The sequence below is a fragment of the Pseudomonas sp. GW821-FHT02B10 genome, from assembly GCF_059421865.1.
The window spans coordinates 1-57671 of the sequence record NZ_JBWKVU010000020.1 but is presented as its reverse complement, the minus strand read 5'-3'; the positions used below and the strand labels follow the sequence as shown (position 1 = coordinate 57671).

At 62.2% G+C, this 57671-nt stretch carries 36 protein-coding genes and 1 pseudogene (1 of these 37 running past the window's edge); 14 read left to right on the top strand and 23 right to left on the bottom strand.

Annotated elements, in window-relative coordinates:
• The 11 genes from AC07VU_RS29370 to AC07VU_RS29320 all read right to left on the bottom strand — a co-directional run.
• Positions 1-403: the 5' portion of a polyurethane esterase gene (locus AC07VU_RS29370; RefSeq protein ID WP_101338118.1), read on the bottom strand. The gene continues 1451 nt to the left of window position 1, outside the view; the window shows 403 of its 1854 coding nt (coding positions 1-403); the start codon lies at positions 401-403; its stop codon lies off the left edge, out of view.
• Between the two features lie 104 nt (positions 404-507).
• Positions 508-2208: a polyurethane esterase gene (locus AC07VU_RS29365; RefSeq protein WP_274303276.1), complete on the bottom strand. Its 1701-nt coding sequence runs from the start codon at positions 2206-2208 to the stop codon at positions 508-510.
• Between the two features lie 37 nt (positions 2209-2245).
• Positions 2246-5329 (bottom strand): autotransporter serine protease, encoded by a 3084-nt coding sequence (locus tag AC07VU_RS29360; RefSeq protein ID WP_274303278.1) that lies wholly within the window; start codon positions 5327-5329, stop codon positions 2246-2248.
• A 198-nt stretch (positions 5330-5527) separates the two neighbouring features.
• Entirely contained in the window at positions 5528-8515 is a 2988-nt protein-coding gene (gene eprS, locus AC07VU_RS29355) for an autotransporter serine peptidase EprS (protein ID WP_457276495.1), read from the bottom strand.
• Positions 8516-8587: 72 nt separating this feature from the next.
• Positions 8588-9943, bottom strand: a complete 1356-nt coding sequence (locus AC07VU_RS29350; protein WP_457276496.1) for a TolC family outer membrane protein — start codon at positions 9941-9943, stop codon at positions 8588-8590.
• A gap of 2 nt (positions 9944-9945) precedes the next feature.
• Entirely contained in the window at positions 9946-11262 is a 1317-nt protein-coding gene (locus tag AC07VU_RS29345; protein WP_371858260.1) for an HlyD family type I secretion periplasmic adaptor subunit, read from the bottom strand.
• A 14-nt stretch (positions 11263-11276) separates the two neighbouring features.
• Positions 11277-13088 (bottom strand): type I secretion system permease/ATPase, encoded by a 1812-nt coding sequence (locus AC07VU_RS29340; RefSeq protein WP_457276497.1) that lies wholly within the window; start codon positions 13086-13088, stop codon positions 11277-11279.
• 240 nt (positions 13089-13328) lie between these two features.
• Positions 13329-13712: an AprI/Inh family metalloprotease inhibitor gene (locus tag AC07VU_RS29335; RefSeq protein WP_495030945.1), complete on the bottom strand. Its 384-nt coding sequence runs from the start codon at positions 13710-13712 to the stop codon at positions 13329-13331.
• Positions 13713-13816: 104 nt separating this feature from the next.
• Positions 13817-15265 carry a serralysin family metalloprotease gene (locus tag AC07VU_RS29330; protein WP_053261373.1) on the bottom strand — a complete coding sequence of 483 codons (1449 nt, stop codon included), beginning with the start codon at positions 15263-15265 and terminating at the stop codon, positions 13817-13819.
• Positions 15266-15562: 297 nt separating this feature from the next.
• Positions 15563-16666, bottom strand: a complete 1104-nt coding sequence (locus AC07VU_RS29325) for a DmpA family aminopeptidase (RefSeq protein WP_007922786.1) — start codon at positions 16664-16666, stop codon at positions 15563-15565.
• A gap of 9 nt (positions 16667-16675) precedes the next feature.
• Complete coding sequence (locus tag AC07VU_RS29320; RefSeq protein ID WP_009044076.1) at positions 16676-18040, bottom strand: APC family permease; 1365 nt, start codon at positions 18038-18040, stop codon at positions 16676-16678.
• Positions 18041-18271: 231 nt separating this feature from the next.
• On the opposite strand from AC07VU_RS29320, the gene AC07VU_RS29315 reads away from it, so the two are divergent.
• Positions 18272-19075 carry a helix-turn-helix transcriptional regulator gene (locus AC07VU_RS29315; protein WP_009044077.1) on the top strand — a complete coding sequence of 268 codons (804 nt, stop codon included), beginning with the start codon at positions 18272-18274 and terminating at the stop codon, positions 19073-19075.
• Between the two features lie 7 nt (positions 19076-19082).
• Here AC07VU_RS29315 and feaR read toward each other — a convergent pair whose 3' ends face one another.
• From feaR to AC07VU_RS29295, 4 genes are all read right to left on the bottom strand, one after another.
• Positions 19083-20021, bottom strand: a complete 939-nt coding sequence (feaR, locus tag AC07VU_RS29310; RefSeq protein WP_495030944.1) for a transcriptional regulator FeaR — start codon at positions 20019-20021, stop codon at positions 19083-19085.
• Positions 20022-20169: 148 nt separating this feature from the next.
• A complete protein-coding gene (locus AC07VU_RS29305) occupies positions 20170-20763 on the bottom strand; it encodes a DUF3156 family protein (RefSeq protein WP_495030943.1) in 594 nt (197 codons plus the stop codon).
• Positions 20729-22258, bottom strand: coding sequence for an APC family permease (locus tag AC07VU_RS29300; protein ID WP_053261378.1), 1530 nt, complete (start codon positions 22256-22258; stop codon positions 20729-20731). The genes AC07VU_RS29305 and AC07VU_RS29300 overlap by 35 nt, the downstream gene beginning before the upstream one ends.
• A gap of 215 nt (positions 22259-22473) precedes the next feature.
• Positions 22474-23961 (bottom strand): aldehyde dehydrogenase family protein, encoded by a 1488-nt coding sequence (locus tag AC07VU_RS29295; protein ID WP_007923743.1) that lies wholly within the window; start codon positions 23959-23961, stop codon positions 22474-22476.
• Between the two features lie 481 nt (positions 23962-24442).
• On the opposite strand from AC07VU_RS29295, the gene AC07VU_RS29290 reads away from it, so the two are divergent.
• The 6 genes from AC07VU_RS29290 to AC07VU_RS29265 all read left to right on the top strand — a co-directional run bounded on the left by AC07VU_RS29290 (position 24443) and on the right by AC07VU_RS29265 (position 31532).
• Positions 24443-25774: an aspartate aminotransferase family protein gene (locus AC07VU_RS29290; RefSeq protein ID WP_495030942.1), complete on the top strand. Its 1332-nt coding sequence runs from the start codon at positions 24443-24445 to the stop codon at positions 25772-25774.
• Between the two features lie 267 nt (positions 25775-26041).
• Complete coding sequence (locus AC07VU_RS29285) at positions 26042-26719, top strand: helix-turn-helix transcriptional regulator (protein WP_102681019.1); 678 nt, start codon at positions 26042-26044, stop codon at positions 26717-26719.
• Positions 26720-26809: 90 nt separating this feature from the next.
• Positions 26810-27625, top strand: a complete 816-nt coding sequence (locus tag AC07VU_RS29280; protein ID WP_087090773.1) for a molybdenum cofactor biosynthesis F family protein — start codon at positions 26810-26812, stop codon at positions 27623-27625.
• A gap of 317 nt (positions 27626-27942) precedes the next feature.
• Complete coding sequence (locus tag AC07VU_RS29275; RefSeq protein ID WP_495030941.1) at positions 27943-29325, top strand: aspartate aminotransferase family protein; 1383 nt, start codon at positions 27943-27945, stop codon at positions 29323-29325.
• Positions 29322-30086 carry an SDR family oxidoreductase gene (locus AC07VU_RS29270; RefSeq protein ID WP_495030940.1) on the top strand — a complete coding sequence of 255 codons (765 nt, stop codon included), beginning with the start codon at positions 29322-29324 and terminating at the stop codon, positions 30084-30086. The genes AC07VU_RS29275 and AC07VU_RS29270 overlap by 4 nt, the downstream gene beginning before the upstream one ends.
• 243 nt (positions 30087-30329) lie before the next feature.
• Complete coding sequence (locus AC07VU_RS29265) at positions 30330-31532, top strand: MFS transporter (protein WP_495030939.1); 1203 nt, start codon at positions 30330-30332, stop codon at positions 31530-31532.
• Positions 31533-31599: 67 nt separating this feature from the next.
• Here AC07VU_RS29265 and AC07VU_RS29260 read toward each other — a convergent pair whose 3' ends face one another.
• The 7 genes and pseudogenes from AC07VU_RS29260 to AC07VU_RS29230 form a co-directional block, all read right to left on the bottom strand.
• Positions 31600-32496: a hypothetical protein gene (locus tag AC07VU_RS29260; protein WP_495030938.1), complete on the bottom strand. Its 897-nt coding sequence runs from the start codon at positions 32494-32496 to the stop codon at positions 31600-31602.
• Positions 32497-32548: 52 nt separating this feature from the next.
• A complete protein-coding gene (locus AC07VU_RS29255; protein WP_495030970.1) occupies positions 32549-38533 on the bottom strand; it encodes a YadA-like family protein in 5985 nt (1994 codons plus the stop codon).
• Between the two features lie 75 nt (positions 38534-38608).
• Positions 38609-39433 (bottom strand): annotated as a pseudogene (locus AC07VU_RS29250) (ESPR-type extended signal peptide-containing protein); the annotation flags it as partial.
• A gap of 360 nt (positions 39434-39793) precedes the next feature.
• A complete protein-coding gene (locus tag AC07VU_RS29245) occupies positions 39794-40999 on the bottom strand; it encodes an EAL domain-containing response regulator (protein ID WP_495030937.1) in 1206 nt (401 codons plus the stop codon).
• Positions 41000-41110: 111 nt separating this feature from the next.
• The gene (locus AC07VU_RS29240) at positions 41111-44791 is read right to left on the bottom strand and encodes a transporter substrate-binding domain-containing protein (RefSeq protein WP_495030936.1); all 3681 of its coding nucleotides are present in this window, start codon (positions 44789-44791) and stop codon (positions 41111-41113) included.
• Positions 44792-45418 (bottom strand): response regulator transcription factor, encoded by a 627-nt coding sequence (locus AC07VU_RS29235; RefSeq protein WP_087090756.1) that lies wholly within the window; start codon positions 45416-45418, stop codon positions 44792-44794.
• 153 nt (positions 45419-45571) lie between these two features.
• Positions 45572-46921: an EAL domain-containing response regulator gene (locus tag AC07VU_RS29230; RefSeq protein ID WP_495030935.1), complete on the bottom strand. Its 1350-nt coding sequence runs from the start codon at positions 46919-46921 to the stop codon at positions 45572-45574.
• A gap of 636 nt (positions 46922-47557) precedes the next feature.
• Between AC07VU_RS29230 and AC07VU_RS29225 the strand changes: the two genes are divergently transcribed.
• The 7 genes from AC07VU_RS29225 (at position 47558) to AC07VU_RS29195 (ending at position 57291) form a co-directional block, all read left to right on the top strand.
• Positions 47558-48379 carry a helix-turn-helix transcriptional regulator gene (locus AC07VU_RS29225; protein WP_087090752.1) on the top strand — a complete coding sequence of 274 codons (822 nt, stop codon included), beginning with the start codon at positions 47558-47560 and terminating at the stop codon, positions 48377-48379.
• A 626-nt stretch (positions 48380-49005) separates the two neighbouring features.
• A complete protein-coding gene (locus AC07VU_RS29220; protein WP_495030934.1) occupies positions 49006-50361 on the top strand; it encodes an alginate export family protein in 1356 nt (451 codons plus the stop codon).
• A 248-nt stretch (positions 50362-50609) separates the two neighbouring features.
• Complete coding sequence (locus AC07VU_RS29215) at positions 50610-51695, top strand: class II histone deacetylase (protein ID WP_495030933.1); 1086 nt, start codon at positions 50610-50612, stop codon at positions 51693-51695.
• A 63-nt stretch (positions 51696-51758) separates the two neighbouring features.
• Complete coding sequence (locus tag AC07VU_RS29210) at positions 51759-51980, top strand: hypothetical protein (protein ID WP_495030932.1); 222 nt, start codon at positions 51759-51761, stop codon at positions 51978-51980.
• A 1-nt stretch (position 51981) separates the two neighbouring features.
• Positions 51982-53496, top strand: coding sequence for a sodium:solute symporter family protein (locus AC07VU_RS29205; RefSeq protein WP_150051563.1), 1515 nt, complete (start codon positions 51982-51984; stop codon positions 53494-53496).
• Positions 53497-54115: 619 nt separating this feature from the next.
• Positions 54116-55222 (top strand): polyamine ABC transporter substrate-binding protein, encoded by a 1107-nt coding sequence (locus tag AC07VU_RS29200; protein WP_370686819.1) that lies wholly within the window; start codon positions 54116-54118, stop codon positions 55220-55222.
• 356 nt (positions 55223-55578) lie between these two features.
• Positions 55579-57291, top strand: a complete 1713-nt coding sequence (locus AC07VU_RS29195) for an amidase (protein ID WP_495030931.1) — start codon at positions 55579-55581, stop codon at positions 57289-57291.
• Between the two features lie 57 nt (positions 57292-57348).
• Here AC07VU_RS29195 and AC07VU_RS29190 read toward each other — a convergent pair whose 3' ends face one another.
• Positions 57349-57558 (bottom strand): hypothetical protein, encoded by a 210-nt coding sequence (locus tag AC07VU_RS29190; protein WP_172963004.1) that lies wholly within the window; start codon positions 57556-57558, stop codon positions 57349-57351.
• Positions 57559-57671: the final 113 nt, after the last annotated feature.

Here is a 57671-nt window from a genome sequence, read left to right as displayed (position 1 = left end):
AAGTCAGGTGGCCCTGGTCGTCGTACTTGCCGAGGACTTCGGCCTGGGCCGTGGTGTAGCCGGCCTTTTCCCCGTAGTAGGTGCCCCTGAAGTCGGTCTTGCCGTCGTAGCCCAGCTGGGCAGCGCCGATCGGCGTCCAGCCGGCCTTTTGCACCGCTTCCAGCGCAGCTTTCTCCGAGTCGGGGTTCCAGGGCAGCCCGGGAATCACCCCTTGCGAGTCGCTGCTGCCGATCAGCCCCGTGACCAGGGTCGCCGGCAGGCCGAGGCCGAAACCGTACTGCTGATAGCCGGCGGAAAAACCGTTGTCGAGGTTGTGGTAGGAATACAGCGTGATCGCCAGCGCATCGGAAAACAGCGCCTTTGAATCTTCTGTGCCGAGGTTCTTGTAGTCATACACACCCATGGTATTGCCTCTCTTTGTTGTTGAACTTTATTCGAGATAGCTCACGCGGACGGGACGCCCTCCGCTGGCGCCCCATCCTTAGTGCAATGCTTTTTGCTACTTATCTATGCAAAGACGATCCCCCCTGCGGAAAGACTGTCCGGCGCGACCCCGACCAGCGTCACGGCGTAGTCGCCGACGCTGAGCAAGGTGTCCTGGCCGCTCTGTGACAGGTGCTGCGTGTAGTCGTAGCCCTGCCCCGCGCCCGCCACGCCCATGAACACCAGCTTGTCGCTGCCCTGGTAGCCATGGATCGCGTCGAAGCCGAAGGCGCCGCTGAACAGGAAGGTGTTGGCCCCGCCGCCGCTGGAGTACATGACGTCGTTGCCGGCGCCGCCGACAAAGGTCACGTCGCTCTTATCGCTGCGCAGCACATCGTCGCCGCCGTGACCGAACAGCCAGTCGCCGTCGACGCTGGCCACCAGCGCATTGCCGTAGGCGTCGCCATTGAGCGAATGGTTGTAGTGGGTCAACTGGTTGCCGGCCAGCAGGCCCTGGTCGGTCACGCTGTGGGTCACCTCCTTGCTGAACAGGCCCCAGGCAAAACCCGGCTCCTTGCTCACCAGCGCGCCGATATCGCGGGTCATGCTGATGCCGCCGTAGGCATCGCGCACGTACAAGGTGCCGTCACCATCGTTGACCACGCTGAACTTGCCCAGCGACTGCTGCAGGTCGAAGACGTTATGCCCCTTGCCACCCAGCAGGATGTTGTAGCCACCCGCGTCGCGGAAGGTGTCGTTGCCGTCGCGGCCCTCGATGAAGTCGTTGCCGCGTCCGCCCTTGAGCAGGTCGCTGCCGTCGGTGCCGAAGATAAAGGTGCTGCCCTTGTGCGGTTCGGCGTTGCGGTTGAGGTCCTCGACCCAGGTCTTGCCCCGATTGGCCTCGGACAAGGTGGAGACGATCAGGGTCGAGTCCTTGCTGGTCAGGTCGTAGAACGCCGAATCCACCACCCGGTTCAAGCCATCGGCGTAACCCGCGGAACCGTGGGCCTTCCACGACAGCGGGTTGAGGATGCTCTGCGGCAGCAGATTCTCCAGGGTCGACGCGTAGTGCTCGTTGAAGTTGACGATGTTGTTGGTCGCCGACGCCTGGACCTTGTCATGGCTGCCCAGGGACGAAGCGTTGAAGGTGGTGCCGTCGAGCACCCTGAACACCGGATCGTTTTCGTAGCCGATGTTCAGCACCTTGTCCCCCGGGCCCTGGGTCGGCGAGGCGAACGCCACATAGCGGGCGTCGGCGTAGAAACCGCCCCAGTGCTCGCCGCTCAGCTCGGCCAGGCTGTTGACCCCCAGGCCGCCCAGGCTGTGGCCGCTGACCAGTACATCCTGGCCGCTCAGGCCCTGGGCCTTGGCGAACTCGGCGACGCTGGCGAACAGCTTGTCGAAGGCATTCTTGCTGTAGTTCGCCGCATAACCCACCGGCCCGACCGCCGCCAGCAGGTTGTTCTTGATGTCGCCCAGGGTATCGCCCAAGCCCAGGCCGCCAGTGCCGCGAAAGGCGATGCCGATCGACAGCAACTTGCCGGCCTCGTCGTAACGCCCCAGCACCTCCACTTCGGCGCTGGTAAAGCCTGGCTGCTCGCCGAAGAAGGTGCCCTGGGGCCCGACCTTGCCCTGGTACCCCAGCCGCTCGGCACCAATCGCCGTCCAGCCCGACGCCAACGGCTGCCCGGTGGGCGTGTAGGCGTAGAGCGTCAACGCCAGGGCATCGCTGTACAGCGCCTTGCCCGCCTCGCCCTTGAAACTCCGGTAATCGAATACACCCATGTTGTGTCTCACTCTTATGGTCATTGGCCCGCAGGCCTCAGAACTGCCAGTCCAGGGTCAGGCCGACCCCGTGACTCTTGTCCCGAGAACCCAGCAGGCCGTTGTAGTCCAGGTTTACCCGGGTATCGCGCCCCAGCAACAGGCCGGCGCGAGCCCCGACCACAGCGGCGTTACGATCCAGCGCAACGCTCTGTATGTTGAACGAACCACCATTGGCAAAAGCCAGGTGCTGGTCCGAATGGGTGTCGCTCAGGTTGTGCTGCCAGCCGAGGGTGCCGGCCAGTTCCAACTGCCGGGCATCGGACAGGGCGAAGCGTTTGCTGGCCCGCAGGCCGAGGGTCGAGAGCACCGCGTCGCGGTTGTCATCGCCACCGCGCAGCGCGGTGGCCCCGCCTTTTTCGCGGAAGCTGTCGCTGCCCACATGCACGTAGGCCAGATTGACGAAGGGCTCCAGCGCCACACCCGGCAGCGCCACTTGCCACGCTGCTTCGGTGAACAGTTGGGCGGTCTGGGCGTCGCGCTTGACCTTTTGCCGGTCGGAGAACTCGCCGTATTGCAGGTCGCGCTTCACATCGATGCGATGCCAGCTATAGGAACCGCCGACGCTCAGGCGCACGGCATCCAGCTGATGACCCAGGTAGGCACCCAGGTGATAGCTGTCCACCGAGGCCGAGGAATGGGTGCCGTCGCCCATGCTCAGGGAACTGTCGCTGTAGCCGGTGAACAGGCCGAGACGAGTGTCTTCGGCGATCAAGCCATCGACCCCGGCGAGCAGGCCGCCGATCGAAGTGGTGTAGTTGGCATGGTCATAACCGCCGTCGGCCTTGCCCCAGGCCCCCAGCACCTTGAACCACACATTGTTGTCGCTGGCCGCGGGCGCCGACGAATCGAGCAGGCCGTCCTGACGCAGACGGTCGCCCACCGCATCGCGCAGCTGGCGGCTGTCGTTGATCAGCAGCGTGCCGATGGCCGGATAGATCTCCCCGGTCAGTTGCTGGAAGGCTTGTTGCGCGCTGGCGGCGTTCTCCGACAGCAGCAGGCTTTCGTACACCGGATTGCCCGCCCCCAGTCGCTCGGCGGCGGCCGCCACGGAACGCTGGTTCGGGGTCAGGCCGACGTCGCTGAAGGACGTGGCGTTACGCGCGACCTGCAACTGCACGCCGCTGGCCGAGTAGTCGAGGCTGCCACCAATGAACAGGTAGTTCGGCGCCACCGAACCGAAGCGCCCTTCGATGCCACCGGCCGCCTGCAGGATGTTGTATTGCCGGCCGAGCAGGCTTTGCGCCTCGCGGGCGCTGAGCAGGGTCGGGCTGTTCTCCAGGGCCAGGGTCACGTTGGCCCCTTCGACGGTGGCCTTGCCGCCAGCGACGATCTGGTCGCTGCTGGTGGGCGACAGCTCCACCGCGTAGGTCGAGCCCGGTTGCAGGGTCACGTCGCCCGCCACCTGCAAGGTGCCGATCGAGTTGCCCGGCGCCACGGTACCGCCACGGTTGGCGGTCAGCGCGGCGATGCGCCCGTTGCCGCCGAGAATGCCGCTGTCATTGACCGTCACCGCCGAGGCCAGCGAACCGTTGATGGCCAGGCGCCCCTGATTGACCAGGGTCGGGCCGCTGTAGCTGTTGTTGCCGGTCAGCACCAGGGTGCCGATGCCCTGCTTGGTCAGGCCGCCGTGTCCGGAAATGTCGTTGCGCCAGACATCCAGGCCGCAAGACAGGCCAGTGCACAGGCGCTCGGTGGGTTTGCCGGCATCCACCACGGCGCCGATGCCGGGCAGGTCGACCACGAACTGGCCGGAGCCGTAGGCGCCTTCGACCCGGAATTCCTGGGGAATGTCCGCTTCGGTGACGAACATGCCCGGGCCGTCGATGCCCTTTTGCAGGTTGATCATGCCCCAGCCGTACAGCGCGTCGATGCCCGGATCGCCCATGTCGGTGGCGGTGGTCCTCAGCACCGTGGCGATCTGCGAAGCGCTCATGTACGGAAAGCGCTCCATCAGCACCGCCGCCGCGCCCGCCACATGGGGCGCGGCCATCGAGGTGCCGCTCTTGTTGGCGTAGCCGATGGTCATGTCGTCCAGGTTGGTGCCGCCGATCACCGCGCTGTAGATCCGCGTACCCGGCGCCGAGACGCAGAAGCTCGCGGTGTAGCCGCAGCGCGAGGAGAAGGTGCTGAGGGTGTAGGGATTGGGGCTGGCGGTGTCAGGGTTCTTCTGCAAGGCCGCCACCGTCATCCAGTTCGGCGCGATTTCCGGCACGAAATAGGCCAGGCCGGCGATAGCGTCCGGATTGTTCAGGTTGTAGTCGTTGCCGGCGGCGAAGATGGTCAGCACGCCACCGCGAGCCGCGTCGATCGCCCCGCTGTAGGCGCCACCCTGGCGGGTGCCCAGCAGCGGCTGGATCTGGTCGAACTGCAACTGCGCGTCCTGCACGGTGAAATGCGGGAAGGCCGGGTCGCGACCGCCCTGGTCGAAGCGGTCGGTGATGCCGATGCCCCAGCTGTTGTTGATGATCCGCGCGCCGCTGTTCACCAGGGCATCCCAGCCGGCCCGGTAGACCGCGCCGTCGTTGCCGAGAATGATCCCGTCCTCGGGGCCCGGGTCGCCGTTTTCGGCGCTGATGATCTGCGCGTCGAAGGCCACGCCATGCATCGGCCCGCCGTCGCGGCTGCCGGCGGCGATCCCGCCGACATGGGTGCCGTGGGAGCCGAGCTTGCCGTCGGAGCCCACCGAAGGCGTGCCGTCATAACGGAAGGCATCGCCGGCTTTGACCGGAATGTAAGGGTCGGTGTATTCGCGGATGCCGCTGGTGACCAGGGTGATCACCTTGTTGCTGCCGCTGAATTCCGGGTGCTGGGCATACACCGGCTGGTCGAAGATCCCCAGCTTGACGCCCTTGCCGGTATAACCGGCGGCATACGCCTGCTCGGCATGGATCGCCCCCAGGCCCCATTCGGCGTTGAACTCGGCACTGCGCCAACTGCCGGGATCGCCCGGCTGGCCGCTTTCGACATAAGGCGCGGCCTGGGCGTTACCCGCCACGGCCAGGCCACAGATCAAAGCGCCGCAGGAGGCGCGCACCAGGCTGTTGGCCGCCGGAGCAGCCCCCGTAAATCTGTATTTCATCGGTACCTTCCTTAGTTGCCTTGCTTAGAAATAGTTGCCTTGCTGGAAATAGTTGCCTTGCTAGAGGAAACGCCGCACCAGACCCGGCGCGGGTGGTTTTACCGAACAGCCGGCCCGCCAACGGCGAGCCGTGCTGTACCGATAGCGGCTGCCGTGTCGACGCGACCTTGCGTCGACACGGCGCTGTCAAAAGCCGGGTCAGAACTGCCAGTTCAGGCTCAACCCCGCCCCGTGGTTCTTCTCACGGCTGGCCAGCTGGCCGTTGTAATCCAGGCTCAGGCGCAGGTCCCGGCTCAGCGCCAGGCTGGCATGGGCGCCGACCAGCGCGGCATTGCGCGGCAGCGAGGTGCTTTCGACGCTGAACGGCGTGCCGCCGGACGCAAAGGCCAGGTGTTCCTCGGCCCGGGTATTGCTCAGGTTGTGCTGCCAGCCCAGGGAGCCGGAAAGGTCCAGGCGGGTTGGCCCGGACAGCTCGAGGCTTTTCAGGGCGCGCAGGCCGAGGGTACTGAGTGCGGCTTCACGACTGTCGCTGCCGCCTTTCAACGCCGCGGCGTCGCCCTTCTCGCTGAAGCTGTCGCGGTGCAGGTGCACGTAGGCCAGGTTGGCGAACGGTTCCAGGGCCAGCGCCGGCAGGTCGAGGCGATAAGCCGCCTCGCCGAAGACCTGGCTGGTGCGGACATCGACCTTGGCTTTCTGCTTGCCGCTGACGTCGCCGAACTGCAGGTCGCGCTTGACGTCGGCGCGATGCCAGCTGTGGGCCGCGCCCGCGCTCAGGCGCCAGGCGCCCAGCTCGTGGCCGAGGTAGGTGCCCAGGTGATAGCTGTCCACCGAGGCCTTGGAATGGGTGCCGCCGCCCATGCTCAGGGAGCTGTCGCTGTAGCCGGCGAAGGCGCCCAGGCGCGTGCTGTCGCTGAGCGCGCCATCGGCCCCCAGCAGCAACCCGCCGATGGACGTGTTGTAGCCCTCGGTGTCGTGGCTGCCGTCGTTCTTGCCCCAGGCCCCCAGCACCTTGAGCCAGAGGTTACCCTCGCTCTGCACCACCGCGCCCGGGACCTGCAGACGCTCGCCGACCGCATCGCGCAGCTGCCGGCTGTCGTTGAGCAGCATCGAACCCAGCGCCGGGTAGATTTCCCCGGACAGCTGCTGGAACGCCTGTTGCGCCACACCGGCGCTCGGCGAGCGCAGCAGGCTTTCATACACCGGGTTACCGGCCCCCAGTTGCTCGGCGGCGGCCGCCACCGAGCGCTGGTTCGGGGTCAGGCCGACACTGGCGAACGAGGTGGCGTTACGCCCGATGCTCAGCTGCACGCCGCTGGCCGAATAATCGAGGCTGCCGCCGAGGAACAGATAGTTCGGTTCCACCGAGCCGAAGCGGCCGTCGATGCCGTTCGCCGCCTGGAGGATCTGGTACTGGCTGCCGATCAGGCTTTGCGTCTGCTCCAGGCTGAGCAGCTGCGGGCTGTTTTCCAGGGCCAGGGTGACCCCGGCGCCGTTGAGGGTGGCCTTGCCGCCAGCGACGATGCGGTCGCTGCTGGTGGACGACAGCTCCACGGCATAAGTCGAGCCCGGCTGGAAGGTCACGTCCCCCGCCACCTGCAAGGTGCCGATGGAGTTGCCCGGCGCCACGGTGGCGCCGCTGTTGGCCAGCAGCGCGCCGATCCGTCCGGAACCGCCGAGGGTGCCGCCGTCATTGACCGTGACACTGGAGGCCAGCGAGCCATTGACTGTCAGCAAGCCGCCGTTGACCGTGGTCGCGCCGCGATAGCTGTTGTTGCCGCTGAGCACCAGCCAGCCGGCGCCGGACTTGATCAGGCTGCCCTCGTACACCCGCTGCGCGGCGGCCGCGTCGCGGGCCATGCCGACGGCGTAGTCGGTCTTGTCCTGCTGGCTGGCGCCGGCGCCGAGGCCGTTTTCCCAGCCCTTGTCCTTCAGGGTCTGTTGCCAGGCCGCGTGTTCGGCGGCGTCCTCGCCCTGGCGCTGCAACAGCGCCTTGTCCGAGATGTCGTTGCTCCAGACATCGCCCTGCCCGGCACCCAGGTTGGCGTCGAACGATCCCAGCAACTGCCCGGGACCGTGCATGGCCCGCTCCAGGTTGGGCACGCCCCAGCCGACCAGGCTGGTGGGCGCCTCGGTGATCGAGCCGTCCAGCTGGGTGGCGGTGGTCAGCAGCACCTCCAGGGCCTGCTGGTTATTCATGTAGGGATAACGCTCCATCACCAGGGCCAGCGCGCCCGTGGCATGGGGTGCGGCCATCGAGGTGCCGGACTTGGTGGCGTAACCGCCGCCGGGCACGGTGCTGGAGATCAGCCGCCCGGGCGCGGCCACGCACCAGTACTTGGCGATGCCGCACTGGTTGTAGCGCTGCTGGTTATTGGCATCCAGGCCAGACACCGCCAGCCAGTGGCCTTCCAGCTCCGGCTGGAAGTACGGCAGCGCCGCGCGCACGCTGGCGTTGGCGTAACCGCTGTTACCGGCGCTGAACACGTTGATCACGCCCTGGCGCGATATATCGGCCGCCGCGTCCAGCCAGGTGACCTGGCCATAGTGCTGGGCATAGGCGGCGTGCAAGTCGCCCAGGGTCTGGTAGCTGACACCCGGCGGCTGGCTGCCCCAGCTGTTGTTGATGGCGCGCACCCCGGCATCCGCCAGGGCGCCGTATACCGCCTTGAAGTACTGCGGGTCCGGGGTCGGGCCGAACAGGAAGCTGTCGTTCTTGTTGGTGTTGCCCACGTAGACCTGGGCATTGAAGGCCACGCCGTGCATGCCAACGCCGTCGCGGGCCGCGCCCATGGTGCCGGTGACATGAGTGCCATGGCTGTCGTTGTTGCCGTTGAGCACCCCGGAGACGCTGAACGACGTGCCATCGACATAGGTGCCGGTGGCGGTGACCCCGTGGAAGCGCTCGGGCGAGGCTTCGCCATGGCTGGCGTCGAAGCCCGAGTCGAGGGCACCGATCTTCACCCCGCTGCCGGTGATGCCGGCGGCATAGGCGGAGCTGGCGCGCATGCGCTCCAGGCCCCAGTCCTGGGTGTATTCGGCCGATTGCCAGCTGGCCGGCACCCCCAACTGGCCGGTTTCCTGGTACTGCGCCTGGGCCATGCCCGGCAGTGCTACCGCCGACAGCGTGGAGCAAGCGAGCAACGAGCGGCGACTCAGCGCCTTGAGCTGATAAAAGCGTCTATCCATGTGATGACTTCTCGTTTTTTGTTTTTGTCGAAAATGTCAGGTCGGGCCGCCCGCGGCCGCCTTTTTGTCAGTTCATGATCCGGGCCTGAAGGCTTCGTCGACCCGGGCCAGGTTGTCTTCACGCAGGGTGCCTGCGTAGTAGTGCAACTTGGTCCAGGCCATCAAATAGTCGTAGCGGGCCTGCGCCAGGTCGCGGCGCGTGGTGTACAGCTGCTGTTCGGCGTTCAGCGCGTCGAGGTTGACCCGTTCGCCGCCGAGGATGCTCTGCTTGGTCGAGACCACCAGGGCCTCGGCCGAGGTCAGCGCCTTCTGATAGGCCCGCAGCTTGCTGACCCCGGACAAGCAAGCGCTGAACTGGCGCCGCAGTTCGATCAGGGTGGTGCGGGTCTGCGAATCCAGTTCGTACTCGGCCTGTTCCATGGTCCGGCTGGCCTGGCGGGTGGCCGCCGAGACACCGCCACCGGCGTACAGCGGCATGCTGATTTCGATGCCGATGGTGTTGGTGTCGTAGCGCTGGTTGTAGGTGTTGCCGCTTTCCGACTCGACCCGGCGCGAGGTGGCATAGGCGCTGAGCCGCGGCAGATGGCCGGCGCGATTGCGCTCGATCTCGTAACGCGCCACTTCCACGGCCTGGCGCTGGGAGGCCAGGTTCGGGTTGTTACTGATCGCCAGTTCATGCCAGGCGTCGTAGTTGGCCGGCGACAGGGTGAAGGACTCGAAACGCTCGCGCAGCGGGTCGAGGTCGCGGATGTCCACGGTCGGCACGCCGATCAACGCGCCCAGCTCGCGCAGCGCCGCGTCCTGCTCGTCGCGGGCCTCGATCTCCTCGGCGGTCGCCAGCTCATAGCGCGATTCCGCTTCGAGGATGTCGGTGCGGGTGCCCTCGCCCTGGCGAAACATGTGCTCGTTCTGCTGGAACTGCTGCTCGAAGGCCTTCTTCTTGGCCTGGGCGATCTCGATCTGGTCCTGGGCGAACAGCGCCTGGGTGTAGTAGGTCAGCACCCGCACCAGCAGTTCCTGGCTCTTGCCGCGAAAGTTCTCGTCGGCGAACAGCGCCTGGGCCACGCCCTTGCGGTAGGAGGCATAGGCCTCGTAGTCGATCAGCGGCTGTTGCAGGGTGAAGGTGGAGCCGTAGCTGTCGTAGTTGCGGTCATCGTGGCTGGTGCCGCCGCGGCCGTCGGGCACAGTGGCCTGGGAGTTGTTGCGGCCCTTGTTGTAGCTGTAGTTGAGTTTCGGCAACAGCCCGGCGCGGCCGATGATGCGGTTCTCCAGGCCGGCATCGCGCTCCTTGATCGCGCCGAGGAACACCGGGTCGTTGCGCAGGGCCTGTTCGTAGACCTGGAACGGCCCCATGGCCTGGGCGTGGGTGCATACCAGTAAAGCGACTGTGGCTCCGAAGATGGAAAGCTGACTCATGCGACGGAACATCCTTATTCCTCGGTCAATGCGGAACCCGCCCGGTCGAGCAGGGGTTTGAACAGGTAGTTGAGCAGCGAGCGCTCGCCGGTACGGACGAACATCTCCGCCGGCATGCCCGGCTTGATCACCAGGCCGTTGAGCTTTTCCATGGCCTGGTCGCTGACGCTGCTGCGCAGCACGTAGTACGGCACGCCGGTCTTTTCATCGACCATCTGGTCGGCGGAGATCAGGCTGACCTCGCCGGACACCCGCGGCGTGCGGCTCTGATTAAAGGCGGTGAACAGGATGTCCACCGGCAGGTGGCTGCCGACCTTGTCGATCAGGTTCACCGGCAGGTGCCCTTCCACTTCCAGGCGAGTACCCTGGGGCACGATCTCCAGCAGGTTTTCCCCGGGGCGCACCACGGCGCCTTCGGTGTGCACCCCAAGGTTGACCGCGATGCCGTCGGCCGGCGCGAGGATTTCGCTGTGCTGCAGGTCGAAACCGGCCGAGGTCAGCTGCTGTTCCAGGGTCAGGCTTTTCAGCTGGGCTTCGGCCAACTGGCTGCGCACTTCCTTCTGGTATTCCTCGCCGTGCTGCTGCAACTTGAGCCGCGACTCGAGAATGCCCTGCTCCACCCGCCCGCTTTCGCCGGTGTTCTGCGCCAGTTCCTGCTGCACCTGGGACAGCTGGCGCTGGTACTCCATCAGGCGGTTGCGCGGGATGTAGCCGTTATCCGCCAGGGGCTGCAGGTTGGCCAGCTGCTGGCGCAGGGACTCGGCCTGGTTGTTGAGGTCGGTACGCGCGCGGCGCATCCCGGCCAGTTGCGCGGTGGCGCCTTCGATATTGGCGCGGATCCCGGCCTGCTCGCGGGCGAAGGCTTCGCGGCGGCTGCTGAACAGTTGCCGCTGGCCTTCCAGCACCAGGGCCAGGCGTGGATCGGGATCGGCGCTCAGGGCCTCGGGAAAATTCACCTGCTTGAGGTTGTCGCGCTCGCTCTGCCAGCGCGCCAGGCTGGCCCAGGCCATGCGGTACTGCGCCTGCAGCGACTGCACGTCGGCTTCGACCTGGGTCTGGTCCAGGCGGAACAGCGGCTGGCCCTGCTTCACCGCCTCGCCTTCGCGCACCAGGATCCGGCTGACCACCCCGCCGCTCATGGATTGCACGGCCTTGCGCTTGCCCGAGACCACCACCGTGCCTTGCACCGGGATACCCTGGTCCAGCGGCGCCAGGGCCGCCCAGAGAAAAAAGCTGCCGGCACCGGCCAGCGCCAGGACCCAGCCCATGCGCGCAAAAAACCGCGCATCGCGCTCGGGACGCTCCGGCGCGTAACCTTGTTCGATCATCATTTCGCTGTCTTTGCTCATGCGCCTGGGTTCCGTGTCGGGGCCTGATACTGGCGGCTCATGCTCAAGCCGCCCGGGGCCGTCGGGGCCGAGGTTTTTTCCCGCTGCTGCTGTTCCTGGTTTTGGGCCTGGTTTTGGTGTTGTGCCTGGGCACCACTGGACAGCGCCTTGAGCACTTCCTGGCTCGGGCCGAAGGCCTGCAGGCGCCCTTCGTTGAGCACCAGCAGCTTGTCGGCCTGGGCCAGCGCCGAGGAGCGATGGGTGACCAGGATCACGCTGGTGCCCTGGGCCTTCATCTGCGCGATGGCCGACGCCAGGGCGCTTTCGCCCACGGTGTCGAGGTTGGAGTTCGGCTCGTCGAGCACCACCAGGCGCGGCTGGCCATACAGCGCTCGGGCCAGGGCCACGCGCTGCTTCTGGCCGCCGGACAGGCCGCTGCCGTCATCGCCCAGCAGGGTGTCGTAACCCTGGGGCAGGCGCAGGATCAGTTCGTGCACGCCGGCCTGTTGCGCGGCCTGCACCACCTGCTGCGGGTCGGCTTCCTGAAAGCGCGCGATGTTCTCGGCGATGCTCCCGGAAAACAGCTCGATGTCCTGGGGCAGATAACCGATGTGAGGCCCCAGTTCGTTGCGGTTCCAGCGATGGATATCGGCGCCGTCCAGGCGCACCGTGCCGGCCAGGGTCGGCCATACGCCCACCAGCACCCGGGCCAGGGTGGATTTGCCGGAGCCGGAAGCGCCGAGCACCCCCAGCACCTCCCCCGCCCCGAGGTTGAAACTGACCTGCTGCAAGGTCGCCATGCGCTTGCCCGGCGGGCCGGCGCTGACCTGCTCGAAGCTCACCTGGCCCTTGGGCGCCGGCAGCGACATCGCCGTGTCGCTCGGCGGGAAGGCCTGCAGCAGCGAGTCCAGGCGCTGGTAGGCCAGCTTGGCGGAACTCCACTGCTTCCAGACGGCGATCAACTGGTCGATCGGGCTCAGCACCCGGCCCATCAGGATCGAGCCGGCGATCATCATCCCGGCGGTCATGTCGCCCTTGATCACCAGCAAGGCCCCCAGGCCCAGCACCAGCGATTGCAGGCACAGGCGCAGGGTCTTGCTCAGCGAGCCGATGACCGCGCCGGTGTCGCTGGCCTGGTTCTGCAGGCCGAGAAAACGCGAATGCACCTCGAACCAGCGCTTGCGCAGCGCGCCGAGCATGCCCATGGCCTGGATGGTCTCGGCGTTGTGCAGGTGGCTGGTGGCCAGTTGCGTGGATTTCTGCGAATAGCCGCTGGCCTCGCCCAGAGGCTTCTTGGTCATCGCCTCATTGAGGTACGCCAGGGCGATCAGCAAGACCGCGCCCGCGGTGGCGAACACCCCCAGCCAGGTATTGAACAGGAAGATCACGAACAGGTAGATGGGGAACCAGGGCGCGTCGAAGAAGGCGAACAACGCAGGACCGGTGACGAACTGACGGATATGGGTCAGGTCGCCCAGGGACTGCCCGGCGTGGCCTTCGCCGCGAAACAGGTTGCGCTCGAACGCCGCCTGGTAGACCCGCAGGTTGAAACGCCGCTCCAGCTGGCTGCCGATGCGAATGACGATGAAGCTGCGCACCACCTCCAGCAGGCCGATGAATGCGAAGAACCCGACCACCATCAGCGACAGCATCGCCAGGGTGGTTTCGTTCTGCGAGGAAAGGACCCGGTCGTAGACCTGGAGCATGTAGATCGAGGGGACCAGCATCAGCACGTTGATCAGGGCGGTGAAACACCCGACGCTGATCAGAATGCCTTTGTAATCGCCCAGTGCCTTGAACAGCGGTGCAGTGGTCTTCGCCATCTTCATTGGTCTTTCCTGAGCTGTAATATCCCGTGCCAGGGGCGCAGGACAAATAAACCGCCCGTACTTGAGTCGGGACATTATTGGATTTATTGCGGCGGACAGGCGAAAGAACTCTACCGTCAGACGAAACGGAGTTCTAGTTATTTAGTTGTCTTTAATCGAACGAAGGACATCGCGTATATGGCACTGCCTTATACGCTTATCCATACAGATACATTTAAAGATGCATACAGCCGCGATAACTCAGGGTGCGCGCTGCAATATAATCGTGATGTCTGATTTCAAAGTGCCTTGATATAAGCCTTCTTTCTGGCGACTTAGAAAGATGATCTTCGAACCCTCTTTGCCCGTCACGGCAATACCGTCCGGCTCGGGAAACCAGCCAATGGCCGCATCGCCCAGCCAGGCGGAAAAACACTCGGCGCCGGCGCCCAGGGTGCCGTTCAGCTCGAGGTCCAGGGCACAGTGGTTGGCAGGTTGCGCCGGCTGCGACAGTTGCCAGTGCCCGGCCAGTTCCGCGGGGTCCGCCAATCTCAGGCTGCTTGCCATGCTTGTCTCTCCATAAAACATCATCAGCGTCGCGATCAGGTACGCGCCGGCCTTAGCGATCAAGGCAGTTCGAATCATAGGGGGTTGCTCCGGGCCACAGCCTCAGGCAGTTCGCCTGTCAATGCAAGGTCAGAGGGCGACGCCTGAGCGCCACCCTCCTTCTTTTACCTTACCGCAATGACTCAGGCGACGATGTCGGTGTAGGCCGCCTGGCCGACGGTGCTGACCAGGAAGTCCGCCACGCCGTGCCCGGAGAAGTCCACCGACAAGGTGCTGTTGCCAGCCGAGGTGCTGAGGATCGCGTCGCCGGCGTTACCGGTGAATGCGTTCACGAAGTGCAGCCCGGCGCCCTTGGTGATACCGGTCAGATCGATCTTGTCCAGGCCGCTGACAAAATCCAGGATCTGGTCGGCCGCACCCGGAGCGGAGTCCGAGCTCGCACCGAAGACGAAGGTGTCGGCACCCGCGCCACCCCAGAGTTTGTCCGCACCGCCGGCACCGTAGAGGATGTCGTTGCCGGCACCGCCCTTGAGCTCGTTGGCCACCTTGTTGCCGATCAGCAGGTCGCTGCCCGAACCACCGATGGCGTTCTCGATGATCGCGCCCTTGGCGATGGACACGTTACCCACCATGCCGCCAACGTCGGAGAACGAGGCATCATTGAGGTTGATCTTCTGGTTTTGGGTAAAACCGGAGAAGTCCAGGGTGTCCTTGCCGCCCGCGTCCCATACCGAGAACACCAGCTTGTCGGCCGACGAACTGGCGCTGAGGAAGTCGCGCCCGGTATTGGAGTTGAAGCCGTAGGTGGTGTCGCCGGTACGGGTGGTGGTGTTGGCCCCGTAGAGCTTCTGGATCGCCGCGATATCGTCCATCAGTGGGCCGGACGAATAGGCTTCGACGCCAGCCTTGCTGAAGTTCTGGTCGGTGTTGCTTTCGCTCCAGTAGCTCATGATGCTGTAGCCGCGCGTATCCTCTCCATAGGTCGCGTCGTTGTAGGTCGGGTTGCCGTTCCCGGCGTTGTAGTCGCCAGGGTGGGCCAGGCCCAGGGTGTGGCCGATCTCGTGGGTCAGCGTCTGCCGGCCGTAGTTGTTCAGATCGGGGGCCTTGTTCTGGGTGTAGCTGCTGTTGATCAGGTACCAGGACGTACCGTCGTAGCCAGCACCGGTGCCCGGCAGGTAGGCGAAGGCCGCCGCGCCGTCCTGGCCGCCGCTGTAGTTGCCGAAGGTCATGTGACCGTCACCACCGGAAGCCTTTTCGGTGAAGGTGACATTGGCCACGTCGGCCCAGGATTGCATGGCCAGCGCGGCCTGGGCTTTCTGCTGGGCGTTGAACTGGCTGAACCCGGAGATGCCATGCTTGTACATGGTGCTCGAGGACGCCGAGGTCAGGAAGGTATAGGTCAGTTCGATCTTGCCGTTGCCGTTGAGATCCTGGTACGCGGCACCGTCGCGCAGCAGCTGGGTGGCTGCCTGATCGACCGAGTAGGAGGGTTTGCCATTGACCGTCAGATTGCCACCCCGGTCATACTGATGGCTGAAGCTATTGATCTGGTTGTAAGCCGAACTTGCCGCGGCCAAGGGCACGAGTTCTTGTTCGGCGGTCACAATAGCTTTCGCTTTAACTTTCGACATAAACACACTTCCTTGTAATCAATGGAACAGTTTTTGTCCGATAGCGACAATCCCTGGCGAGATCGTCCTATCACTCGCCCTATCCGGGCGTAAGCAACCTGACACAATTTGAAATCAGGCGTCCACTACTTTTTGACGCCTGATTTTCGCTGTTCCAGCAAACTCCCGAAAACAATGACTGGTGAGTCGAAATATTCTTTAAGCTTCAATACCCGTTGATAATTGTCGGACAATCTCGAATTTAAATATTAAATAACAGTACAGATAGTTTTGCCGACTACGTCGCAGTTTTTTAGTTCATGCAAGTTTGTTCCACCCAGTTAGTTTCATCGCTTGTAGCAGGGTTTCCCCGGTCAGCGCCGGAACGCTCGCGCCACTGTCCGCGGTCATCGGCTCGCCCGCCAGCAAGGCGTTGACGATGGCCTCCTCCACCGCTTCGGCGGCGGCGCTGAACAGGGCCGAGATGTAATCGTTGTTGAGCATCGCCAGGGGGGTACTAAAGGGCACGCCCTGGCGCCCATAGGCGGAAGGCGGCAGGTCGCGGTTGCCGGTGGCGAAGGCCAGGAAGATATCGCCGCTGGAGTCCTCGGTGCCGCCGCCGGTGCGGGCGATGCCGATGGACGCGCGCTGCGCCAGGCGTTGGCACTGGTGCGGCAACAAAGGCGCGTCGGTGGCCAGGATCACCACGATCGAGCCCATGCCCGGCGTACCGCGCCGGGCGAAAGGCGACGGGATGCCGCTCAGTTGTCGCCCCACCGGGTAGCCGTCGACCCGCAACTCCTCGCGCTTGCCGTGGTTGGCCTGTACCAGCGCGCCGACCGTATAGCCGCCCTGCTCCCCCGGCACCCGGCGCGAAGCCGTGCCGATCCCGCCCTTGAACTCATGGCAGATCATGCCGGTGCCGCCGCCCACCGCGCCCTCGCGCACCGGTCCGGACTCGGCATTGGCCAGCGCCTCGCGCACCTGCTGCGGGCCGACATGCTGGCCCCAGATATCGTTCAGCAGGCCGTCATAGGTCTCCATCACCACCGGCATGCACCAGTATTCCGCGGGGTCCGCCAGGCTTGCGTGCTCCTCGGCGATCAGCGCATCGCGCACCACGCCGACGCTGTGGGTGTTGGTGATGGCCAGCGGCGTGGTCAGCAGGCCCGCTTCGCGGATCCACTCCAGGCCGGTGGCATCGCCGTTGCCGTTGAGCACATGGCAGCCGGCGAAACAGGGTTGCAGCCGGGCAAAGCCCTCGCGGGGCTGGATCAGGGTCACCCCGGTACGTACCTGCTTGCCGTCGACCGTGGTCCTGAGGGTGCTGTGGCCCACCCGTACCCCCGGAACGTCGGTGATGGCATTGAAGGGGCCGGGAGTACCCAGGCCCAGGCTGATCCCCAATTGACGTGCGCGCATGACTTCTCCTTAGAGTTTCTGGAACGCCGGGCTGAACCGGCCGTTGGTGCCATACAGGATCACCGACAGCGCCAGCAGGCCGACGATCACCATGATGTCCCTGAGCGAAGCGTCCAGGAACAGATTGAACAACAGATACCCGGCGCCGATCACCGCCAGCAGCGCCGGCAATGGCCACAGCGGCATGCGGTACGGGTGGGCGCGGTCGCGCAGCAGCACCCGGCTCATCAGCGCGCTGAGGGCGACGATCAGGTACACCAGCATGATCAGCAGCACGCTGAACGAGGTCAGGTCGGCCAGGTTCGAGCTGAAACTGAGCACCGCCGAGGGAATGGCCAGGAACAGCGTGGCCAGCCACGGCGAGTCCCAGCGCGGATGAATCCGCGTGAACAGGCGGTTGATGCCCGGCGTCCACAAGGCATCCCGGCCGCTGGAGAACACCACCCGGCCGATCTGGATCACGATGGCGACGATGGCGTTGAACACCGAGAGGAAGATCCCGGCGCTGACCACCCGCGACAGGGTTTCGTTGCCGTGGCTGGTGAGCAGGTAGCCGATGGGGTCGGGACTTTCGAGCATGGCGCTGAGGGACGGCGCGCCGATCAATAGCGCGGTCAACGGCACCAGTTCGATGATCACCACCAGCACCAGCGACCAGAGCACCGCCTTGTGCACGCCCTGCCCCTTGCATTTCATGTCTTCGGCCAGCAGCACCGCCGGGCCGTAACCGTTGTAGGAAAACAGGCCGATGCCTACCGCGCCGATCACCAGGGCCCAGGGCGCCATGTGCAATACGCCGTTTTCGACGATCTGCGGTTGCAGCAGGATGCTCGCCGGCTGCGAGGCATTGCCAAAGCCCAGGAACACGATCACCAGCAACGCGGCAATTTCCAGCAACAGGCAGGTGCCGGTGATCCAGGCATTCAGCTTGATGTTGAGGATGCCCAGCGCATAGCTGCAGATAACGATCACCAGGGCCACGGTCTGCGAATCGAAGCGCGTGCCCAGGGCATTGTTCAGGTAAGTCGCCGCGCCGGTGGCCAGCACCGGCGGGATGAACAGCAACATCACCAGCACCGTGAGAAAGGTCGCGTACCCGGCCATGCCGCCGAACACCCGCTTGGCGTACACATACTCGCCGCCGGCGCTGTTGTGGGCGCGGCCCAGCTCGGCGTAGCAGAAGGCGAACATCAACGCCAGCAGCCCCGCCATGACAAAGGCCAGAAACACCCCGCTGCCGGCCTGGTGAATGGCGAACGGTGCGATGACGAAGACCGAACTGGCCGGGGTCACGCCCGACACGGTAATGGCCACCACATCGAACACGCTCAGCGTGGGTTTCAGGGCGCCTTGCGGCGCGCAGGGAGAGCTCATGTCGTTATCCTCGTGGTTATTTTTGGTTTGAGGCAGAAACGAAGAACGTCGGGTGGATGCGCTCTGGGGCGCACTTGATGGAGGCCACTTTAGGCAGCCGGGGGTACAGGGCCAATTCCCCTATTGGAGTACTCCCCCTTGACGTCGCCGGGCAAATCACCGAAACCTTGCTGCCACCTGGCGAGAAAGCAACCCGCCAGACCACAGCGGCATCGACGCGGAGCCACCTATTTGATCACTCTGTTCAGGGAAATCGGCATGCATGCCGGACTCGGGCGCACCCTCTCGCAGATCGGCGGCGAGCGCTTCTGGAAACAACTGGTGCTGTTGCTGCACCAGGCCTTGCCGTTCGATAACGCCCTGGCGATCTTCTACCCGCGCAACGGCCTGCCCATCGCCCTCGAGGAATACGACGCCGAGCCCTCGGACAAGCCGGCGTCGATGCTCACCTACCTCAATGGCCTGTACCTGCTGGACCCGTTTTTCCAGGCCTGCCGCGAGGGTTATCCCAACGGCCTGTACCGCCTGGAGGAAGTGGCGCCGGACCATTTCCGCCAGACCGAGTATTTCTCCAGCTACTTCCACGACAACGTGCTGGAGGACGAACTGCAGTTCATCCTGCAGATCCCGGAGGCCGGCACCCTGTCCCTGTCGCTGGGCATGCAGCGACCGTTCAGCGCCGAGGAGATCGGCCAGCTCACCACCTTCTCGGCCTGGGTCCTGCCGTTGATGCAGCAGCATTGGCAGCAAAGCCACCAACGCCCGCAGCCACCTGCCGGGGAGGAAATGGCCAGCCAGATCCGCGACGCCCTGAGCCATTTCGGCTGCGGCGTGCTGTCGGATCGGGAAGTGGAAATCGCCCGGCTGATCCTGCGTGGGTTCTCCTCCAAGGCCATGGCCGAGCGGCTGAAGATCTCGCCGGACACCATCAAGGTGCACCGGCGCCATCTCTACGCCAAGCTGGACATCTCCTCACAACCGGAGCTGTTCTCGCTGTTCATCCAGTCCCTGGGGCACGACCTGGAAAACCCCTGAGGGCTGCTCAGGCGTTCAGCGAACGGGCGCGGTAATCCCGCGGCGACTGCTCGAAATGCTTCTTGAAGGTACGGCTGAAGTGCGCCGAGTCGGTGAACCCCCACTTGAAGGCAATGTCGGTGATCGACGCGTGGCGCAGGCGCGGGTTGCTCAGGTCCGCCGCGCTGCGGTCGAGGCGCGCGCGCTGGATGAAACGGCAGACGCTGTCGCCCTGCTCTTCGAACAGCCGGTACAGCTGGCGCACCGAGATATTCATCTGGCTGGCCAGTGACACCGGGGTCAGGTTGGGCTCGGTGAGGGATTGGTTGATCAACTGCCGGGCCTGGCTGCGCAGGCAACCGCCGTGCTGGCTGTCGTAGCCGTCGAGATGGGCGCTGGGCGTCTGGCGCAGGGTCGGGCCGAGCAAGGCGATCAGCGCTTCCTGCAACGCCTGGCCTTCCTGCGGGTCGGCGCAACCTGGCAACGGCTCGCCGCAGATCTGTTCCACCAGCAGGCGCATCAAGCGACCACTGGCGCACTGCTGCGAGAGCTTGCCGAACTTGCGCTGCTGCGCCGGCAGATGGCGATACACCTCGTCGCGGGACAGGTGCAGCGAGGCATGTTCGATCAGCCCGTGGGGGACGATTTCGCAGGCCCCGGCGGAGTCCAGCAAGGCCATTTCCCCCGGTGCCAGTTCGATGCGCTCGCCGCCCTGGCTGATCTGGGCATGGCCGCTGCGCTGCATGATCAGGAAACAGTGCCGGTCGTCTTCATGATCGACGCTGGTGCCTTTGCGCGAGATCAGTCCGGCATTGGTGCGGATCTGCGCCACCTCGAGGCCGGCGTAGTCGCGCAAGCCGACTTCGCCGATGAACAACGCCGAGTTCAACGCCTGGCGGGCGTCGAAGCGACCGCAAACCCCCTGTAATGCGCCAATCCAGGAACCGAAACTTTGCGAAGCAAGCACTGTGCACCTCCAGAAGCCGGCTGAGACCGCCTTTGTTGTTATGGCGATATCATTAACATGTTATCTATTTGCCGGGCAAGGAAGCGCGGCGCAATGGATAGTCCGTTATAGCCTAAGCACGGGTTGTGCCAGCACGGGTGGGAATAGTTCAGTGATCGCGCAGCAGTGAATCCAGGCGCTTGAACGTTGCCAGCAAGGCGCCGCGTTGCTCGGCGCTCAGGCGGATATAACGGCGGAAGCCGGGCAGCCGGTTGACCACCTCGCTGGCGCCGAAATGCTCCAGGCGCACCCGCCAGCCCTGCCCGTCGCGCTGCAATTGCAGGCGCTTGAAGTCCAGCGGCAGCAACGCCGCCAGCAGCTGCGGGTCGCTGTGCAACTGCTGCAACAGCCCAGCCCACTCATCCTGCGCGCCCTGCTTCAGGCCGGCGGCGACGCCCTGGCGGCGGATCGCGCCGGTATGGCGAATGTCGATCCGCGCCTGCGGCCCCGGCGAACCGGGAACCCGCAGGCGAAACTCGCAGACCACCAGGTGCATCAGGAACTGCGCCTGTGGCAGCTCCTCGACCTCGAAGTCCAAACCCTCCTCGGCCCAGGTGAACCTCACCAGCCCGGGCGTCTGCGGCGCACAGTCGAGCCCCGGCAGGTCGCGCCGCAACTGGTTCAGGGTCACCCCCGGGCGATAGCCCGAGGGTGGCCGCCGCCAGAACTCAGAGAGGTTTTGCCGCCAGCTTGTACTGCTCATCGGGCTTGGCTCCAGGCAGGGTCTGCGCTTGGGTTTCAGTGGGGGATTGCAGGTTGAAGGCGTTTTCCAGCACCTCCTCCACCGGCACCGGGCGGAACGGGTTGACCTTCTGCACGAAGACCGTCCAGACCAGCGCATAGATCGCCGTCAGGCCGAGCATGCTGCCAAAGGGCACGTAGATGTCCCGCGGATTCATGCCCGGCGGCGTGATGAACCACATGCCCAGGAGGATGCCGATGGACGAGACGATCTGCGGCAACGGGAACCAGGGCGACTTGTAGGCCCGCGGCAGGTCCGGGCGCCGGATGCGCAGCACCACCACCGCCAGGGTCACCAGCAGGTAGGCGGTGCTCCAGGCACAGACCGCGGCCAGCACCAGGTGCATGATGTTGTCGGTGCTGCCGCCCAACCACCAGGCGTGCAGGCATGGGATCAATACCGCCACGGCGATGCACAGCAGCGGCGTCTTGAAGCGTGGGTGCAGGTAGGTGAAGGCCTTGGGCAGCGCGCCGTCCAGCGCCATGCCGTAGAGAATCCGCGGCAATCCGGCCATCAGTGTGTTGATGGTCGCCGCTCCGGCGAACAGCAGGCCGACGCCCAGCCAGATCCGCCCGTAGGGCCCCATCACCTGCTCGGCGAACTGCGGGATGGCCATGGGCGTGTCCAGCAGGTGCACGCTGCCGTCTTCGTTCAGCGCGATGTTCGCCACCTGGCGCTTCATCGCCGCGCCATAGATGAACATGCAGGTGGCCACCCCCACCAGGCCCAGGGCCATGGCCCGGGGAATGGTTTTCGCCGCCTTGCGCACCTCCGGCGTCAGCGGGGTGACGAACTCGCACCCGACGAACATGAACATGGCCATGCCCACCAGCGAGAGGATGGTGGTCAGGTCGGTGCCGACCATCGACTCGCCAAACCAGCCGCTCAGCTCCACCGCCGGCGCCTTGAACACCCCGACCACGCCGAAGATGATCAGGGTGGTCCACATGCCGAAAGTCAGGATCACCTCGGCGCGGCTGAACGCGGTGATGCCCACGGCGTTCAGCAGGCCGAAGAAGATCACCAGCCCGACACCCACCAGCCAGGCGCTGCCGCTCTGTTCCAGCAGGGTGTTGAGGGATTCGAAGTTCACCAGGGCCATGACGCCGCTGAGGATGGTTTCCGCCGTGCCGGCGAACACATGCACGATCAGGTAGGCGGAGATGGTCCCGGTGATCGCGAAGAAGCGCCCCAGGCCGCAGGCCAGGTAGTCATACACCGAGCCGGTGGTGGGGATCATGCAGGCCGCTTCGGCGAAGGTCGTCGATTGCGCGAGCATCATCAGCATGGCGATCAGCATGGCCGCGGCGAACGCCCCGCCGCCGATGCCGAAGCCGGTGGTGGCGGTGAGGATCACCGGGCTGGCCATGATCAGGCCGACGGCGCTGGCCAGGGCCGTGGGAAAGCCGACCACGCCCTGGTTCAGGTGGCGGGTGAGTCTGTCGTTGAAAGACATGGTGCTGGACCTCGAAAGCATGGGTGATGTTGTTGTTCTAGGCATTTCAAGGGCACGCCGGGCGGGCGTGTTTTACCTGGCTGTCTGCGCAGCCTGGCCGGTTGCATCCGACTGTAGCCGCTGCCGCAGGCTGCGATAAGGCCGAAGGCCTTCGGCGATCTTGAGATCTTGCGCACCCTGCGGGCGCGATCGCAGCCTGCGGCAGCGGCTACATGTCAGAATGCGATGCACACCGACTTGTTCTCGGTATACGCCTCTATCGCCGCGTGACCCATCTCGCGGCCGATACCCGATTGCTTGTAGCCGCCAAACGGCATCGACGGGTCGAGCATATTGTGGGTGTTGACCCAGACCGTGCCGGCCTTGATCCGCGGGATCAGGTCCATGACCTTCGCCAGGTCATTGGACCAGATGCTCGCCCCCAGCCCGTACTGATTGTCGTTGGCCAGCGCCACCACCTCGTCGATCTCGTCGAAAGGCGTGGCCACCACCACCGGGCCGAAGATTTCCTCGCGCACCACCTGCATGCCCGCGTGCACGTCGGCCAATACCGTCGGGCGCACGTAGAAGCCCTGCTCGCCATAGGCGACCCCGCCGCACAGCACCCGGGCGCCGTCGGCCACGCCCTGGCCGATCATGTCCAGCACGCGCTTCTGCTGCTTGGCGGAAATCAGCGGGTTGATCTGCGCCTGTTCGTCAAGCCCGGGGCCGATGCTCAGGGAGCCGGCGATGGCCGACAAACGCTCCAGCACCTGGTCGAAGATCGCCCGCTGGATATACAGCCGCGAACCGGCGGTACAGACCTGGCCCTGGTTGAAGAAGATCGCCCCGGCGGCACCGGCGGCCGCGGCCTGCGGGTCGCAGTCATCGAGCACGATCACCGGCGACTTGCCGCCCAGCTCCAGGGAAAACCGGGTCATGTTGTCCACCGCCGCATGGCCGATGACCTTGCCGATCTGGGTCGAGCCGGTGAAGGCCAGCTTGTCGATGCCTTTGTGCGCGGCCAGCGCCGCGCCGGCCTGGGCACCGCTGCCGGTGACCACGTTGACCACCCCCGGGGCGATCCCGGCGTCCAGGCACAGCTGGCCCAGGCGCAAGGCGGTCAGCGGGGTTTCGTCGGCCGGCTTGAGCACCACGGTGCAGCCGCAGGCCAGGGCCGGGACGATTTTCCAGATGGCCATCAGCAGCGGGAAATTCCACGGCACGATGGCGCCGACCACGCCCACCGGCTCCGGCACCGTGTAGGCACGGTAGCGGGCGCCTGGAACGGCGGCGATGGACAGGTCCAGGCTCTTGCCTTCGATCTTGGTCGCCCAGCCCGCCATGTAGCGGGTGAACTCGGCGGCGGCGCCGACTTCCAGGGCCCGGGCCAGGTGGATCGACTGGCCGTTGTTGAGGGTTTCCAGCTGCGCCAGCTCTTCGCCATGGGCTTCCAGCAGATCCGCCAGTTTCAGCAGCAGGCGCTCACGATCCGCCGGGCGCTGCGCCGCCCAGGGGCCCTCGAAGGCTCGCCGCGCGGCGGCCACGGCCAGGTCGATATCGGCGTCGGCACCGGCGGCGACGCGGGTCAGTTCTTCGCCGGTGGCCGGGTTGAACACCGGCATCTGCGCGCCGGACAAGGCCGGCTGGCTGCGCCCGTCGATCAACAGACCGTGCTGGCTGTCAATAAAGGCGGCGACACGTGGGTCGATGGCAATACTCATGGGCAATCCTCGCTAGTTGGCCTCATGGATCGAACTCTGAGACCAATGCCGGCCAGCGTCTTGATCCTGGCTGCCGCAAAACTTGCCACTGGCTGCCAGGGAACACCGCAACGCGGCCGGCGCGTTTTTTTGTAGCCGCTGGCGAAGCCTGCGCTCGGCTGCGAAGCAGACGCAAAACCGGCCAACGCGCAATGCCTGAGAAACCGCGGTGCCTGGAGGACGACCACTTCGTGGCCGATCACAGCCTGCGGCAGCGGCTACAAAAACACCGCGTGCCCGGTAGCCGCTGGCGCAGCCTGCGATCGGCGGCGCAGCCGTCGCCAAGCCTGCGAACGCATTTTTACAGGCAGATCCGCAATGCGCGGGACGCCGGGTCGATGGCAGTGGCGGTCAAATGCCTGGCACACAGAGGCAAGCAGGCATCCGGCAAAGGGCGCACTACTATGTCCCACGCTGTCTGTGCGTTTTCAGGAGATCCAACGTGAGCGAACCAAGCCGTTTCTGGCATCCCATGCTGCACCCCAACGAAATGCAACAACGCGAGCCGATCCGCATTGTCCGTGGCGATGGCTGCTACGTGTACGACGACCAGGGCCACCAACTGGTGGATGGCGTCGCCGGGTTGTGGAACGTCAACGTCGGCCACAACCGCAAGGAAGTGAAGGCGGCGATCACCGCCCAGCTGGACGAACTGGAATACTTCCAGCTGTTCGACGGCGTCAGCCATCCGCGCGCCGAAGAGCTGTCGCGGGTGGTGATGAACCTGCTGGAGCCCGAGGGCATGCGCCGCGTGGCCTTCAGCTCCGGCGGCTCGGATGCCATCGAAACCGCGCTGAAACTGGCCCGCCAGTACTGGAAGCTCGAAGGCCAGGCCGACCGCACCAAGTTCATCTCGCTGCGCCAGGGCTACCACGGCACCCACTTCGGCGGTGCTTCGGTCAACGGCAACACGGTATTCCGGCGCAACTACGAGCCCCTGCTGCCTGGCTGTTTCCACGTCGATACCCCGTGGCTGTACCGCAACCCCTACAGCCAGGACCCGGAAGAACTTGGCAAGATCTGCGCCGACCTGCTCGAGCGGGAAATCCAGTTCCAGAGCCCCGACACCGTCGCGGCCTTTATCGCCGAGCCGATCCAGGGCGCTGGCGGCGTGATAGTGCCGCCGGCCAACTACTGGCCGCTGATCCGCGAGGTCTGCGACAAGTACGGCGTGCTGCTGATCGCCGACGAAGTGGTGACCGGTTTCGGTCGCAGCGGCTCGATGTTCGGCAGCCGCCTGTGGGGCGTGAAGCCCGACATCATGTGCCTGGCCAAGGGCATCACCTCCGGCTACATCCCGCTGGGCGCCACAGTGGTCAACGAACGGATCGAGTCGGCGTTCAGCAAAAACGCCAACTTCACCGGCGCGATCATGCACGGCTACACCTACTCCGGGCACCCGGTGGCCTGCGCGGCGGCCCTGGCCAGCCTCGACATCGTGGTCAAGGAAGACCTGCCGGCCAACGCCGCGAAGATGGGCGACTACATGCTGAACAAGCTGCTGCCGTTCGCCGAGCGCTTCGACAGCGTCGGTGAAGTGCGCGGCAAGGGCCTGATGATCGCCCTCGACCTGGTGGCTAACAAGAGCACCCGCGAGCCGATCGACCCCATGGGCGGCTATGCCAACCAGGTGGCGCAGATCGCCCGCGACAACGGGGTGATGGTGCGTCCGGTGGGGACCAAGATCATCCTGTCGCCGCCGCTGGTGATCCAGCCGCCGCAGATCGACGCCATAGTCGCCGCCCTGGAGCTGGGTTTCACCCAGGCCCGTTGAGCCTGACGCCGCAGCCTTGAAACCCGGACCGCGCTGGAGCCGATATCAGCGCGGTCTGCGTGATCGCAGGAATCCCCTGCGGGGCTTTTCGCAGCCTGCGGCAGCGGCTACAAGGAACGCGGTGTCCGTGTAGCCGCTGCCGAGCCCGCGAGGCTGCGTACGGCAACGCAGTTGCCGCAAACCCGGGTTCGCGATCTGTCTGAAATACCGTGGCATCAGAGGGTTACGGCCCTCTTTACCGGCCGTTCATGAAGAGGGAGTCGTCCCATGCATACGCCAACCGCCCTGCCGGATGCCCAACAGCTTGGCCAACGCTGCATCAGCGCCTTTACCCGGGTGGTGCCGGCGACCCTGTGCGCCTTCTACCGCATCGACGCGCAGCTGCAGGCCGAGCATTTCTCGCTGTACCACATGAGCCCGCAGATGCATGAGGCCTACCTGCAACGCTACCGGCATTACGACCCGCTGCGGCCGCGCAACTGCGTGGCGGCGGGCCGCCCGGTGCTGTCGCTGCACATGGGCATGGCTCAGCAGGGGCGGCACGAAACCGAGGTCTACCAGGGTTTCCTGCAACGCCATGGGGTGCTGGATGTGGTGGAAATCCTTGCACGCAATGCCGGTGGTAGCCCGATCGCCGGCCTGTCCCTGCTGCGCGATGCCAGCCTGGGCCCGTTCCGGCCAGACGAACTGAGCACCCTGCAGGCGCTGCAAGGCCTGTTGGAAATCGCCGCCCAGGCGCCCTATTCGCGCCACGACGAACGCCTGCAGGCCCTTACGCCCCGGGAGCGGCAGATCGCCTTACTGCTGCGCGACGGCGCTTGCAACAAGACCATCGCCCAGCAGTTGGCGCTGGGCCTGCCGACGGTCAAGACCCACCTGATCAACCTGTTCCGCAAGGTCGGGGTGAACAACCGCACCGAGCTGGTGAGCGCGCTGTTCCTGTAAGAAACCGCGCGCCTCAACCATTCGGTTGATGGCCAACAATGGCTTGCGCGATGAACATGAGGTTCTCCTTCATCGACAAGGTCCGCCCTCATGAACCTGCAACCCGAATGGATTACCGTTGGCGCCCTGGCCGAAGGCTTTGCCGCCGATAACCATATCCTGCCCAGCCTGGATGACCTCAACGGCCGCAGCCTGACCCTGCATTTCGCCAATGGCTGGCGCATCGAACACCTTTTCGGCTCACGCTCGCTGCATTGGCAGGACACTGAAAGCCAAGCCAGTGGCGAGACCACTTATCGAGCCACTTCAATACGTTCCGGCATTTACCTGGTGGACTTTCTCAAGTCAGAGAACCACCAGATCCACTCGGTAAGCCTGATCCTCGACCTGGGCCGGAACATCTTCACCGCGGTGATCGGGCAGATGCCGAGCCAGGCCGAGACCCGGGTCGATCTGTTCAGCCGAGCCCTGTCCGGCCGCGAGCTGACCAGCGTCCAGGCCCAGTTCATCCACGGCAGCATCGACACGCCACTGACCGCCAGCAGCCCGCAACACGCGCTGACCGAAGAGCTGGTCGGCCTGCGCAATCAGTACGTCTACAGCGCCACCGAGGCCTACGAGCACGTCTACCTGAACCGCAACTTCTACAGCTGGCAGTGCCTCAAGGGCGTCGAGCAGGGCCTGGCGGACACCGACCGCTGCCATTACTACAAGCTCGCCGAACAGTTGTACCTGTTCGTCTGGCGCGAAAAGATCGTGCCGACCCTGGGCCTGGTGCTGATCGACCTGCAAGCGGGCAGGACCGACGGCAAGATCTTCGGCTACCAGGGCAGCGACTTCGCCGCGCCCAGCAATTTCCCGGTGGGCGCCCTCGCCCATGTGCTGAACCGCACCGCGTATGTCTGATGCAAACCTGTAGCCGCTGCCGAGCGACAGCGAGGCTGCGTTCGATCCGGGCGGCACTGCGACGCAGCGGTCGCGATCCGGGCAGCTCGTTCCGCCTGGCACATCACAAGCGCAGGTTTCGCGGCAACTGCGTTGCCGATCGCAGCCTCGCGTTGCTCGGCAGCGGCTACCCAGACACTTGCTCCTGTAGCCGCTGGCGCAGCCTGCGATCGGCTGCGTAGCAGACGCTGCCTTTACGGCCCTTCGGGCCGATCGCAGCCTTCGGCAGCGGCTACAAAAACCTGTCAGCGACAACCCTTTATCCCAGGACTTCGACCATGACCCTCGGCCTCAACCTCGATCGCGTCGCCAGCTGTTACCAATCCGAGCTGCAACTGTTCGCCGAACGCCATCCGCGTTCCGCCGGCTTCTACCGGGAAAACCTCAAACACTGGCTGTACGGCGCGCCGTTGCACTGGATGCAGCAATGGCCGGGGCTATACCCGATCCTGGTGGCCGACGCCCAGGGCGCGACGCTGACCGACTGCGACGGCAACCGCTACGTCGACTTCGCCCTGGGCGACACCGGCGCCATGTTCGGCCATGGCCAGCCCGCCGTGGCCGAGGCCATCGCCCATCAGGCCCGGCACGGCTCGACCCTGATGCTGCCGACCGCCGACAGCCTGTGGGTCGGCCAGGAACTGGTACGGCGCTTCGGCCTGCCGTTCTGGCAAGTCACCACCTCCGCCACCGACGCCAACCGCTTTGTGCTGCGCCTGTGCCGGATGATCACCGGGCGGGAGAAAGTGCTGGTGTTCAACTGCAACTACCACGGCAGCGTCGACGAGTCCCAGGTCGAATTCGACGCCAGCGGCCAGATGATTCCCCGCGAAGGCGTGCACGCCAATGGCCTGCGCCACGACGCCACCACCCGGCTGGTGGAGTTCAACGACCTGCCGGCGCTGGAAGCGGCACTGGCCCACGGCGACGTGGCCGCGGTACTGACCGAGCCCTTCATGACCAACGTCGGCATGGTCCCGCCCGCCCCCGGCTTCCACGACGGCCTGCGCAAGCTGACCCGGCGTTTCGATGTGCCGCTGATCATCGACGAAACCCACACCATCTCCTGCGGCCCCGCCGGCTACAGCGGCGAACACGGCCTGCAACCGGACTTCTTCGTGCTCGGCAAGTGCATCGCCGGGGGCATCCCCACCGCGGTGTGGGGCGCCAGCCAGGCCATGGCCGAGCGCATCTGGCAGGTGCTGCCGCATTTCCAGCCCGGCCAGGCGATCAACCACTTCGGCTTCGGCGGCACCCTGGCCGGCAACGCCCTGCAGATGGCCGCCATGCGCGCCACCTTCAGCGAGGTCATGAGCGCGGCCAACTACGCGCACATGATCGCCCTGGCCGAACGCCTGCGGACCGGGGTCCAGGCGCTGATCGCCAAGCATCGCCTGCCCTGGCACGTGACGCGGATCGGCGCCCGGGTCGAATACCTGTTCATGGACCACGCGCCGCGCAACGGCGGCGAAGCCCACCATGCCCGTCATGGCCTGATCGAGGCCTACCTGCATCTCTACCTGCTCAACCGTGGGGTGTTGCTGACCCCGTTCCACAACATGGCGCTGATCTGCCCGGCGGCCACCACCGATGATGTCGACCTGCACAACCGCCTGCTGGACGAATGCCTGGGCACCGTCACTCAAGGAGAACATCCATGATCCTCGACCTCAGCGGCCGTATCGCCCTGGTCACCGGCTCCGGCCAGGGCATTGGCCGCGCCATCGCGCAAGTCTTCGCCGCCCAGGGCGCCAAGGTGCTGCTCGCCACTCGCAGCGAAGCCTCGGGCGCCGAAACCCTGCGCCTGATCCGTGAAGCCGGCGGCAGCGCCGAGCTGCTGGTCGTGGACCTGAGCACCCGGGCCGCGGCCAACCAGGCGGTGGCCGCCACGCTCAGGGCCTTTGGCGGGCTGGACCTGCTGATCCACAACGCCGCGGTGTTCCCGATGGAAAACCTGCGCGACCTGAGGGATGAAATCCTCGAGTCGACCCTGGCGGTGAACCTCAAGAGCTGTTTCTGGCTGACCCAGGCGGCGCTCCCGGCGTTGTGCCGGGCCGAGCATCCGCGCATCGTCATCACCTCCTCGGTGACCGGGCCACGCACGGCGATTCCCGGGCTGTCCCACTACGCCGCGTCCAAGGCCGGGGTCAACGGCTTCATCCGCGCGGCGGCCCTGGAACTGGCCGAACACCGAGTCACCGTCAACGGCGTCGAACCCGGGCTGATCGCCACCCAGGCCATGGCCAACCTCGGCGACTCCCCGGCCCTGGCCGCCGGCATCCCGCTCAAGCGCCTGGGCAGCCCGCAGGACATCGCCCACGCCATGCTGTTCCTGGCGTCCGAGCAGGCCGGCTATATCACCGGGCAGACCCTGATCGTCGATGGCGGCGCCCTGCTGCCGGAGAATACGCAGCTCATCTGACGGCAGACGCCTGCCCTCACCCACGGCGCCCGACCGGGCGCCGGCACGCCAACCCCGACAGCACCGTTCGCCCGGCCCCTTCGTCCAGCGAGATCAACGGCTCAATGGTGCTATGGGTAGAACGCTGCATCCCGTTTTTACCGATTGACTTGAAGTTAACTTTAACTTTTAGAGTCGGCTCCGACCCATTGGCGCGCCTCACCCCGGCGATCCTCGCCCGCCCGCCTGCTTTCGGAGAAGCCCATGACCTCAACCAAGCCCGACACCCTCAGCTACGCCGTCGCCGATACCGGGTATTGGCCCGCCGTGTTCAACGTGCTGTTTGCCGGCATTGCCGCGGCGCTGCATATCGGCAAGGCCACCATCGCCCTGCCGCAGCTGCAGCAGGAATTCGGCCGGCCCCTGGAGTCCCTGAGCTGGGTCATGTCGGCCTTCCCCTTGGTCGGGGTGTTCGGTGGCATCGCTGCCGGCATCCTCGTGCAGCGCTGGGGTGACCGCTACCTGTTGGCCCTCGGCCTGCTGATCATGTGCGCCGCCAGCGCGCTGGGCTCCAGCCTGCACGACTTCCATGGGCTGCTGGCCACGCGCTTTGTCGAAGGGCTGGGCTTCGTCATCGTGGTGGTCGCGGCGCCGGCGGTGCTCAATCGCCTGGTCCCGGCGCACAAACGCCACCTGGTGTTCGGCATCTGGAGCACCTTCATGGCGTTCGGTATCGGCACCTCGATGCTTATCGGGCCGCTGCTGGGCGGCTGGCAACAGAGCTGGATCGCCGGCGCGGCCTTGACCCTGCTGGCGGCGCTGCTGTTGCCGTTGACCACACCCAGGGACCCGCTGGCGCTGCGCCGCCAGGCGCAATCCGCTTTGCGCCACTCGCTGAGCAGCGTGCTGCGCGCCCGCCAACCGCTGCTGATGGCGCTGATTTTCACCGCCTACAACCTGCAGTTCTTCGCGGTGATGGCCTTCCTGCCGGTGTTCCTGATGCAGCGGGTCGGGCTGTCGATCGCCAGCGCCGGGGTGGTCAGCGCCGCGGTGGTGGCGGTCAATATCGTCGGCAACCTCAGCGCCGGCCTGCTGCTGTCACGGGGCGTCCGCCCACAAGCCCTGCTCGCCGGCACCAGTATCGTCATGGGGCTTTTCGGGATGGGGATCTTTCTTTCGGTCACGCCGACCGGCCTGGTAATCCCGTTGTGTTTCTTCTTTTGCGCAGTGGCCGGCATGCTGCCCGCCACCCTTCTCGCCAGCACCTCGCTGACCTCGCCGGAACCCGCGCTGATCCCGCTGTGCCTGGGCCTGGTGATGCAAGGCAACTATCTGGGCCAGGTGCTCGCGCCCATCGCCCTGAGCGCCGCCGTCGCCTATGCCGGCTGGTCCGCCCCGGCGGCGCTGGTGCTGGCCGCCGCAGTGCTAGGGGTGGTGCTGGCGATGCGCCTGAAGATAAAGCAATAAAAACGCCGCTCCCCGACGGCGGTCGCCAGATCGGGGAGCGGTGGCGTTGATATGTGTCATCCCACCTTCACTGGATAGAGGTGGTCAGTTGCGGCGCAGGCGATGCCAGCAACCCTTTGACGGCCGCCGAGAAACACTCCACCTGCAGCGGGTATTCCTGCCCCATCAACCGGCCTTTGCCATACCAGACGATACCGCCCTGACTCAGGACCAGACCGTTGCGGCCGAACTCGAACACGCTGCCGACGGAACTGCTGAAGACGAAGCGGCTATCGTCCATTTGCAGCAGCTTGTACTGCGTGTTCGCGGGTGGCAGTTGCTCCTTGATGCGCTGCAGGTAAGTCGGGGCCAGACGGGTAAACAACTGCCCGGCCTGTTCACGGTATTGCGGTATCGTCAGACCTGGACTGCGCTGCAACTCGACGGCGATCAAGGCGAATACATCGGCGTTGGCACGCGCCACGGCCAACTTGACCGACAGCGCCGACGCCAGCAAAGCGTTATCAATCTGCAACGACGATTTTTCTGGCTGGCCGTTGGCGGCGGGTTCGGTAACGGGGCGCATGAACTCGGCCACATTGACAGTCGACAGTACCGTCGTCGCCAGATACGCCGCACAGGCCGAAGCTTGCCCAGGCTGATCAGCATTGACCAACAACGAGTACGGACTGCCCTGTCGAGGCAAAGTCTGCGCGTCGATCCCCTGCTGCTTGAGAAAGGCGTTGACCTGTTCCTGTTTCACTTCGCCTCGCGCCAACGCGCAAAGCTGTTCCATCATGAGTGTTTTACGCGGCTCGTCGAACCTGGGCGACAGCTGGAAAATCGCGTCCTGTATTACGGGTAGCGCGGGAACGCGCAACCAGATTCGCGGGGTATCCGTCGGCTTGTCTGCCAGGAATCTGTCGTAACCGGCCAGCGCCACCAGCATGATCAGGAGAGCGACGGAAATGGATTTCATGTTCATGGTTTTTTGCCCGAAAAAGTTGGATTAAGACTGCACAAGACCCATCTGCGGATCACCACTGGTAACCGATCCCCACCGCCACCCCCACTTTGCGCTGGGTATCCGTACTGCCCTGCAACTTGGTCACCCACCGGCCATTGCCGGACATATGCGATACACCGAAAGCGAGCGACGACTGACCGCGGTAACTGCTTACCGCCGCCACTGTCATGCTGGAACCCGGAGAGTACGACTGCGGCAGACTGGCCATGGCCATCGCACCGGCAATCCCCGCACTGAGAATTTCGTCTTGCTGCTTGAGGTCGTTTTTCAGCTCCATATAGCGCTGGTCGGTGTAGGCATTGGCACTGGTGGTGATGTCCGCCACGCTTCGGGTCAACTGGTCGAGGTTCACCGCATCCGTACCGTGGGTACCCGCCGCGAGGTTGGTGATCTGCCGCTCATTGCCAGTGCTGCCGACCGACACGCTGCTGTCGCGATCCGCCACCGAGTTGGCACCCAGTGCCGTGGCATTCCTGGCCGAAGCCTTGGCCCCGTTACCCAGGGCAACCGAGTTTTCCCCGCTGGCCTGAGACCCTGTGCCGACCGCCGCGCTGTTTTTGCCCGAAGCCACCGCCCCCGCCCCCCCGGCGATCGAGTCGACACCTGTGGCTTTCGGTTTGGCCGCCGCGCTGCGGTTGTTCACCTGGAACATGCCGTCGGTCCCCTTCTTGATGTTGGAGACATCGTCTTCGACGGCGGTAATGCGGCCCTCCTGCTGACCTGCATTCGCCCCCAGATTGGCAATCGAGTCGTCCGTGTATTGCTTGGCTTCAGCCACCGCACCGTCGAGTTGGCGCACGTTGACCGCATCCTTGGCGTCCTTGCCGTCGGCAACGTTGCTGACCGTTCGGGTTTCACCGGTGCTGGCATTGCCCACCGACACCGTGCCCGCGGTCGCGTTATTCGCCCCCGAATACTTGCCGCTGTAGGTTTCTGCGCCGCGACCGTCATCGCTGGAACCGCTGCCCACCGCGACGCTGCCATCGGCGGACGCCGTAGCACTGGTGCCCATCGCCACCGAGCCATTGCCCGAGGCCTGGGCCTGGGCACCCAACGCCATGGCGTCAGTGCCGGTGGCGGCGGAGTCGGCTCGGGTCGAGTTGACGTGCAGATACTTGATGCCACCGCCCGCGCCGATCAGGGTTTCAAGCCCTCCGACTCGACCGCCGAGGTTAGTGATGTCCGTGGTGTTCTGATCCACCTGATCGCCGACCACTTTCAGTTGAGCCACGTTGACCGCATCGTTGTCCTGCGAGCCAGCCGCCAGCCCGGTGAGCTTGCGATTGCCCAGTGCCGTGCCGATGCCGATCTCACCGACTGAGGTCTGCGGTGCTGCCAGTCGATAGGCGCTGTAATCCGTCTCAGCGCCGACTGTGGTCAGCGAACTCGAACCCAGCGCCACGCTCATGGCATGACTGGCATTGGCCCCGGCGCCCAGCGCAACCGATTGCTCCGCCGCGGCCTGAGCCGCGCTGCCCAAGGCAATGCCGGACGCCAGCAACACCTGGGTATCGCGACCGATGGCGATGCCACCGGCGGCGGCCTGACCGACCTTGGCCTGATTGCCAAGACCAATGCCGTTGTCGCCATTGACCACGGTGCCCGGACCGACAGCGATCGACTCCGCGCCGCTGGCGAGCGAGTCCACCGGGTTCGTCGAATTGGCGTGGAAGTACAGGGTGCCGGTTGAGCTCAACGAGCCCATCGCACCGGTCAGTTGACGCAGGGTCACGGCATCGTGATCGTCGGTGGCGTCCGCCACGTTGGTGATTTGCCGGTAGCTGCCGGCCTTGCCCACCGAAACCGAGCCAAGCAAGGTGGCATCCGAAGTGTCGTAGATGATCGCCCCGCTGCCGGCTGCAATCGACCCTGTCGTCGGCGCCAGGACACGGTCGGCAACCGAACCTTCACCCAGTGCGATACCACCCGCCACCTGAGCCTGGCTCAGATGCCCCAGCGCGAGACCGCCATCAGCCGTCACGTTGGCGCCCGAGCCGACGGCGAACGAATGGGCGCCGGCGGCAATGGACTGTGGCCCGATGGCAACGCTGTCCAGACCTGTGGCTTGCGAGTCGGCCAATACCGAGTTGCTGTGGAAGTACTTGATGCCCGCACCGTTGTTGACGAGGTTGTCGACGGTTTGGTTGGTCGCGAACAGCTGGCTGCCATTCACGGCATCGGTGCTGCTGGCGTTCAAGGTTCCGGCCGCGACGTTGGTCAACTTTACTGCGGTGCCTGCCGGGTTGAAGGTCACCTGATTCTTCGTCGCGGCATCGTCGTATTTCACCGCCACGGCTGCCGTGTTGGTCACGCTGGTGTTGAGGTTGCTCAGTGCCGCGCCGACGTTGTTGCTGACCAGCGGACCGGTGTTGGCACCGGTTGCGCTGATGCTATTGGTGGAAAAACTGGGCGCTGTCCATACGCCGGTGGTTGCATCAAGTGCTGCACCGCCGCCCAGAGCGGTCGCCGTGTCCTGCCCTGCTTTATTCAGTTGGCTGACATTGACGGCATCGGTCGCGCTGGAACCGGCGGCCAGGCCAGTAATACGACGACCATCAGCGCCATTGGCGATGTTCACTTCACCACCTGTCGCCGCGCCACCGACGCCGTAAGCCGCATTGGCCAATGTCGCGCCCGTGGCGGACGAGTTGGAGCCCAGCGCCACAGCATTGGCAACGGTCGCGCTCGCGAGTGGGCCGATGGCTACGCTGTCCAGACCTGTGGCTTGCGAGTCGGCCAGTACCGAATTGCTGTGGAAATACTTGATGCCGGCACCGTTGTTGACGAGGTTGTCGACGGTCTGGTTGGTCGCGAACAGCTGCGAGCCATTCACCGCGTCGGTGCTGGTAGCGTCCAAAGTTCCGGCCGCGACATTGGTCAACTTCACCGCTGTGCCCGCCGGGTTGAAGGTCACCTGGGTTTTAGTCGCGGCATCGTCGTATTTCACCGCCACGGCTGCCGTGTTGGTCAGGCTGGTGTTGAGGTTGGTCAGCGCTGCGCCGACGTTGTCGCTGACCAAAGGCCCAGTGTTGCTACCGGTCACGCCGATACTGTTGGTCGAATAACTCGGCGCCGTCCATGCCCCAGTGTTCGCATCAAGTGCTGCGCCACCGCCCAGAGCGGTCGCCGTATCCTGCCCTGCTTTATTCAGTTGGCTGACGTTGACGGCATCGGTCGCGCTGGAGCCGGCGGTAAGGCCAGTAATACGCCGGCCATCAGCGCCGTTGGCGATGTTGACTTCACCACCCGTCGCCGCCCCACCGACACCATAAGCCGCATTGGCCAGTGTCGCGCCCGTTGCAGACGAGCCGGATCCCAGAGCAACGCTGTTGTCGAAGCTAGCCGTAGCGCCGTTGCCCAGCGCAACACTGTTGGCACCACTGGAAACAGCGGCCGGCCCCATCGCCACGCTGTCCTGGCCGCTCGCGGTGCTGTCGGCGAGAACCGAATTGCTGTGGAAATACTTGATGCCAGCGCCATTGTTGACGAGGTTGTCGACGGTCTGGTTGGTCGCGAACAGTTGCGAGCCGTTAACTGCATCGGTGCTAGTGCTGTTCAACGCACCGGCTGCGACATTGGTCAACTTCACCGCCGTGCCCGCCGGGTTGAGGGTCACCTGGTTTTTGGTGGAAGCATCGTCGTACTTCACCGCCACATCCGCCGTGTTGGTCACGCTGGTGTTGAGATTGCTCAGCGCTGCACCGACGTCGCTGCTGACCAATGGGCCGGTGTTGGCACCGGTTGCGCTGATGCTGTTGGTCGAATAACTCGGTGCCGTCCATGCCCCGGTTGTCGCGTTGACCGCCGCACCGCCACCCAATGCCGCTGCTGTGTCCTGGCTGCTCGCAAACAACTGGCTGCCATTCACCGCGTCAGTGCTGGTGGCGCTCAAGGCACCCACCGCGACATTGGTCAACTTCACCGCCGTGCCCGCCGGGTTGAAGGTCACCTGGGTTTTGGTGGAAGCATCGTCGTACTTCACCGCCACAGCAGCGGTGTTGGTCACGCTGGTGTTGAGGTCGCTCAGTGCCGCGCCAACGTTGTTGCTGACCAATGGACCGGTGTTGGCACCGGTTGCGCTGATGCTGTTGGTGGAATAGCTGGGGGCTGTCCATGCTCCGGTGGTTGCATCAAGTGCTGCGCCGCCGCCCAGGGCGATCGCGGTATCTTGGCCTGCTTTGTTCAGTTGGTTGACATTGACTGCGTCTGTCGCCGAACTGCCGGCCGCCAAACCGGTGATGCGCCGGCCATCAGCGCCGTTGGCGATGTTCACTTCACCACCTGTCGCCGCCCCGCCGACACCATAAGCCGCGTTGGCCAATGTCGCGCCCGTGGCGGACGAGTTGGAGCCGAGCGCCACACCATTGGCAATGGTCGCGCTCGCGAGTGGGCCGATGGCCACGCTGTCCTGGCCCGTCGCGGTGCTGTCGGCGAGAACCGAATTGCTGTGGAAATACTTGATGCCGGCACCGTTGTTGACGATGTTGTCGACGGTCTGGTTGGTCGCGAACAATTGCGAGCCATTCACCGCGTCGGTGCTGGTAGCGTTCAAGGTTCCGGCCGCGACATTGGTCAACGTCACCGAGGTGCCCGACGGGTTGAAGGTCACCTGCGATTTGGTCGTGGCATCGTCGTATTTCACCGCCACGGCTGCGGTGTTGGTCACGCTGGTATTGAGGTTGTTCAGTGCTGCGCCGACGTTGCTGCTGACCAACGGACCGGTGTTGCTACCGGTCGCGTCGATGCTGTTGGTGGAATAGCTTGGTGCCGTCCATACGCCGGTGGCTGGATCGAGTTGTGCGCCGCCGCCCAGACCTATTGCTGCGCTTTGACCGATCAGGTTGAGCTGACTGACGTTGACCGCATCGGTTGCGCTGGAGCCCGCAGCGAGGCCAGTGATGCGCCGGCCATCGGCGCCGTTGGCGATGTTCACTTCGCCACCCGCCGTCGCCGCCCCGCCGACACCGTAAGCTGCATTGGCCAGCGTCGTGCCAGTGGCGGAAGCGCCGCTGCCCAGGGCCACAGAGTCAGCCGATCCTGCCGTAGCGCCATTGCCCAGGGCTACAGCGTTAGTAGCCGTGGAGCTGGCGACAGGTCCCACTGCGACGCTGTCGGTACCTGTGGCGGTGCTGTCGGCCAGGGTCGAGTTGCTGTGGAAGTATTTGATACCTGCGCCGTTGTTGATGTTATTAACGGTGGTGTTGGTGGCAAACAGCTGCGACCCGTTCACCGCATCAGTACTGGAGGCATTCAATGTCGCCGGTGCCAGGTTGGTGATCGTCACCGGAACACCTGCTCCGGCGCCGCCAGTCGCACCCAAAGTGATCCTGGTGCCGCCGGTGGCATCGTATTTGACTGCGATATTGGCCGTGTTATTCACATTGGTGTTGAGCGCTGTCAAGGCAGATGCAACATTCGCCTGCGCCGTAGGCCCGGTCACTGCACCGGTAGCGCTGATACTGTTGATCGGCTGGCTGAAGCCGCTGATATTGCCGGTCGCCGGACTATAGGTCGCGCCACCGCCCAACGTGCTGGCGGTTGTTGTGCCCACATTGTTGACGCCGGTGACGACCGAATTCAGCTGAGAGCCGTTGATTGCGTCGGTGCTGGTGGCAGAAATCACGCCTGCCGCAACGTTCTGGATCTGGCGCTCAGTACCTGCCGCACCCACCGACACCACACCATTGGTCGAAGCTGCTGCTTCCACGCCAGCTGCAATACCACCAAATTGCGCAGTAGTACCGGTATGCGGTGCAGCTGTAGTTGACTTCGAACCTAACGCCACATCGTTGGTATTGTTAGCCATTGCGGTATCGCCCAGCGCCACGGCGCCTGCTGCAGCCGCATTGCTAGTATTTCCCAGTGCTACCGAACCTTGGCCAGTGGCCGTATTGGTGTTACCCAGCGCGACAGCCCCTTGGCCGTTCGCAGTGTTGTCGGCACCCATAGCGACAGCCCCTGTGCCCGTGGCGGCGTTCGGATCTCCGATAGCCACTGCACCGTTCCCCGTCGCAGTGTTTCCGGCACCGATCGACACGGCTTTGCCACCCTGGGCCAGCGCGCTATCACCGATTGCCACGGACGAAGCCGAACTGGTGGTTGCCCCCTTACCTATAGCCACGCTGTTGGTGGCGGTGCCGGTTACGGATGCTAGAAGCCCAATTGCAACACTGGAAGTAGCAGTCGCCGACACCGTTGATTGACCACCCAGAGCGATAGAATCGTTGGCCCCAGCCTGGGCCCCACGGGTGGTGTTACTACCAATGGCAACGGCACCCGCGCCGGACGCTGTGGTGGACTGTACTACTGTAAGCGAAGTAGTGCCGGTCCCGGCGGAACCACCGATGGCCACGCTATTAGTCTTATTCGCAACGCTACCGTAACCCAAAGCGATACTTGCAGTACCCGACGCATTGGACTCCAACCCTATCGCAGTGGCCCATTTGACGGCGTTGGCAGAGTATCCGACTACTGTTCCACCGAGCCCGGTCACGGTAGAAAAGCTGCCAAAAATAGTGGCTCCATCGAAGGATCCAGCGGATGAATTGCAACCGGCAACGTTTATATAAGAGCCAGAGCCGGCAGTCGGATCTACAATTGCCCCCGAGACGGCAGTCCGACCCACGGTACCAGTAGCGGTGCCGGTGCAGGAACTAGCAGAACTGTTAGCAAAATACAGCCATGCGTACCCTGGCTCAGACCATCCAACAGTCAGACTCAAAGCCACCGCGAGCACACTCAACGCTCGCGATTTCCCCTTCAGTACAAAAAGTAGGTTAACCCCCCGCTTACGCTGCCCCGCCGACCCACTCTTTGTCTTCTTGCTGGCAAGTTCCGAAGCAACTACCCAGCAACCGATCGAAGCGTTCCAAACCACAGAGTAAATTTTGTTCATTTGTAAATTTGGCGAGAGCCAACCTCCGAAATACGCGTCATCCATGGCGTGATGACTTTCGCCTTCAATTCGATTGCGGATCCAGGACCTTGCCGGCAAGCATCGAATCCCGTCAGTAATCGACAAGACTCGAACTTCGCTTCACGTAGCGAACAAGCAGCACAATGGAATCAAGTGAGCGTATTTTCTCGACTGTCCCTACGGATTAAGCTAGGAAATTTCCTGCTGTTTGTAGGAAATTTCCTAGCTAACGAACATCAGAAATCCGCCCATAAAAAAACGCCAAAGAACATGCAATAAATGTCTTTGGCGTTATGCGTTTCCGAATTAACTCATTCATTGCGCACTTGAATAAGCCGCTCAATAACTGGCCTCTGCCCCCCGCTGAAGATCCAGCCAATTCAACAAACTGGCCGCCGACATCGGCCGCGCGCACAAGTAGCCCTGCCCTTGTTTACAACCCAGTTCCAGCAGCACTTTGCGCTGCTCTTCGGTTTCGATCCCTTCGACCACCACCGACATGCCCAACGCCTCGCCCAGTGCCAATGTGCTGCTGATAACTGCGCGACGGCGCGGCTCGTGCTTGAGACCACGCACGAACTCGCCATCGAGTTTTATTTCATTGAACGGCAACTGGCACAGCCGCTGCAGTGATGAAAAACCGGCGCCGAAATCATCGATAGACAGGCTGCAGCCCATCATTCGCAGGCGCACCAGGCTTTCCAGGCTGATGGCCGGTGCCTCGAGCAACCCCGTTTCTGTCAACTCGAAGGTAAGCCCGGAACCGGGTAGATCATGAGCCGCCAATATGGTCTGAATCCGGCCCGTGAGGTCCGGGTTGACCAGTTGCCCCGCATGCAGATTGAACGCGACATTCAGGGCAAACCCTTGATTGAGTGCCTGGCGCTGGAGCTTCAGCCCTTGTTCCAATTGAAGGAACAGCAACTCATCCAGCAATCCGCAACGCTCGATAACCGGCATGAACACCGAGGGCGGCAAGACACCTTTGAAGGGATGGTGCCAGCGCGCCAGCGCTTCGATACTGCATACATCCCCCGTCCGCAGATTGAACTTGGGCTGAAAGTAGGTGTGCAACTGATGGCCGGCGAGCGCCCGACGAACCTCTTCTTCGGTGGCCGGTACGACAGGCAGCACGCCCGATTCGTTGATGGGCTCGTTCAAGTGCTTGGCCAGCAATAGCTGCAATGCCCCGGGTTGCAAAGGTTTGCTGACATCGCCCAGCAGCGCCATGCCCAACAGCGAAACCAATGACCCCAGCACACTGCTGGCATCGGCCAATAGCGTGCTGCTGATGATGATCGATCCTGCCAACCACCCGAATCGGTCCATCCCCTGCAGAAAGTCCAGGACGCCCGCATTCTCCATGCGCAAGTCGCACAGCGTAATATCCACTGGACCGGTCTGTTCGAGGATCGCGAGGGCTTGCACGCTCTCGGTGGCAACAAAAACTTCCTGGCAACCGGCTTGTCGCAGCCTGTTGGCCACCCTTGATACACCGGATGCCGTGTCGCCAAGAACCAGAATACGCAAAGGGAGCATGGACATGGACGCAGCTCACAAGAAAGGGAATGAGCCAATTGTCCGGGCTTGGCCAGCGGGCATCTTTAGGAAAATTCCTTGTCAATGTAGGACTTTTCCCAAAGTCGCGACCGGCGTCTAATCGACGGCGATGCCGGCCCCTCTCTCGACAGCGTCTGGATCAGCCATGTGCCGCTCCAGCGTCTGCGCCAATTGCTCCATCGCTTGTTGCAACGCATCCACCGCTTCTGTCAGGGCGGCAGAGTCAGCCCCCATACAGACGGTTTCCAACTGCTCGCAGCACAGGATCAGACTGCCGGCCTTGATGAGCCGCGCCCCGCCCTTGACCCGATGGGCCAGACCGGAAAGCCCCGACAAGTCATGCTCGCCGAACAGCTTGATGAGCCGCAACATATCCTCTTCATTACTGCTGGCCAGATTCCCCAGCAATTTCCTGATTGCGTTGTGATCACCATGGGTCAGTTGCTGCAGGCTGCTCAGATTGATCTCGCCCTCGACAACAGGGCTCAGGGCGCCATGCGTAGATGGCTCCACTCCGGACTGCACCGAGGCAAGTCGGGCACTCAGGTCACCCAGGCTGATCGGTTTGAACAGGCAGTCGTCCATCCCCTCTGCCAGACAGCGGTCTCTTTCCTCTGGCTGAGCATTGGCGGTCAGGCCGAGGATCAAGCAAGGCTCGGCCCCCGAGGACTTTTCTTCGTCACGGATGGCCCGCGTCAATTCATAACCGTTCATGACCGGCATGTTGCAGTCGGTGATCACCACATCGAAATGGCCATTGCGCCAGGCGCGCAGGCCATGGGCGCCGTCCTCCGCGTCGCTGACGCTGTGACCGAGGTAAGACAGTTGCTGAGAGAGCAGCAATCGGTTGGCCGGGTAATCGTCGATCACCAAAATATTCAGCACACTCGCCTGATCCGTGAGCACGGCCGCAGGCGACTCGGCAGCGGGCACAGGTTGCAGGATCAGAAGATCAAGGCGGATATCAATCTGCGTGCCCTTGCCCGGCACGCTGGTCAGGTGCAATTGCCCGTCCATCATTTCACACAAGGTGCGGCTGATGACCAGCCCCAACCCCGAACCACCCCGCGCCGACTGATGATTATTGCGGGCCTGGCCGAACGGGTTGAACAACAGCGCCTGATCTTCGGCCGAAATGCCGATGCCGGAATCCTTCACCTGGACATGAATCGCCAGGCGCTCGCCGCACACGCCGAGTACAGTCTGAACGCTCAAACGCACTTCGCCCTCATCAGTGAACTTGATCGCGTTACTCAGAAGGTTGGACAGGATCTGTTTGAAACGCAGGGGATCGATCAGGACATCGCGACTGGCCTTGAGGTCGAAATCCAGCAACAGCCGCACCCCCTTCTGCCGCGCCACACCTTCGAACATGCGCACCACCGATTCGACCAACTCACGCAGGCTGGCCCGTTCCGGGGTCAGGGACAGGCGGCCGGATTCGATTCGTGCGATGTCGAGAATGTCGCCGATCAGATCCAGCAACCCCCGGGCCGCACCTGAGGCCACTTCGATTGCGAACCGGTCCATGATGCCTTGATCGGCCTTCTTCATCGCCAGTTCGAGCATGCCGATCACGGCATTCATCGGCGTGCGGATTTCATGGCTCATGGTCGCCAGAAAGGTGGTTTTCGCCCGGTTGGCGTCGTCGGCGCTTTTCTTGGCATTCTGCAATTGCTCCATCAGGCGCTGACGGTCGCTGATGTCGATCCAGCCGGCAATGATGCCCATCACCACGCCTTCACTGGTGTGATACGGCAGCATCCAGTGATACACCGTGTGCACCACGCCATCGGTGTGGATGTAGGTGCGATCCTGGAGCCATCGCGTGCCGCTCTCCATGACCTTGACGTATTCGGCCTGGAACGTCTGAGCATCGGAACGCCCAACCACCGGGCTGTCGATCAGACGCTTGCCCATCACGGCTTCGCGCGGCAGGCCCAGCGCGTCCAGGTAGGCCGAGTTGCAGCTGATCAGTCGCCCTTCGCGGTCGCGCACGTAAATCGGATGGGGCGTGCCATCGATCAAGGCCCTCATGAACTCCATCTGATCGTTGAGCGCCCGTTCGGCCTTCACACGGATAGACACCAGTTTGCGCAGATGAGCGATCCAGACCAGCGCCAGAATCAGCAACAGCGCGAAAATGACAAACCCCTGGATGACCGCCGAGCGATGGTGCAGCCAGCTGTCGTTATCGATCACCACGTCGTGGCGCCAAGGGCTCGTCAGTTCATCCAGTTCTTCCGGAGGAATGCTTTGCAGGGCCTTGTCCAGAATCGAGTACAGCTCCAGCGCCCCACGATCGGTGGCGAACCCGGTCGGTGCCGACAGAGGACCGACAACACTGGCCACCCGCAGACGGTCGCGGTACTGCCGCAGAATCATGTAGCGCCCGTTGATCAGCGAATTGAGGGCACCGTCCGCTTCGCCTTTGTCCAGCAACGCCAAGGCTTCGGCCGACGTCGCTGTCTCGACCAGTTGAATACCCGGGAATGTCCCACGAATATACTCACTCAGCGCATTGCCGCGCCGCATCGCCAGTCGTTTGCCGACCATGCCTTCCAGCGATTGCGGTCTGTCTACCCCCTCCTGCGTGATCAGGACAAACGGGCTGGTCAGATAAGGCCGGGTGAACCGCAGCTCGCCTTCCCGGACGGCGCTGGGGGTGAAGGCCGCGATCAGATCCGCATTGCCGGCCCGGACCTGCTCGATCAATTTCTCCATCGAGCTGCTGCGCAGGACATCGAATTTCAGACCGGTGCGCTGGCTGACCTTGGCCAGCACCTCGGCGCCGATACCCCGGAATTCACCCTGCCCATCAAAAAAGGAGACCGGCGGAAGACCGTCGTTGACGGCCACTGTCAGTCGAGGGTGCTTGTGCATCCAGCGTCGTTCGGCTTCTGTGAACTGGAGCGGGTCAAGGCCGGCAACGTTCAGGTCCCCTGCTCCCCACCGACGCAGGATCGTCATGCGATCGCTGATCGGGATCACCTCCAGCGCCGCATTGATGATCTGCAGGAGCTGACGGTTGCGCTGATTCAGGGCGAACGAGAAATGTGTGCTGAACACCCCCGACAACGTCGTCAGGTAGACGTCATTGTGGAAGTATTTGCCGACCAGATAATGGGTACTGACGGCATCACCCAGATACGCATCCGCCTGATGGAATGCCACGGCGCCGATCGCGCTCTGGGCCGATGGGTGCAGCTGTAGCGCTGCCTTGGGGTAGTTCGCGGTGACCGCATCCGTCGGCTGAACGTGATCAACGACGGCAAGGCGATTGCCAGCCAGGTCAGGCGCCAACACCTTGCTGGTGCCACAGCGCGTCACCAGCACCGACGGTGCCTGCACATAGGGACTGGTGAGCGCCAGCTCCGGATCTGTCCCATCGAAACTGTTGACGGTGCCCACCAGATCCAGCTCACCGTCCCTGAGCGCCTGCATCGCCTCGGCCCGGGAATCATAACGAAGCACTTCGATCCTGATGTGCAACATGCCGGCCAGCAGCGCGGCATAATCGGCCGTGATGCCCTCGTAATCCTGGCCCCCGGTGATCATGCCGAAGGGCGCGCTGTCCGGCAGCGATACCCCCAGGCGCAGTGATCCTTTATCGCGCAACCAGCGCCAGTCCGCTTCATCCAGAACGACCGCAGGCAGTTCACCGTTCGAGCGACCGAAGAGGTTCAGGGTTTGCACCGCAGCCTGTACCGGCGAAACACTCCCCAACTGACCGAGCAGGCAGACGGTCAGCCCAAAGCAACGCAGAAGAATTTTCATCTAAATCAGGTTATTGCGCTTGGCAAAGTCGGCCAGATACACCACCGACTTCACATTGAGTTTTTCAATGAGGCGGGTTTTATAGGTACTGACGGTCTTGTTACTCAACAACATGGCATCACCGATTTCCTTGTTGCTCAGGCCCCGGGCAAGTTGCTGCAAAATGACCAATTCTCGATCAGACAGTCCGCGGATCATCTCCAGCTCGGTGGAGTCGATATCACTGCGGCGCACGGAGTTTCCGGCAAGATTGGGAAAAAAGGTATAGCCGGCCATCAGCGCCTTGATCGCTTTGCTCAGTTCGCTCAATTCATCGGTTTTCGAAATGTAACCGGCAGCGCCCGCTTTCATGCAGCGCATGGCATAAAACGCCGCGGACTGAGAGGTCAACACCAGGATCTTGCTCGACAGTTTCAGAGCACTGATCCGATTGATGACTTCCAGACCGTCGAGGCTGGGCATGACGATATCCAGCAGGATCAGTTCCGGCTCATACTTGCGAGCCATTTGCACGGCATCGGCGCCATTGTCGGCCTCGGCAACGACTTCGAATTGCTCACGCTCAAGCAACACCTTCACCGTCGCCCGAATGAATGGATGATCGTCTACAATCAACGCTTTATGCATTTGAACCTCACTGCAATACGCACAGGAAAATACCAGTGACGAAATGGGCCATGCATCAAAAAAGTATGGAACAAATCACCGGTTTATGCCGCCCGGATCACTCAGTAATCAGGCAGTTATATCGAGTTGTTTGAGGAACCGAGACTGACGCTTTCAAACGGGTGAATCGGATTCCTGCAACCACCGCAGGAACCTCTGGGCCTCCATCGGACGCGCCAGGTGGAAGCCCTGGCCAAATGAACACCCCATTTCCACCAATCCGTCGCGGATAACGTGGCTGCCGACGCCTTCGATCACCAGGCTCATGTTCAGCGCGCGGGCCAGTGCCACGGTGCTGGTGACCATCGCATGGGTCCGTGGGTCCTCAATGGATCGGACGAGTTGGCCATCGAGCTTGAGCTGGTTGAACGGCAGTTGGCTGAGCAACGTCAACGATGAAAAGCCCATGCCGAAATCATCAATCGACAGACCGCACCCCAGCAGGCGCAGGCGTTGGAGGTTTTCCCATGTCGTGCGAGGAACATCCAGCAAGCCGTTTTCAGCCACTTCGAACAACAACGTCCATCCTGGGAAACCGTGACGCTTCAACAGATGTTCAATGTGCTCGATCAGGTCGTTGCGGGCCAATTGCGAGGCGTGAAGGTTGAACGCCAACTCCAGGCTCAGACCGGATCGGCGCAAGGCATTCAGCAAACTCATCCCTTGCTCCAGCAGCTGCTTGAGCATTTCGTCGATCAGGTCATAGGCCAATACGGCCGCCAGAAAGTCCTTGGGCAACAACAGGCCTCTGACCGGGTGCTGCCAACGCACCAGCGCCTCTGCCCCGGCCACCGCGGAAGTTTTCAAATCGAACTTGGGTTGGAACCAGGCCTTGAACTCCCTATGGGCCAGGCCCCGCCGCACGTCCTCCTCGCTCGGGAGCCTGGAGTGAGGCGACGACTCGACGTCCGGTGCCGGCCGCCGGCGAGAATAGCGACTGAGGATTTCCTGCAATGTATACAGCTGCGTGGGTTTGCTCATGACGCCGAGCATCTGCAACCCCGAAAGGCAGGTCATCTGTTCGACTGCACGGCGCAATTCCGGCTTCAGCTCGCTGCACAGCGCAACAGCACGAGCCATGCCGTTCTCTGCGACCTGGGTCAGAAAGTCCAGACAGTCGACGGCCGTATTGCTCAGGTCACAAAGCACAATGTCAACGCCTCCCGCCCGGCATATTTGCGTCAGGGCCCGCTCGCTGTCATCCGCCTGCAAAATATCGTCGACACCCAGATGCTGGAGAGCCGTAACTAACGCGCCACGCTGAAACGATTGTTCTTCTAAAACCAGGACGCTAGGGGAGCACATCTCGCCAGTTACTCTGCCAATGACTTGAGGGGAAAATTCTGGCAATTCCATTTCACTGGAAGCGAAGGATTTATCCCGGCAACTTGTAGGAAATTTCCCAAGCACTAGCTTGAAGCGCTTTCGACCAAGGGCGTTCTTACGTCGGGATTTTAGATTCAAGTAAAGCGATGCCTTTATGTAAAAACGCCTTTAGCCGCGCCGCACTCGCATCCGAAAGGTAAACGTTTGCCAGCATTTTTCATGGTGCTTGCGTTGTCTGTAGCAACGGCACCATGACGTGTAAATGAGTAGCGAGCTAACTTTCTAATTATTACCTTCAGGAAAGACAAGAGCAGTGACTTACATGCGGAACCATAGCGTCCCTCGCAGAAATCAAGGCTTTAATCATATTTAAATCGCCCCACACCTAGTACGGTCAGGCATTGGGAGCAGGACTGAGAGAAGAGTAAAAAGTAGACCGGTGGCTGTACATACAACTATCGGGGTAGGTCATTAACCCATTACCAGTCGGCAACGGAAGTGCCTCTCTACTGACCGGTGTGGAAAATCGAGACACTCTCCAACTGTTTAGAAAGAGCTGCGATACGTGGAGTAACATTCAGGACAGCCATTCCCACTGTCTTCAACACGCCCTGAAGTGATTTAGGCAGATTCGCTGGACCCAGAGTGAGCAAGGACCCCTGCCTGATGGTGCAACACTGGTGGTCCAGTCCACAAAGGTCCGCACACAACTCCTCTGGCGTATTTTTTGCTTGATTCCTCCCTGCAATCGTTCTCGAACTAGCGGTATTGAACATGGCACTCAATCAGATATTGTCGCTCCAGGAAGTTGTGAACTGGAACATGGTCCTTGCAAGTCTGTTTGACAGACAATTGGAGAATGGCCTTCCGGGATTGCTTTCCGATGCGATGAAACATTTTATCGAACACGATACTTTCATCCTCAAGGCGTACGATCATGGCAGCGATTTGCCAATAATCATTTCTCATGACATCCCAGCGCATCGGCATTATCAGTATTTCGAAAATTACTTCGCATCGGCATACAAAGAAGATCCGCTGCTGGATAAGCTTCGATACGATGGCACGGGTAGCGTGATTCAAATCAATGCAAGTACTTGCGCGCTGAAAAACTCTGCGTACTACCGAACCTACTATGAGGATCTACACCTGCATGACGAGATCGATATCTTGTTGCCAGTGGCGCCCCGCCAATCACTGGTGCTGTCGATTGGCCGACGTGGCGGTGTTGCCCATGAAGACGAACTGGCAACCTTGAGCAGCGTCTATCCACTGATCGAGTGTTTGCTGAAAAATTTCTGGAAGCAGCGATCGGCGAAGCAAGACCTTGTGCCGCATTCTATCGAAACACGTCTGGCCAGGTTCGGTGAGGATCTGCTGACCGTGCGGGAGCGGGAAATCACTCGTTGGATGCTACAAGGCAAGTGCACCAAAGAAATTGCTCGTTTGCTGGAGATCAGTGCACAGACCGTCAAGGTCCATCGCAGAAACATTTATGCCAAGCTGGGCGTCAATACTGAACTGCAACTGTGCAGCCTGTTTGCCGCGACGGTACTTCCCTCCCCTTACGTGGGAAACGCCAAACACGTGGCTTGATGGAGCGAGCGCTAACGACCCGATTTCTGCTGCCGATAGCGCTTGCTCACCAGCCAGTAGGCTGCCCTGTGCCTCATCGCACAAAGCCACTTCGTCCTTGATCTGTCCTGGTACGCTCAGCAAGCGGACCCGCAAGCCACCCAGGTCGATACTCTCCTCTGGCCTCGCCCGCCGCGCTGCCTTGAAGGGCGGTACCAAGCTTCCCGAATACACGGGCCCTGGTACGTGGTAGAGGCCATCCTTCCCCTTGAACTTACCCCTCACACCGTCTGCTCATGGCAGGCGCCATCGCCGACTCGATAGAAGTCATGAGGCATCAAGCGGTGTAGATTGTTCCTATGTAGATGCCGTGGTTAGTTGAAATAACCGTCTTCAATCAACTTGCTTGAATGCAGTCGTTGAAGGGTTCCCGAGTGCCCGACGCAAACTGAGGCTTTTTCCAGCAAAGTGCCCCGATAGGGGTATGTCCTCCTACCAGATCGCTCCAGTAAGGTTATTTAGTGCGACCGCCAAGGAGGAAACTGCTATTCGCAGATGCTAGGGCTTGAAACATAGCGTTAACGGTCGCCTCGCACTTCTCATAAAAAGGGTATTGCTACCCATCCAACAAAAGTTCGGAGAGTGTTATGGGGAACAGCAGCAGGCTGTGGCCAAGTTTTTTCAAAAATATCAGTGGCGTCACGCTTACCGCTATAGCGGTAACACAACTTCCAGTAGCGAAAGCCGAATACAACTTTACTTACGGCGACCTGAGTGGCAGCACCAGCGTGTTGGTAGGCGGAGCGGCACTCTCGACAAAAGGAGTCAACTTTGGTCTTGGCCAGATTGACTTCCGTAACGGAGAGAATCACGGAGATCGTGCAGACTGGTTTGAAGCATTCCTGAAACCAAAACTTGAACTTAAATACGACCTGAATGATTCCGTGAAATTTTTCTCGGGCCTATCATTCATCACAACCCACACCGGTGGCGACGGCGATGCCGGCGGATACACGCGTGGGGGAGATGGCAAGACCAGCTGGGAAGATCTTTATCTAGGCGCCCAGTACAAAGACCTGAGCATAAGCGCAGGCCGCCAAGGCTACGTGATCGGCAACGGTTTCATCATCGCGGATGGGCATCTGGGGATGCTCGACGAAGGAACGTACTGGGGAGACCCGCGCCGAGCGTTTGAAGACACGATCATCCTTCGTTATGCGGGCAAATCAGCTTTCTCAGCAGAAGCATTTACCGTTACGACCGATAAGCACATGGGGCATCAAAAGCTGTCTGGCATCAACATGGATTACCAATCCACCTACGGCAAGGTGGGCGCGGCGTACATCCATGTGAGCGATACCGACGCAAACTTCCAGCGCACCGCGCCGAAGAACGGCATGAACGTCTACGACTTCAGACTGCTGTCAATGAAGGTGCCAGGCATTGATGATCTGACGCTCGACGCTGAATACGCAGTCCAACGTGGAAGCGGTGAAGGCGTCGAGTTCAAAGGGAACGCTTGGTATGCCCAGGCTGCATACACCTTCTCTGCTTTGCCCGTAACACCACAGATCACTTACCGCTATGCGGCGTTTTCTGGAGATGACGACCCTACCGACGGAAAGCGAGAAAGCTGGGATCCTCTGGCCAAAGGCTACATGGATCGCGGTGCTTGGGTAATCGGTGACATCACTGGCAACTACTTGCTAAACAACAGCAATGAAGTGGTTGGAATGTGGAAGGCAGCATTCCCTATAACGCCCGAGGTGACCCTGGGTGCCGCGTATTACGACTTCGACCTGGACAAAAGCAATTATTACGGCACTGCTGTAAGCAGCAAAGAGTTTGCAGACGAAGCCGCTATTTTCGCTGACCTTGCCCTTACGAAGAACGCCTACATCACTCTGTCGTACAACCAGGTAAAGCCGAAGACGGCGGCCAAGGAAGTGTTTGGAGATAAGGATTTCTCTGCCCTTCAGGTCTACGCCACCTACCTCTTCTGATCACTCACGCGCCTCATCGAACTCAAGTTCGTGAGGCGCAGTGCCTCTAAAAAACCAGGCAAAGCGTGTGCAGTGGAAACACACCCTGGCCGCATGCTTCCCCCCAATCCCCCCGTCTACCCCTATAGCGGCATATTCCCCCCTGCTCCCAGGGCATAAGCTGATGAGGCAAATCCATTGCAACTCTAATAACAGATTTGATGACGAGGTAGAAAATGGGTACTGGGTTCGTTTGGCATGAGCTATTCATGTGGCATTCGACGGGGTGTCATGCCGGAATCTACAAACCAGGGCTGACGATCCAGCCTGGTACTCCATTCGAAGAAGCGGAAACGAAACGACGCTTCAAAAATCTTTTGGATGTCAGTGGCATCACGGACGATTTGCTTCACATTCGCCCCCGAGCGTTACGCCGAGATGAACTCGAAAGGGTTCATTCGGCTGCCTACCTGGATGAGCTTGAGGCCCTGTCAAAGGCCGGGGGTGGAGCCTTCAGCGCCAACACGCCCTTTGGCGCAGGTAGCTATGAGATCGCGGCGCTGTCCGCGGGCGGCGTCGTTGAGGCCGTAGATGCAGTGATGCGTGGGGATGTGAAAAACGCCTACGCACTGGTTCGCCCACCAGGGCACCATGCTGTTGCCGATGCCGCGATGGGCTTCTGCCTGTTCGCAAACGGATCTCTTGCCGCTAAACATGCAATCGAAAAGCATGGCCTGGAACGCGTCGCCATCGTGGATTGGGATGTCCACCACGGTAATGGCGCGCAAGACATCTTCTGGGAATCGTCCAAGGTACTGACGATCTCCATTCACCAAAAGGGAAATTACCCCAGTGACAGTGGGTGTGCCGAGGAGCGTGGCCTTGGCGCAGGAGCTGGCTACAACCTGAATATCCCCATGCTTCCAGGTTCCGGTCACGGAGCTTATCTGGGAGCGATGGACACACTCATCGTGCCGGCGCTCAGGGAATTCGACCCACAGCTGATCATCGTCTCCTGCGGCTTCGATGCCGGAGCTTACGACCCCTTGGGTCGAATGTTGCTCCATAGCGATAGCTTCCGAGACTTGACACAAAGAGTGATGGAGGCCGCGGATATTTCATGCAAAGGAAAGTTGGTGATGTGCCACGAGGGTGGCTATGAGCAGAACACTGTTCCTTACATGGGGCTTGCAGTTATCGAGACCTTGAGCGGTATCAAAACCGCTATTTCAGACCCCAACCTCGATGACATGAAGGGGCTTTTCGGCCAGGAGACACAGAGCTACCAGCGCGAACATCTCATGGAGATCAGCAAGCTACTGCAATCTCCTGCCCAAGCAGCACGCAGTCGCTGACACTCGCAAAATATGTAATCGACACATTTCAGTCCATTCAAACAATAAGCCTAAGGTCTTGCCATGTCGCAACGTATTGCCGAGCGTGATGCAAACACATCACAACCACTCTTGATAAAACTCATCGTGTTCGCGGACTTTCTTCTGATGCTGGCAGCGCCGTTGCATTGGCACTTCGCAAACGGATCACCCACGCAAACCCTTACTTACTTCCTGGGATCAAGCTTGTTCGTGGCACTGTCTCTTCCGCTGATCGCGGCATGCTCAAAACAAGAGGGTGAATAAAATGCAGATGCTCATTGGCTACGGCGGGGTGTTAATTTTCTTCCTGATCATTATTTATGCTCTGGAAAAGAGCCACAAAACTGATGGATCGGGCAGTTTCAGCGAATACGCAACGGGTGGACGTTCCTTCGGTAGCTTCTACTCAACCATGGCGTTCGTGAACACCTGGCTTCCGGGGACCATTTTCATCTCTTTCGCGGGCTTCGCGGCGTCCTCGGGAATCATCGGGTTCTACTACGTCCCCTACTCGCTTCTCGCGGTAGTGCTCATGTTCCTCCTGGCCAAGCCAGTACACATGTGGGGCAAAGCGTTTGACCTTCGCACGCAAGCTGACCTTCTCGGCCTGCGCTACAACTCAAAGACCGTGCGGGTGGTCGCCGCGGCGATAGGCATCATCGCGTCCTTCCCGTGGATCGTGCTGGGCATGCAATCTCTGACACTTGTTTTCACCCACTTATCGTTCGGTGCTGTCAGTGCTACCACTGCAGTCTTCATCGGTATCGGCCTGATTGTCGCTCGTCAAATCTGGACCATCCGCTTCGGCGCCCGGGGCGTCATCGTCAGCGACATGATCCAAGGAATCGCAGCCTACCTGATCGGGACACTTATCGCGCTCGGTCTGCTGGTCTGGCTGACCACCAATGGACATGGATTCGGGCAATCCAATTCCAGCATGTTCACCATTCCAGGCCCTGGTAGCGAGCTCGGGCCTCTGTACCTGTTCTCCTTGATCGTCACTGGTGCTTTGGGTGGATGGTGCTGGCCGGACATCTTCGTCAGGCTCTTTGCTTCTCGTAGCACCAGGACAATCCAGAAGTCAGCAGTTCAGGTCGCACCCATTCTGCTTATATTCGGCACCTCGATCACTCTGCTGGCCTTGAGCGCCTCGACGCTTCCCGGGGTTCAAGAGTCTCCGGACGCCGTATGGTTCATTGCAGCTGAAGTCGGTGGGGTGCTTGTGGTGACGCTGGCCGGCATCTGCGTGGTAGCAGCAACCATGGGTAACGTCGGCGCCAATCTGCAAGCACTCGGCGCACAGACAGCGAATGACATCGTTGGGGTACTGCAGGAACGTCGGATTGAGAACCACCGCATTGGACAATTGACCGTAGCAATACTGACCATCCTTGCAGCAGTCTTCGCGGTATCAACCACTAAATCCAGCCACCTGATCACTCTTGCAATGACCTCGTACCAGGGCATAGTCCAACTGGCTCCAACCATTTTCCTCGGGATCTTCTGGAAACGTGGAACGGCTGCAGCCGCGGTCTGCTCGATGATCAGCGGATTCGTGTGTGCCGGGGTTCTACAGTGGTATTTTCCGACCTCCCTGCCTCAACTGGGGGGCTTGACCTCGGGTGTGGTTGCTTTAGCTGTGAACTTCGCGGTGTACGTAACCATCACCCTGCTCTTCCCCGCCACTGCTGCAGAGCGCCAGAGGGTGAATGAGCTCTACCTCTTCATTGACTCCCCTCAGACGAAAAGCACCGCCAAGAGCAGCCTGGCTATTTCGTAATAAATCGCCCTGGTCGCCAAGGACGTCGACCAGGACTTTGTTACCCCGGGAGCTTATTTCGGACTACTGCATTCCAGGCAGTAGAAAGCTCAAGATACGACGTACATCCGCCCGATGCGGAACCGCATCGAGCGGCTCATCGCTGCACAGGGCGCAGTAGCTGGAGATGACCATGGTCATGGTTGAGGAATGCGGCTACGCCAAAGAGCTCACCTACCCCAATAGAGGCATTCCCCCCTCCTGCCCTTGCTCCTACCCTACTGACTCGCTCATCACTTTTTTTGGTCGATTTGATGGCAGTTCGGCGAGTGTTTGTGCAATGAAGAGCGGTTCTATCCATCGTGCCTTACATGGGCCTAGCCGTTATTGAGACATCGAGCGAGCAGTCCACTGCCATTACCGATCCCAATCTTGCTGATATGCAGGGTATGACAGGAGAAACGCTACGACCCCATCAACGCGAATGGATTGCCAATTTGCTGACAGAACGTCAAGACCCCTTGTTGTCAGTTCCGAAAGAAGAGTGCTGTGTATGAACACACTTTCGACATCCAGAAAATACTTATCTAACGCATGTTTGCGTTTAAACATAGTTCCTACAAAGGTTGGATTAAAATTGATCAAGAACAGCCCCATTCGCTTGCTTGGCAAAGTCCTTTGCGGGCTCGGCCTGCTCAGCTCTCTCGCCCACGCCGAAGATCGCACCTTGCGGGTCTATAACTGGTTCGACTACATCACCCCCAAGGCCCTGGAAGATTTCAAGGCCCAGAACACGCAGACCAAACTGGTCTACGACGTCTACGACACCAACGAAACCCTGGAAGCCAAGCTGCTCACCGGCAACTCCGGTTATGACGTGGTGAACCCGGGCGACATGTTCTTCGCTAAAGAGATCGCGGCGGGAGTGTTCCAGCCACTGGACCGCAGCAAGCTGCCAAACTGGAAACACCTCGATCCCAATCTGATGAAGCTGGTCGAAGACAACGACCCGGGCAATAAATTCGGTGTGCCCTATATGTACGGCACCGTCCTGATAGGTTTCAACCCGGCAAAAGTCAAAGCCGCGCTGGGGGATAACGCACCGGTGGACAGCTGGGACCTGATCTTCAAGGAAGAGAACATCAGCAAGCTCAAGCAGTGCGGCGTGGCCCTGCTCGACTCGCCGTCGGAGATTCTGCCGTTGGCCCTGCGACACCTCGGCCTGGACCCCAACAGCGCCAACCCGGCGGACTACACCAAGGCTGAAGAACTGTTGATGAAGATCCGTCCGTTTATCACCTACTTCCACTCGTCCAAGTACATGGCCGATATCGCCAACGGCGATATCTGTGTCGCAGTCGGTTACTCCGGTAGCTTCTTCCAGGCCAACAACCGTGCCAAGGACGCCAAGAATGGCGTGGTGGTCGACATGCGCCTGCCCAAGGAAGGCGCACCCGTCTGGTTTGACATGCTCTCGATCCCGAAATCAGCGAAAAATCCGGAAGACGCCTACGCCTTCATCAACTACTTGTTGGAACCGAAAGTCATCGCGCCAATCAGCGACTTTGTCGGCTACCCGAACCCGAACAAGGACGCCACTGAACTGGTTGACCCGGCAATCCGCAACAACCCGAACCTGTACCCGACCGAAGCGACCATGAAAACGCTCTACAGCGTGAAACCGCTGCCCCGTGAGGCGGAGCGTGCACGAACCCGGGCCTGGACAAGAATCAAGTCAGGTGTCTGAGCCCGACAAGATCGAGGCTTGGCACAGACTCTATAGCCGTTGCCGAAGCCACAGTTGCTAAAGGGCCCCGGGGGGCGCCCGATCAGAGGTCTGGATTAGTTCAGCGACGGTCTGATTCAGACCGTCGCTGTTCGGTCGGACGCCGCCGACGGCGTACGAATCTTTACATCAAGTTCGCCTCTTCTGCTGATTGCCAAATAGAACCCACAGGTTGCAAGTCCCGAACCTGCCGCATAATTCAGTGCAACGAGAACCACTATGAAAGTCCATTTTGAGTTTAGTGATGCCCTTAAGTCCGAGCTCCAGCGTGATGGAAACAATCGCCTGTTCAACCATCAGCAGTCGGCGGCAACAGCATGATCGAGGTCACCGAGGTTTCCATTGCCCAACTGCGCGCCGCGCTCGAATCAGGCCAGACCACGGCGGTCGAACTGGTCCAGGCCTATCTCGCCAGGATCGATGCCTACGACGGCCCCGATACGCCTACCGCCCTCAACGCGGTGGTGGTCCGCAACCCTGAGGCGCTCAAGGAAGCACAAGCCTCCGATGCCCGTCGGGCCACGGGTCAGACGCTGGGACCGCTCGATGGCATCCCTTACACCGCCAAGGACAGTTATCTGGTCAAGGGACTCACCGCGGCGTCTGGTAGCCCAGCCTTTAAAGAGCTGATCGCTTATCGTGATGCGTTCACTATCGAACGCCTGCGCGCCGCCGGGGCGATCTGCCTGGGCAAGACCAATATGCCGCCCATGGCTAACGGCGGCATGCAGCGCGGGGCCTATGGCCGCGCGGAAAGCCCGTACAACGCCGCCTACCTCACCGCGCCCTTCGCCTCGGGCTCGTCGAACGGCGCAGGTACCGCCACCGCCGCCAGCTTCGCCGCCTTCGGCCTGGCGGAAGAAACCTGGTCGAGCGGCCGGGGGCCTGCCTCGAACAACGGTTTGTGTGCCTATACCCCTTCGCGCGGGGTGATTTCGGTGCGAGGCAACTGGCCATTGGTACCGACGATGGACGTTGTCGTACCGTATGCCAGAACCATGGGGGACCTCCTTGAGGTGCTCGACGTGGTGGTGGCCGAAGACCCCGACACCCGTGGCGATCTGTGGCGGATGCAGCCCTGGGTGCCGATCCCGAGCGTGGCTTCGGTGCGTCCAGCCTCCTATGTGTCACTGGCGGCAAACAGTGGAGCACTCGCTGGAAAGCGCTTCGGCGTACCTCGCATGTACATCAACGCCGACCCTGACGCGGGCACCAGCGAGGCGCCGGGGATCGGAGGCCCGACCGGTCAGCGCATCGACACCCGCCCTTCGGTGATCGGCCTTTGGGAACAAGCTCGCCAGGCACTCGAAGCCGCGGGTGCAGAAGTACTTGATGTCGACTTTCCTCTGGTCTCCAACTACGAGGGTGATCGCCCTGGCGCGTCAAAGGTGTTCCATCGCGCACTAGTGCCTGAAGAGTTCCAGCACCATGAATTGTGGGAGCTTTCGGCCTGGGCCTTCGATGACTTTCTGCGGGCCAACAACGATCCGAAATTGCACCGTCTGGTCGACGTCGACGGGCCGCAGATTTTTCCACACGATCCAGGCGCTCTGCCCTGTCAACAGGGTGCCTTTGCCATTGACATGAGCGAGTACGTGCAGATAGCCGAGCGAGGCATTACCCCTTGGGATCAGATCGCCACTCTTGCTGGCGGACTCCGAGGGCTTGAGCAGACGCGCCGGATCGACCTTGAAGACTGGATGGATCGGCTCGGCCTTGATGCGGTGATCTTCCCCACCGTGGCCGACGTCGGCCCGGCGAATGCCGACGTCGATCCGCATTCAGCGGACATCGCCTGGAGCAATGGCGTCTGGGTCGCCAACGGCAACCTCGCCATCCGGCACCTGGGCGTGCCCACCGTCACAGTGCCTATGGGCGTCATGCCGGACATCGGCATGCCGGTTGGACTGACCTTTGCCGGCCGTGCCTATGACGACTCGACGCTGCTGCGTTTGGCTTCAGCATTTGAGTCGACTGGTACGAAGCGCATGATCCCGCCTCGCACCCCGCCATTGTCCGCGGACAATTGACAGAAAGGTCGGGATTGGGGAGCTACCAACGCCAATCCCTCCCAAAGACGGCAAGCTTTAGTCTTGCTGGTCCTGTGAATCGTCCCTTTTTTGTAGACGCCTTGAAGGACCGATTCTGGCCGAGTCCTGCCATCGATGAATGACAACCAAAGTTCTGGCGGCACGGCTGAAGAAAAGGCAGCGCTCCCCGACGGCGGTCGCCAGATCGGGGGGCGGTGGCAATGCTTCAACTGCCGGTGCGAAAAATGAACGACGTTGCTTGGTCATCAGACACATCTATCCGGCGAGCATTCTCGCCTAAAGGGGTGTCCGGTAATGAGATGGTCACCCCCACACCCTGCGAGGGCTACGCTTTCGCAGGGTGTTTTATTCTGGAGGCC

Bases quoted from the DNA above. Each gene is read 5' to 3' on its own strand.
- AC07VU_RS29215 (WP_495030933.1), top strand. From the start codon at position 50,610: ATGTGGCATTCGACGGGGTGTCATGCCGGAATCTACAAACCAGGGCTG.
- AC07VU_RS29265 (WP_495030939.1), top strand. From the start codon at position 30,330: ATGACCTCAACCAAGCCCGACACCCTCAGCTACGCCGTCGCCGATACC.
- AC07VU_RS29240 (WP_495030936.1), bottom strand. From the start codon at position 44,791: ATGAAAATTCTTCTGCGTTGCTTTGGGCTGACCGTCTGCCTGCTCGGT.
- eprS (WP_457276495.1), bottom strand. From the start codon at position 8,515: ATGGATAGACGCTTTTATCAGCTCAAGGCGCTGAGTCGCCGCTCGTTG.
- AC07VU_RS29245 (WP_495030937.1), bottom strand. From the start codon at position 40,999: ATGTCCATGCTCCCTTTGCGTATTCTGGTTCTTGGCGACACGGCATCC.
- AC07VU_RS29330 (WP_053261373.1), bottom strand. From the start codon at position 15,265: ATGTCGAAAGTTAAAGCGAAAGCTATTGTGACCGCCGAACAAGAACTC.
- AC07VU_RS29365 (WP_274303276.1), bottom strand. From the start codon at position 2,208: ATGGGTGTATTCGATTACCGGAGTTTCAAGGGCGAGGCGGGCAAGGCG.
- AC07VU_RS29210 (WP_495030932.1), top strand. From the start codon at position 51,759: ATGTCGCAACGTATTGCCGAGCGTGATGCAAACACATCACAACCACTC.
- AC07VU_RS29350 (WP_457276496.1), bottom strand. From the start codon at position 9,943: ATGTTCCGTCGCATGAGTCAGCTTTCCATCTTCGGAGCCACAGTCGCT.
- AC07VU_RS29345 (WP_371858260.1), bottom strand. From the start codon at position 11,262: ATGATGATCGAACAAGGTTACGCGCCGGAGCGTCCCGAGCGCGATGCG.
- AC07VU_RS29305 (WP_495030943.1), bottom strand. From the start codon at position 20,763: ATGAGCAGTACAAGCTGGCGGCAAAACCTCTCTGAGTTCTGGCGGCGG.
- AC07VU_RS29335 (WP_495030945.1), bottom strand. From the start codon at position 13,712: ATGATTCGAACTGCCTTGATCGCTAAGGCCGGCGCGTACCTGATCGCG.
- AC07VU_RS29190 (WP_172963004.1), bottom strand. From the start codon at position 57,558: ATGACCAAGCAACGTCGTTCATTTTTCGCACCGGCAGTTGAAGCATTG.
- AC07VU_RS29195 (WP_495030931.1), top strand. From the start codon at position 55,579: ATGATCGAGGTCACCGAGGTTTCCATTGCCCAACTGCGCGCCGCGCTC.
- AC07VU_RS29270 (WP_495030940.1), top strand. From the start codon at position 29,322: ATGATCCTCGACCTCAGCGGCCGTATCGCCCTGGTCACCGGCTCCGGC.
- AC07VU_RS29260 (WP_495030938.1), bottom strand. From the start codon at position 32,496: ATGAACATGAAATCCATTTCCGTCGCTCTCCTGATCATGCTGGTGGCG.
- AC07VU_RS29360 (WP_274303278.1), bottom strand. From the start codon at position 5,329: ATGAAATACAGATTTACGGGGGCTGCTCCGGCGGCCAACAGCCTGGTG.
- AC07VU_RS29225 (WP_087090752.1), top strand. From the start codon at position 47,558: ATGGCACTCAATCAGATATTGTCGCTCCAGGAAGTTGTGAACTGGAAC.
- AC07VU_RS29280 (WP_087090773.1), top strand. From the start codon at position 26,810: ATGAACCTGCAACCCGAATGGATTACCGTTGGCGCCCTGGCCGAAGGC.
- AC07VU_RS29325 (WP_007922786.1), bottom strand. From the start codon at position 16,666: ATGCGCGCACGTCAATTGGGGATCAGCCTGGGCCTGGGTACTCCCGGC.
- AC07VU_RS29205 (WP_150051563.1), top strand. From the start codon at position 51,982: ATGCAGATGCTCATTGGCTACGGCGGGGTGTTAATTTTCTTCCTGATC.
- AC07VU_RS29320 (WP_009044076.1), bottom strand. From the start codon at position 18,040: ATGAGCTCTCCCTGCGCGCCGCAAGGCGCCCTGAAACCCACGCTGAGC.
- AC07VU_RS29285 (WP_102681019.1), top strand. From the start codon at position 26,042: ATGCATACGCCAACCGCCCTGCCGGATGCCCAACAGCTTGGCCAACGC.
- AC07VU_RS29295 (WP_007923743.1), bottom strand. From the start codon at position 23,961: ATGAGTATTGCCATCGACCCACGTGTCGCCGCCTTTATTGACAGCCAG.
- AC07VU_RS29300 (WP_053261378.1), bottom strand. From the start codon at position 22,258: ATGTCTTTCAACGACAGACTCACCCGCCACCTGAACCAGGGCGTGGTC.
- AC07VU_RS29220 (WP_495030934.1), top strand. From the start codon at position 49,006: ATGGGGAACAGCAGCAGGCTGTGGCCAAGTTTTTTCAAAAATATCAGT.
- AC07VU_RS29340 (WP_457276497.1), bottom strand. From the start codon at position 13,088: ATGAAGATGGCGAAGACCACTGCACCGCTGTTCAAGGCACTGGGCGAT.
- AC07VU_RS29275 (WP_495030941.1), top strand. From the start codon at position 27,943: ATGACCCTCGGCCTCAACCTCGATCGCGTCGCCAGCTGTTACCAATCC.
- AC07VU_RS29235 (WP_087090756.1), bottom strand. From the start codon at position 45,418: ATGCATAAAGCGTTGATTGTAGACGATCATCCATTCATTCGGGCGACG.